General features: G+C 71.8%; 51 protein-coding genes, 2 tRNA genes and 1 pseudogene (1 of these 54 only partly in view). 30 read left to right on the top strand and 24 right to left on the bottom strand.

What is annotated here, in order from left to right; genetic code table 11:
- Positions 1–579 carry the 3' portion of a DUF6518 family protein gene (locus tag ACIG0D_RS18355; protein ID WP_399801984.1) on the top strand. Its footprint begins 33 nt before the window's first position, so 579 of the gene's 612 nt are visible here — the last part of the coding sequence; its start codon lies beyond the left edge, outside the window; it ends in the stop codon at positions 577–579.
- 215 nt (positions 580–794) lie between these two features.
- Here the strand turns inward: ACIG0D_RS18355 and ACIG0D_RS18360 are convergent, their stop codons facing one another.
- A complete protein-coding gene (locus tag ACIG0D_RS18360; RefSeq protein ID WP_399801684.1) occupies positions 795–1,175 on the bottom strand; it encodes a DUF6344 domain-containing protein in 381 nt (126 codons plus the stop codon).
- A 340-nt stretch (positions 1,176–1,515) separates the two neighbouring features.
- Between ACIG0D_RS18360 and ACIG0D_RS18365 the strand changes: the two genes are divergently transcribed.
- Complete coding sequence (locus ACIG0D_RS18365; RefSeq protein WP_003999697.1) at positions 1,516–1,644, top strand: DLW-39 family protein; 129 nt, start codon at positions 1,516–1,518, stop codon at positions 1,642–1,644.
- A gap of 181 nt (positions 1,645–1,825) precedes the next feature.
- Positions 1,826–3,148 (top strand): hypothetical protein, encoded by a 1,323-nt coding sequence (locus tag ACIG0D_RS18370; protein ID WP_399801687.1) that lies wholly within the window; start codon positions 1,826–1,828, stop codon positions 3,146–3,148.
- On the opposite strand, the gene ACIG0D_RS18375 is transcribed toward ACIG0D_RS18370, so the two are convergent.
- Positions 3,135–4,580, bottom strand: coding sequence for a protein kinase (locus tag ACIG0D_RS18375; RefSeq protein WP_399801689.1), 1,446 nt, complete (start codon positions 4,578–4,580; stop codon positions 3,135–3,137). The two genes, ACIG0D_RS18370 and ACIG0D_RS18375, sit on opposite strands and share 14 nt — an antisense overlap.
- Before the next feature lie 300 nt (positions 4,581–4,880).
- Positions 4,881–5,429, bottom strand: a complete 549-nt coding sequence (locus ACIG0D_RS18380; protein WP_399801692.1) for a helix-turn-helix domain-containing protein — start codon at positions 5,427–5,429, stop codon at positions 4,881–4,883.
- Between the two features lie 184 nt (positions 5,430–5,613).
- Here ACIG0D_RS18380 and ACIG0D_RS18385 point away from each other — a divergent pair.
- Positions 5,614–5,686: transfer RNA gene (locus tag ACIG0D_RS18385), tRNA-Ala, on the top strand.
- 480 nt (positions 5,687–6,166) lie between these two features.
- Here ACIG0D_RS18385 and ACIG0D_RS18390 read toward each other — a convergent pair.
- The gene (locus tag ACIG0D_RS18390; RefSeq protein ID WP_399801695.1) at positions 6,167–6,868 is read right to left on the bottom strand and encodes a DUF5324 family protein; all 702 of its coding nucleotides are present in this window, start codon (positions 6,866–6,868) and stop codon (positions 6,167–6,169) included.
- Positions 6,869–7,162: 294 nt separating this feature from the next.
- Between ACIG0D_RS18390 and ACIG0D_RS18395 the strand changes: the two genes are divergently transcribed.
- Complete coding sequence (locus ACIG0D_RS18395) at positions 7,163–7,696, top strand: peptidylprolyl isomerase (protein ID WP_399801698.1); 534 nt, start codon at positions 7,163–7,165, stop codon at positions 7,694–7,696.
- Positions 7,697–7,793: 97 nt separating this feature from the next.
- Positions 7,794–8,687 (top strand): rhomboid family intramembrane serine protease, encoded by an 894-nt coding sequence (locus ACIG0D_RS18400; protein ID WP_399801700.1) that lies wholly within the window; start codon positions 7,794–7,796, stop codon positions 8,685–8,687.
- A 276-nt stretch (positions 8,688–8,963) separates the two neighbouring features.
- On the opposite strand, the gene crgA is transcribed toward ACIG0D_RS18400, so the two are convergent.
- Positions 8,964–9,218 (bottom strand): cell division protein CrgA, encoded by a 255-nt coding sequence (gene crgA / locus ACIG0D_RS18405; RefSeq protein WP_166000487.1) that lies wholly within the window; start codon positions 9,216–9,218, stop codon positions 8,964–8,966.
- 141 nt (positions 9,219–9,359) lie between these two features.
- Between crgA and ACIG0D_RS18410 the strand changes: the two genes are divergently transcribed.
- The 5 genes from ACIG0D_RS18410 to ACIG0D_RS18430 all read left to right on the top strand — a co-directional run bounded on the left by ACIG0D_RS18410 (position 9,360) and on the right by ACIG0D_RS18430 (position 12,988).
- Entirely contained in the window at positions 9,360–10,139 is a 780-nt protein-coding gene (locus ACIG0D_RS18410) for a DUF881 domain-containing protein (protein WP_399801704.1), read from the top strand.
- Between the two features lie 117 nt (positions 10,140–10,256).
- A complete protein-coding gene (locus ACIG0D_RS18415; RefSeq protein ID WP_365757295.1) occupies positions 10,257–10,454 on the top strand; it encodes a hypothetical protein in 198 nt (65 codons plus the stop codon).
- Entirely contained in the window at positions 10,451–11,089 is a 639-nt protein-coding gene (locus tag ACIG0D_RS18420) for an aminodeoxychorismate/anthranilate synthase component II (protein ID WP_399801707.1), read from the top strand. Before ACIG0D_RS18415 ends, ACIG0D_RS18420 begins: the two co-directional genes overlap by 4 nt.
- A complete protein-coding gene (locus ACIG0D_RS18425; RefSeq protein ID WP_399801710.1) occupies positions 11,086–12,219 on the top strand; it encodes a class E sortase in 1,134 nt (377 codons plus the stop codon). The genes ACIG0D_RS18420 and ACIG0D_RS18425 overlap by 4 nt, the downstream gene beginning before the upstream one ends.
- 13 nt (positions 12,220–12,232) lie before the next feature.
- Positions 12,233–12,988, top strand: a complete 756-nt coding sequence (locus ACIG0D_RS18430) for a class E sortase (RefSeq protein ID WP_399801713.1) — start codon at positions 12,233–12,235, stop codon at positions 12,986–12,988.
- Positions 12,989–13,070: 82 nt separating this feature from the next.
- Here the strand turns inward: ACIG0D_RS18430 and pknB are convergent, their stop codons facing one another.
- The 6 genes from pknB to ACIG0D_RS18460 all read right to left on the bottom strand — a co-directional run bounded on the left by pknB (position 13,071) and on the right by ACIG0D_RS18460 (position 21,233).
- Entirely contained in the window at positions 13,071–15,074 is a 2,004-nt protein-coding gene (pknB, locus tag ACIG0D_RS18435) for a Stk1 family PASTA domain-containing Ser/Thr kinase (protein WP_399801717.1), read from the bottom strand.
- Between the two features lie 169 nt (positions 15,075–15,243).
- Positions 15,244–16,719, bottom strand: a complete 1,476-nt coding sequence (locus ACIG0D_RS18440) for a peptidoglycan D,D-transpeptidase FtsI family protein (RefSeq protein ID WP_399801720.1) — start codon at positions 16,717–16,719, stop codon at positions 15,244–15,246.
- Positions 16,716–18,155, bottom strand: coding sequence for an FtsW/RodA/SpoVE family cell cycle protein (locus ACIG0D_RS18445; RefSeq protein ID WP_399801722.1), 1,440 nt, complete (start codon positions 18,153–18,155; stop codon positions 16,716–16,718). The genes ACIG0D_RS18440 and ACIG0D_RS18445 overlap by 4 nt, the downstream gene beginning before the upstream one ends.
- A 27-nt stretch (positions 18,156–18,182) precedes the next feature.
- Positions 18,183–19,721: a Stp1/IreP family PP2C-type Ser/Thr phosphatase gene (locus ACIG0D_RS18450; RefSeq protein WP_399801725.1), complete on the bottom strand. Its 1,539-nt coding sequence runs from the start codon at positions 19,719–19,721 to the stop codon at positions 18,183–18,185.
- Positions 19,722–19,861: 140 nt separating this feature from the next.
- Positions 19,862–20,374 carry an FHA domain-containing protein gene (locus ACIG0D_RS18455; protein WP_365756977.1) on the bottom strand — a complete coding sequence of 171 codons (513 nt, stop codon included), beginning with the start codon at positions 20,372–20,374 and terminating at the stop codon, positions 19,862–19,864.
- 10 nt (positions 20,375–20,384) lie between these two features.
- Positions 20,385–21,233, bottom strand: a complete 849-nt coding sequence (locus ACIG0D_RS18460; protein WP_399801729.1) for an FhaA domain-containing protein — start codon at positions 21,231–21,233, stop codon at positions 20,385–20,387.
- A 565-nt stretch (positions 21,234–21,798) separates the two neighbouring features.
- Between ACIG0D_RS18460 and ACIG0D_RS18465 the strand changes: the two genes are divergently transcribed.
- From ACIG0D_RS18465 to ACIG0D_RS18480, 4 genes are all read left to right on the top strand, one after another.
- A tRNA-Leu gene (locus tag ACIG0D_RS18465) sits at positions 21,799–21,882 on the top strand.
- Between the two features lie 362 nt (positions 21,883–22,244).
- Complete coding sequence (locus ACIG0D_RS18470; protein ID WP_399801731.1) at positions 22,245–23,687, top strand: DUF2252 domain-containing protein; 1,443 nt, start codon at positions 22,245–22,247, stop codon at positions 23,685–23,687.
- Positions 23,688–23,833: 146 nt separating this feature from the next.
- Positions 23,834–24,667, top strand: coding sequence for a hypothetical protein (locus ACIG0D_RS18475; RefSeq protein ID WP_399801733.1), 834 nt, complete (start codon positions 23,834–23,836; stop codon positions 24,665–24,667).
- Between the two features lie 85 nt (positions 24,668–24,752).
- Entirely contained in the window at positions 24,753–25,082 is a 330-nt protein-coding gene (locus ACIG0D_RS18480; protein WP_399801987.1) for a rhodanese-like domain-containing protein, read from the top strand.
- A 151-nt stretch (positions 25,083–25,233) separates the two neighbouring features.
- Here the strand turns inward: ACIG0D_RS18480 and ACIG0D_RS18485 are convergent, their stop codons facing one another.
- Genes ACIG0D_RS18485 through paaA form a run of 5 tightly spaced genes read right to left on the bottom strand, consistent with a single transcriptional unit; the run spans position 25,234 to position 28,841 of the window.
- Positions 25,234–26,292: a 2Fe-2S iron-sulfur cluster-binding protein gene (locus tag ACIG0D_RS18485; protein WP_399801735.1), complete on the bottom strand. Its 1,059-nt coding sequence runs from the start codon at positions 26,290–26,292 to the stop codon at positions 25,234–25,236.
- Entirely contained in the window at positions 26,292–26,825 is a 534-nt protein-coding gene (paaD, locus tag ACIG0D_RS18490) for a 1,2-phenylacetyl-CoA epoxidase subunit PaaD (protein ID WP_399801737.1), read from the bottom strand. Before paaD ends, ACIG0D_RS18485 begins: the two co-directional genes overlap by 1 nt.
- Positions 26,819–27,541, bottom strand: a complete 723-nt coding sequence (gene paaC, locus ACIG0D_RS18495; protein ID WP_399801740.1) for a 1,2-phenylacetyl-CoA epoxidase subunit PaaC — start codon at positions 27,539–27,541, stop codon at positions 26,819–26,821. The genes paaD and paaC overlap by 7 nt, the downstream gene beginning before the upstream one ends.
- On the bottom strand, positions 27,538–27,825 hold the full coding sequence (paaB, locus tag ACIG0D_RS18500; RefSeq protein ID WP_399801742.1) for a 1,2-phenylacetyl-CoA epoxidase subunit PaaB: 288 nt from the start codon (positions 27,823–27,825) through the stop codon (positions 27,538–27,540). Before paaB ends, paaC begins: the two co-directional genes overlap by 4 nt.
- On the bottom strand, positions 27,822–28,841 hold the full coding sequence (gene paaA, locus ACIG0D_RS18505) for a 1,2-phenylacetyl-CoA epoxidase subunit PaaA (protein ID WP_399801744.1): 1,020 nt from the start codon (positions 28,839–28,841) through the stop codon (positions 27,822–27,824). The genes paaB and paaA overlap by 4 nt, the downstream gene beginning before the upstream one ends.
- A gap of 339 nt (positions 28,842–29,180) precedes the next feature.
- On the opposite strand from paaA, the gene ACIG0D_RS18510 reads away from it, so the two are divergent.
- From ACIG0D_RS18510 to ACIG0D_RS18520, 3 genes are read left to right on the top strand one after another with little or no spacing between them, the layout of a single operon-like run.
- On the top strand, positions 29,181–30,107 hold the full coding sequence (locus tag ACIG0D_RS18510; protein WP_399801746.1) for a DUF5819 family protein: 927 nt from the start codon (positions 29,181–29,183) through the stop codon (positions 30,105–30,107).
- A complete protein-coding gene (locus ACIG0D_RS18515; RefSeq protein ID WP_399801748.1) occupies positions 30,104–31,318 on the top strand; it encodes an HTTM domain-containing protein in 1,215 nt (404 codons plus the stop codon). The genes ACIG0D_RS18510 and ACIG0D_RS18515 overlap by 4 nt, the downstream gene beginning before the upstream one ends.
- A gap of 10 nt (positions 31,319–31,328) precedes the next feature.
- Positions 31,329–32,225 carry a TrmH family RNA methyltransferase gene (locus ACIG0D_RS18520; RefSeq protein ID WP_399801750.1) on the top strand — a complete coding sequence of 299 codons (897 nt, stop codon included), beginning with the start codon at positions 31,329–31,331 and terminating at the stop codon, positions 32,223–32,225.
- Here the strand turns inward: ACIG0D_RS18520 and paaN are convergent.
- Positions 32,222–33,913, bottom strand: coding sequence for a phenylacetic acid degradation protein PaaN (gene paaN / locus ACIG0D_RS18525; RefSeq protein WP_365756957.1), 1,692 nt, complete (start codon positions 33,911–33,913; stop codon positions 32,222–32,224). The two genes, ACIG0D_RS18520 and paaN, sit on opposite strands and share 4 nt — an antisense overlap.
- A 160-nt stretch (positions 33,914–34,073) precedes the next feature.
- Here paaN and ACIG0D_RS18530 point away from each other — a divergent pair, with 160 nt between their 5' ends.
- The 3 genes from ACIG0D_RS18530 (at position 34,074) to ACIG0D_RS18540 (ending at position 36,810) form a co-directional block, all read left to right on the top strand.
- Positions 34,074–35,591, top strand: coding sequence for a 3-hydroxyacyl-CoA dehydrogenase (locus tag ACIG0D_RS18530; RefSeq protein ID WP_399801754.1), 1,518 nt, complete (start codon positions 34,074–34,076; stop codon positions 35,589–35,591).
- Positions 35,588–36,178, top strand: coding sequence for a TetR/AcrR family transcriptional regulator (locus tag ACIG0D_RS18535; RefSeq protein ID WP_399801757.1), 591 nt, complete (start codon positions 35,588–35,590; stop codon positions 36,176–36,178). Before ACIG0D_RS18530 ends, ACIG0D_RS18535 begins: the two co-directional genes overlap by 4 nt.
- Positions 36,179–36,513: 335 nt before the next feature.
- A complete protein-coding gene (locus ACIG0D_RS18540) occupies positions 36,514–36,810 on the top strand; it encodes a hypothetical protein (RefSeq protein ID WP_399801758.1) in 297 nt (98 codons plus the stop codon).
- An 18-nt stretch (positions 36,811–36,828) separates the two neighbouring features.
- Here the strand turns inward: ACIG0D_RS18540 and ACIG0D_RS18545 are convergent, their stop codons facing one another.
- The gene (locus ACIG0D_RS18545; protein ID WP_399801760.1) at positions 36,829–37,329 is read right to left on the bottom strand and encodes an Lrp/AsnC family transcriptional regulator; all 501 of its coding nucleotides are present in this window, start codon (positions 37,327–37,329) and stop codon (positions 36,829–36,831) included.
- A gap of 191 nt (positions 37,330–37,520) precedes the next feature.
- On the opposite strand from ACIG0D_RS18545, the gene pdhA reads away from it, so the two are divergent.
- From pdhA to ACIG0D_RS18570, 5 genes are all read left to right on the top strand, one after another.
- Positions 37,521–38,657, top strand: a complete 1,137-nt coding sequence (gene pdhA, locus ACIG0D_RS18550) for a pyruvate dehydrogenase (acetyl-transferring) E1 component subunit alpha (protein WP_399801763.1) — start codon at positions 37,521–37,523, stop codon at positions 38,655–38,657.
- On the top strand, positions 38,654–39,658 hold the full coding sequence (locus ACIG0D_RS18555; protein WP_399801765.1) for an alpha-ketoacid dehydrogenase subunit beta: 1,005 nt from the start codon (positions 38,654–38,656) through the stop codon (positions 39,656–39,658). The genes pdhA and ACIG0D_RS18555 overlap by 4 nt, the downstream gene beginning before the upstream one ends.
- Positions 39,658–41,289, top strand: a complete 1,632-nt coding sequence (locus ACIG0D_RS18560) for a 2-oxo acid dehydrogenase subunit E2 (protein WP_399801768.1) — start codon at positions 39,658–39,660, stop codon at positions 41,287–41,289. Before ACIG0D_RS18555 ends, ACIG0D_RS18560 begins: the two co-directional genes overlap by 1 nt.
- Positions 41,290–41,371: 82 nt before the next feature.
- On the top strand, positions 41,372–42,382 hold the full coding sequence (locus ACIG0D_RS18565) for an NTP transferase domain-containing protein (RefSeq protein WP_399801770.1): 1,011 nt from the start codon (positions 41,372–41,374) through the stop codon (positions 42,380–42,382).
- Entirely contained in the window at positions 42,379–43,884 is a 1,506-nt protein-coding gene (locus ACIG0D_RS18570; protein ID WP_399801773.1) for a molybdopterin molybdotransferase MoeA, read from the top strand. The genes ACIG0D_RS18565 and ACIG0D_RS18570 overlap by 4 nt, the downstream gene beginning before the upstream one ends.
- Positions 43,885–43,983: 99 nt before the next feature.
- Here the strand turns inward: ACIG0D_RS18570 and ACIG0D_RS18575 are convergent, their stop codons facing one another.
- Positions 43,984–45,099, bottom strand: coding sequence for a potassium channel family protein (locus ACIG0D_RS18575; protein ID WP_365756941.1), 1,116 nt, complete (start codon positions 45,097–45,099; stop codon positions 43,984–43,986).
- Positions 45,100–45,179: 80 nt separating this feature from the next.
- On the opposite strand from ACIG0D_RS18575, the pseudogene ACIG0D_RS18580 reads away from it, so the two are divergent.
- Positions 45,180–45,866 (top strand): annotated as a pseudogene (locus ACIG0D_RS18580) (potassium channel family protein); the annotation flags it as partial.
- 35 nt (positions 45,867–45,901) lie between these two features.
- On the opposite strand, the gene ACIG0D_RS18585 reads toward ACIG0D_RS18580, so the two are convergent.
- Both ACIG0D_RS18585 and ACIG0D_RS18590 read right to left on the bottom strand, forming a co-directional pair.
- Positions 45,902–46,750, bottom strand: a complete 849-nt coding sequence (locus ACIG0D_RS18585; protein WP_365756939.1) for an ABC transporter permease — start codon at positions 46,748–46,750, stop codon at positions 45,902–45,904.
- Entirely contained in the window at positions 46,747–47,778 is a 1,032-nt protein-coding gene (locus ACIG0D_RS18590) for an ATP-binding cassette domain-containing protein (RefSeq protein WP_399801776.1), read from the bottom strand. The genes ACIG0D_RS18585 and ACIG0D_RS18590 overlap by 4 nt, the downstream gene beginning before the upstream one ends.
- Positions 47,779–47,949: 171 nt before the next feature.
- Between ACIG0D_RS18590 and ACIG0D_RS18595 the strand changes: the two genes are divergently transcribed.
- Positions 47,950–48,930: an NAD(P)H-quinone oxidoreductase gene (locus tag ACIG0D_RS18595; RefSeq protein ID WP_399801779.1), complete on the top strand. Its 981-nt coding sequence runs from the start codon at positions 47,950–47,952 to the stop codon at positions 48,928–48,930.
- A 31-nt stretch (positions 48,931–48,961) separates the two neighbouring features.
- Here ACIG0D_RS18595 and ACIG0D_RS18600 read toward each other — a convergent pair whose 3' ends face one another.
- Positions 48,962–49,171 carry a hypothetical protein gene (locus ACIG0D_RS18600; protein ID WP_399801781.1) on the bottom strand — a complete coding sequence of 70 codons (210 nt, stop codon included), beginning with the start codon at positions 49,169–49,171 and terminating at the stop codon, positions 48,962–48,964.
- Positions 49,172–49,865: 694 nt separating this feature from the next.
- Here ACIG0D_RS18600 and ACIG0D_RS18605 point away from each other — a divergent pair.
- Positions 49,866–50,411 (top strand): bacterial proteasome activator family protein, encoded by a 546-nt coding sequence (locus ACIG0D_RS18605; RefSeq protein ID WP_399801784.1) that lies wholly within the window; start codon positions 49,866–49,868, stop codon positions 50,409–50,411.
- Positions 50,412–50,482: 71 nt separating this feature from the next.
- Here ACIG0D_RS18605 and ACIG0D_RS18610 read toward each other — a convergent pair whose 3' ends face one another.
- Positions 50,483–52,126 (bottom strand): protein kinase, encoded by a 1,644-nt coding sequence (locus ACIG0D_RS18610; RefSeq protein WP_399801786.1) that lies wholly within the window; start codon positions 52,124–52,126, stop codon positions 50,483–50,485.
- 327 nt (positions 52,127–52,453) lie between these two features.
- On the opposite strand from ACIG0D_RS18610, the gene ACIG0D_RS18615 reads away from it, so the two are divergent.
- The gene (locus ACIG0D_RS18615) at positions 52,454–54,067 is read left to right on the top strand and encodes a protein kinase (RefSeq protein ID WP_399801789.1); all 1,614 of its coding nucleotides are present in this window, start codon (positions 52,454–52,456) and stop codon (positions 54,065–54,067) included.
- A gap of 80 nt (positions 54,068–54,147) precedes the next feature.
- On the opposite strand, the gene ACIG0D_RS18620 is transcribed toward ACIG0D_RS18615, so the two are convergent.
- Entirely contained in the window at positions 54,148–55,164 is a 1,017-nt protein-coding gene (locus ACIG0D_RS18620; protein WP_365756925.1) for a phosphotransferase, read from the bottom strand.
- Between the last annotated feature and the right edge of the window lie 29 nt (positions 55,165–55,193).

Here is a 55,193-nt window from a genome sequence, read left to right on the forward strand (position 1 = left end):
TTCGCCTTTTCCGTCGCCGTGGGAATTCTCGGCCCCCTGCTCGGCCCGGTGAGCGGGCCGGTGAGCCAGGTCGTTTCCGACACATTGAGTGCCGGGTGGGCGTATGCCGCGGTCGCCTATGCGGCCGGAATGGCGAGCCGGACGAAAAAAGGAGCCGCCGTTCTCGGCGTGGCCTCGCTCTGGGTGTGCGTGACGGTCTACTACCTGACGAAGGCCGCGCAGGGCGATTACCTGAAGGCGGACCTCGGCGACCCCACCGGGAAGACCGAGTACTTCGCCTGGGGCGAGCTCCTGTCCATGATCGGGCTGTGGGCCGTCTTCGCCTGCCTCCTGGGGCCCGTCTGCGGAGTCGCCGGAAGGGCCTCCCTCAGCGGTCCCTACCCGCTCCTCTCCCGGCTCCTGCTGCCGGTCGTGATCGTCGTCGAGACGACCATGCGTCTGTCCCATCCCGCGCCTCTGCAGGACCAGTCGGTGGTGACCATGTGGCACGTCACGCGCGTGCTCGCGATCGCCCTCGCCGTCGCCGTGGTCGTCAGGGGGCTCTGGAAGGGGAGGGCGTCCGTACGGCAGGCGGGGTGAGGCGACGTACGCGACGCACGAAGGCCCGGTCACCGAGGGGGGTGACCGGGCCGCTTCGTGAGGGCGTACGCAATTCGCCGTGCTGACAGGTGGAGAAGGAGGATCGGGAGTTCAGGAGGGTTCAGGGGGCTCCGCGGGGGAGCCGGAAGGTTGCAGAGGGCTCAGCGGGGGAGCCGGAAGTTTCAGGGGCTCCGCGCGGGCGCCGGTGGTGGCGCTCAGCGCTGGAGGGGTGGGGCGACGGCTACGTCCGGATCGGTCGAGGACTCATCGGTCACGGGAGCGCAGTCGGTGGTCGCGGGGGCCGCGTCGGCGAGGGGGCGGTGCCGGCAGCTCGGGGAGGAGCCGTGGGCCTCGGCCCGGATCCGCTGTTTCATCGTGGGGGGCAGGGACCTGGCGTGGGCCCAGGCCCAGGGGGACATCGCCGGTGTCGCCGGTGTCGTGACCGGGGCGGTGGCGCCCTTGCCGCTGTTGCGGGCCGAGTCGGTCTGGGGTACGGCCGCGGCGGCGGTCGTGGTGACGAGTCCGAGCGCCGTGAACAGCGCGAGGAAGGCGGTGACGAAGGCGGTCCACAGCTTCATGACCGTGGTGCGGGCCATGGCCCCTCACTTTCGGGTTGGGCGATTTGCGTACTTTCCTCATGATGTGTATGGGGGCTGCGAAGTGGTGGACCGACGCCCGTGGCGCGTCGATGTTCAGATGAACACCACTCGTATGGGCGCAAGGGCGCCGGAGGAGTTCCGGAGGGGCGGCAAATCACCCGTGTTGTCACGATCCGTAATGGTGTGATCACCGTGCGATCGGAAGAGCTTTTTCCGCTTCTACGGCGGTGTGGTGGACGGGAGTTGAGCCCGGGACGCAGGTCACCGATCGATATCGGTCGGTGTGTATAGTCGGGCGCCAGAGGTCCCCTACGTCAAGGAAAGACGAGGTAGCGCGGTGAAGAAGCTTCTCCTGGTCGCACTGGCCGCCATCGGCGGGCTCCTCGTGTACCGCCAGATCCAGGCGGATCGCGCCGAGCAGGATCTGTGGACGGAGGCGACTGACTCCGTGCCCACGGGTTCGTGACCACCGACATACCCTTCCGAGCATTCGGAACCGGAACAGTCTGAACAGACCCCGGCCGCCTCGCGGTCGGGGTTTCGTGTGTGGACGGCGAGGACGCCTGGGTAAGGGGGCCGGCGTGAGGTGGTGTCGTTCATCGGCGGTACGCGCGCGCGTGGCCGTCAGCGGAGTGATAGTGAGCGCGGTGGCCGCGCTGACGACCGCCCCCGCCCCCGCCCTCGCGTCGCCGGGCAGCGCGGACGACGACGCGCGCGGATACGCCTTCTCCGCGGACGCCCGGCCCGTACCCGGCGCGACGAGCACCACCGACGCCACGCTCCTGCGGCCCGGCTCCACCTACCGAAGCACCCTCCCGCCCGACGGCGCCGCCCACTACCGCCTCGACCTCGACGCCACGTCGAACGCGTACGTCTCCGCCACCGCCGTACCCGATCCCGCCGGCACCGTCGCCGCCTCCGACGGCATCAAGGTCTCCGTCCAGAACACCGACGGCCGCTCCTGCTCCTACGACACCGCGACCATCGGCGGCTCCCGCAGCCCGCGTCCGCTCACCGCGACGGGCACGCGCGAGGCGGACGGCCCGCTGTGCGAGGGTGCGGGGACGTATTACGTGGTCGTCGAGCGGGTCGGGCCCGGAAGCGCCGGAGGCACCGGAGGCTCAGGGGGCTCAGAGGGCCTTGGCGGGAGCAGCGGCCCGAGTGCCACGGCCGGGGCGGCGCTGGAGCCCTGGGAGCTGGAGCTCACCGTCGCCACCGAACCGCCCCCGGCGCAGGACGGGGCCACCCGCGCGCCCGAGGCCTGGGACTCGGCCACCCCCGCGCCCCCGACGGACGAGCCCGAGCGACGGCCAGGCGGCGCCGGATTCGGCACGGCGTCGGCCCTGGGCCAAGGCGTCTGGACCGCCGACATCGAACCGGGACAGACGCTGTTCTACGAGGTCCCCGTCGACTGGGGCCAACAGCCGCACGCAACCGCCGAACTGGGCAGTGCGAGCGGCGCCGATCGTTCCTATGCCGTCGCCGCGTTGCACCTGTCCCTCCACAACCCCGTGCGCGCCCTCGTCGACGACGCCCGCACCGGCTACGACGGCAGACAGCGCGCGGCCACGCTGCCGCCGGTGCCGCCGGTCGGTTTCGCCAACCGGTACGCCTCGGCCGACCGGGTGAGCGGTATGCGGTTCGCCGGCTCGTACTACCTCGTGGTGCATCTCGCCGCCCAGGTCGCCGACAAGGTCGGCCCGGGGCCGTTCGGGCTGACGCTGCGCGTCGGGGTGAAGGGCGAGGCGCAGGCCGGCCCCCTCTACGCCGGCCGCTCCCTGCCCCAGGGGATCTTCGACGTCAGCGGCGCGGAAGCGGAGGCCTCGGCGGGCGGGACCGGGGGAGGCGGCGCCGCGATGACGGCGGTCGCGGTGGGCGGCTTCGGCGCCGGGACGGTGATCCTCGCGGGGCTGGCGGTGTGGACGGTGCGGGCGCGGCGTACCGCGGCGGGCGCGTCTAGATCCGGGTGAGGGCCCAGAACCCCACGGCGTAGCAGGCCAGCGCCAGCAGCACGAGAGGGATCACCACCTTCGCGGGCGGGCCCGGGCGGCGGGCTGCCGCGTGCGAGCGGCGTCCGGGGGTTCTCTGCTCGGGGAGCGGAAGCTGCGGGTCGCGGGCGGTGTACGAGGCGGTGGAGGCGCCGGTGGCGTGTTGCTGCGGCGGCAGGGGAGGACTCGCGTAGGGCAGCGGGGGTTGCGGCCGGGGGGTGAGCGCGTGGCTGGGTTCGTACGCGGGCTGCGGAGGGCGCGGAGGCTGCAGATGCGGCTGCGGATGCGGCTGCGGGGGCGGCAGGTGGAAGCTGCCGGTGTCCGACATGCTGGAGGGCTGCGGGGGAGCGGCCGGGGCGGGTGAGGTCTGCGAAGTCCGTGAGGGCCGCGGGGTGTACGGGGGTGGGGCGTACGAGCGTGGGGAGTACGAAGGCGCGGACGTCGGGGTGGGGAAGGTGCCGGACGCGGAGTCCGTGTCGCCGTGGGTCGGAGGAGCCGTCGGGCGGAAGTCCGTCCGTACTCCGGGGGCCGGCTTCAGGGGGCCGTCCGGTCCGAATCCGTCCGGAAGCGGCCCGAGTTGGTCGAAGATCTCGATCAGCTCGTCGTCGGGTCCCGGTTCCGGCAGCAGCTCCGCCGCGGCGGCGAGCGCCTTGCGCGCCCCGGTGGCCGTGCGGAAGCGGGCCTGGGGGTCCGGTTGCAGCAGCGCCGCCACGACCTGCCACAGCGGCTCGGGAATCCCTTTCGGCGCCCCGGGGGTCCCGTGCTCGGCGAAGTACTGCACCAGCGCCTTGGCATCCGGCTTGGCGCCCTCCAGCAGATAGAGCGCGACCAGACCCACGGCGAAGAGGTCCGCGGGGAAGTCCGGATCGGCGCCCATCATCTGCTCCGGCGCGAGATAACCGGGCGTTCCCACCACGAGGTTGGTCTCGGTCAGCCGTGGCTCGCCGAACCGCATCGCGATGCCGAAGTCGGACAGCCGCAGCTTCGGCCGCCCCGTCCCGGTGGCCTCCAGCAGCACGTTGGCGGGCTTGATGTCCCGGTGCACCACGCCCTCGGCGTGCACCGCGGACAGCCCGGACAGCAGCTGGTCCAGCAGAGTGCAGACGAAGGCCGGCGGCAGGGGGCCGTAGTCACCGACGAGGTGGACCAGCGAGCCACCGGCGACCAGGTCCATGGTGAACAGCACCTTGTCGTCGTCCGCGGCCCAGCTGGCGGGGGCCAGGACGTGAGGGTGGTCGATCCGCAGCGCCTGCTCGCGGACGAAGCGGAGCAGGGAGTGCGCGTCGCTCTGCTGCAGGACCTTGGCGGCGACGTAGCGGCGGCGTCGGTGGTCCCAGGCGCGCCAGACGGCGCCGGTGCCGCCGCGGCCGATCGGGTCGACCAGTTCGTACCGGCCGGCGAAGACCTCACCCATCGCTGTGCGCCGCTCCTCCCCCTCGGCCCCGTGTGTTCCCCCCTTGCATTCCCCGGTGGCCCGGTGCATTCCCCCGTGGCGCGGGTTTCCCCCGATTCCCGCTCCCGGATCCCGATCCCCGGCCCTGACCCCGTTCCCGGACCCCGATTCGATCCCGGGCCGGTGCCCGGCACGCTCCCCCGTTCGGCGCGCCCCCCGTTGCGCTTCCCTTGCTCCCCGGCGCGCCCCCGTCGCGCCCCCTCGCGTCCGCTCAAGGCGGCGGCCCGGCTGCTGCACCCCTTCGGCGACCGGGCCGGTGGCTCAGTTCTGGTGGGACTGGTAGTGCGCGACCGCGTCCGAGGTGCGGCCGGCGCCGTAGACGCGGAGGAACTCTGCCAGCTCCGGGTGGGTCGGGGCGAGGGAGTCCGCGGCCTCGATGATGTCGCCCGCCGCCGCCACCGAGCGCAGCAGCGACTGGATCTCGCGGACCACCCGCTTGACCGTGGGCGCGCCCGAACTGGTGGTCGTCTGTGTGGTGTTGCTGAGCACCGAGCCCCCCTGCGACTTCTTGATCTCTTCCATGCGCTCGGTGGCCTCGGCCGCGCTCACGCTGCCGTCCGCGACCTGCGCCGCCAGCTCCTGCAGCAGCTGCACCCGCTGGACCACGGCCGGATTGCCGATCTTCGCCCGCTGACCGCTCATCAGCTGCGACAGCATCGGCGCGGACAGGCCCAGCACCCCCGCGAGACGAGCCTGGTTGAGACCAAGATCGTCGATGAGCTTACGGAAGAGCGCCCCCAGCGGCTCCCCGTACCAGTTCCGCTGCAGTTCCCGCGCTCTTGCGGTGGCTTCCTGCTGTGCGGCGTCCATTGCGTCTCCCCATCGCTTCCCCAAAAACCGCGGTTCGCTGTAGCGAACCACGCCGAGCATCTTACGGAGCGTGGTCGTTCGGGGGGACCCCCCAATCTTTTTGCGAGATACCCGGGGCGACCCGCTACTCTGGTCTGCGGCGCCCGCCGGTACGAAGTTCCTCCGGGCCGGACGTCTCCCTTCCGGGGCCTTAGCTCAGTTGGTAGAGCGCCGTCTTTGCATGGCGGATGTCAGGGGTTCGACTCCCCTAGGCTCCACCCGAGAAAGCCCCTCCGACTTGCGGGAACGCGAGACGGAGGGGCTTTTCGCGCGCCCGGGCCGACTCCGCCCCGATGTGGACGCGCGTTCGATATCTGAGGGCAGGGCAAGCCCCGGCCGAGGGGCGGGCGGGAGCCGCGGCGAGGGCGTCCGCGGCGCTTTCCCGGCCCTCCCGCCTCCCCGCGCTCCCCGTGAACGGGCAGGTCCTCGCAGGTCATGGTCGTTCCGGGCGGCGGCCAAGCCGTCCGTCCGGCTGTCCGGATTCCGCCCGTGGAACCCGGCTCGCAGATGCAACCGGGTTACGTTTGCCAGGTGCGACCAAACGGGCCAGGGAGCAACCCGCAGCGGCCCTGGACTTGGCTTTCGCGAACGTTCATGGAGGCGGCGCCGGTCCGCCGGTTCCACGTGAAACACGACTGTGGGGCGGGAGAGCCGTAACTCCCCTGCCCCACACGGGTCTTCCAGGTCGGGAGCGGTGTTCAGCCGCGCTCGTCCCGGTCGGTGGCCCCCTCCTCGGCTTCCTTGGCCTCGACCTCGGGGTCCAGGACGGACGGGCCGCTGCCGTCCACCGACGTCAGCCGGCCGGACTCGGGCACCTCCGTCGCGGCGGGTGGCTCGACCAGCCAGTCCGGGTTGGCCTGCTTGTCCCACCACTTCCAGGCGGCGAAGGCCGCGCCGCCGATGACGCCCAGGATCGCCAGCGTCTTCACCGCTCGGCCGGCCTTGGCGCGGCGCTCGTGCTTGCGGATCAGCTTCTGGATCTCCTGCGGCGAGACCTGGCCGCGCAGTGCGGCCATCGCGGCGACGCCTCGCGCGGTCGCCTCGCTCTTGACGGGCCCGGCCGCGGCGACCGCCTGCTCGATCTTCGGCCGGGAGTAGACGGCTGCCTGCCGCGCGGCCATACGCGTGCGGTAGGCAGCCTCGTGGGCGGCGTGGTCGACCTTCGGCGGCACATGGGACCGGGCCTGTTCCAGATACGGCGCGACGCGCGCCGCGTACTGGACGCGGGCCTGCCCGGCGGCCTGCGACATCTTGGGGGCGAGACGGGTGCGCGCCTCCTGCGCGTATTGCGCGGCCCGGTCCTTGGCGGTGTCGGCGTAGGGCGCCACCACTTCCGCGGCGTGCAGCACGCTGTCCTTCGCCGAGCCGGTCGCGGCGCGCACGCTGTCGATGCGGGTCACGGGTTCCTCCTCCTCGGTGGCGTACGGTATTTCGACTTTCCACCCTTTTACGGATCATGCCTGCCGGAACGCGGTGCGGCATGTGCGAGCGGGCATCCGGGTCATTCCGGCCGTAGGCGGGAGTGACCCGGGGATCAGTCCTGGGGATCGATAAGGGGTGAATCCGGAGCAACGGAGCTTGTCGACGACAATGCCACGGATCGGCGCCGCGCGCTGGCGAACACGGGTGTCGGGCGACCCGGTGCCGGGCCGTGCGAGGATCGGGGGACACAGGAAGACAACGGAAGGCACATCGTGGCTGAGAAGCTCTACGCCACCCTGAAGACCAACCAAGGCGACATCCAGGTCCAGCTCTTCCCGGACCACGCGCCCGAGACGGTCAAGAACTTCGTCGAGCTCGCCCGGGGCGAGCGCGAGTGGACCCACCCCGCCACCGGCGAGAAGTCCACGGCCAGGCTCTACGACGGCACGGTCTTCCACCGGGTGATCAGCGGCTTCATGATCCAGGGCGGCGACCCGCTGGGCAACGGCACCGGTGGCCCCGGCTACCAGTTCAAGGACGAGTTCCACCCGGACCTGCGCTTCGACAAGCCCTACCTGCTGGCCATGGCCAACGCCGGCCCGGGCACCAACGGCTCGCAGTTCTTCATCACCGTCGCCCCGACGGCCTGGCTGAACCGCAAGCACACCATCTTCGGCGAGGTCACCGACCAGGCCAGCCAGAAGGTCGTCGACGCCATCGCCGGGACGCAGACCAACCCGCGCACCGACCGGCCGGTCAACGACGTCGTCATCGAGACGGTCGTCATCGAGACCCGCGAGGGCTGATCCCCCGGTCCCGAAACGCCCAGAGGGAACCAAACGCCCCCTCCGTCCGTAAGGATGGAAGGGGCGTTTCTCGCTTACGACGACGTAGGGGACCTCAATGGACCAGGTGTCGGAAAGTCCTCAGGAAGCCCACAGTCTGCCCGGCTGCTACCGCCACCCGGACCGAGAGACGGGCGTGCGCTGCACCCGCTGCGAGCGGCCGATCTGCCCGGAGTGCATGGTCAGCGCCTCGGTCGGCTTCCAGTGCCCCGACTGTGTCCGCGGCGGCTCGGGCACCGGCCACCGCCCCGGCGCCTCCCAGCCCCGCAACCTCGCCGGCGCGCCCGTCGCCGTCAGCGGTGATCCCCACCTGGTCACCAAGATCCTCGTCCTGCTCAACCTCGCCGTGTTCATCGCCGTCCAGGTGTCCTCGACCCTGCTCGGCGAGATGATGCTGATCGCCGCATGGCCGCCCGCGCCCTGGACGCCCACCGAGGGCGTCGCCGAGGGCGAGTGGTACCGGCTGGTCACGGCGATGTTCACGCACGAGGAGATCTGGCACATCGCCTTCAACATGCTGAGCCTGTGGTTCCTCGGCGGCCCGCTCGAGGAGGCGCTCGGCCGGATCCGCTACCTCACGCTCTATATGATCTCCGGACTCGCCGGCAGCGCCCTGGCCTACCTCCTCCAGCCCGAGCACACGGCCTCGCTCGGCGCCTCCGGCGCGATCTTCGGTCTCTTCGGCGCCACGGCCGTGCTGATGCGCCGCCGCAACCTGGACATGCGCCCGGTGATCGTCCTGTTGGCGATCAATCTGCTGTTCACCTTCAACCCGGGCTTCAACATCTCCTGGCAGGCGCACATCGGTGGCCTGGTCGGCGGCGCGATCGTCGGCTACGCCCTGGTGAACGCCCCGCGCGAGCGCCGCGGGCTGGTGCAGGCCGGCACCTGCGTGCTGGTGCTGGCGGTGATCGTCGGCATGACCTTGCTGCGGACGGCGCAGCTCACCTGAGCGCCTTCCACACCCCTTGAGCGGCGGTTGTCCACAGCGCGTGGCGGATCTTGTGCATACGGTGCGGGAACAGCTGTGCCCCCTGTCACCGACCCGTGTTTTCGCAGGTCAGACAGGGGGCGAACAGGCATTCGGATGCCGGTCGTTCCGTCGTACCGGCGTCAACCCTCGATGGGTTATCCACAGATCGTCGTTCTTTTTCCCCACTGTGGAAAACGGCTGTGGATAACTCAGTGGATAGCCCTGGGCAGAACTGTGTTCACCGTCCGGCAGGGCCTACTTCCACTGGGTCGAGACACCGAATCCGGCGGCGATGAACCCGAAGCCCACGACGATGTTCCAGTTGCCGAGCGCGTCGATCGGCAGCGAACCGTCGGTCACATAGAAGACGACGATCCAGGCCAGACCGATGAGGAACATGGCGAGCATGACGGGCGCGACCCAGGCGCTGGTGGTGAGTTTGATGTTCGTCGCCTGCTTCGCCGGCGGCGGCGTGTAGTCGGCCTTCTTGCGGATACGTGACTTCGGCACGAGGGTCTCTCCTGTCGATGCGCTGCGTGGCCGCGCAGGGATCTGGGTCGGGCTCGGGGCAGCGTACAAGGGGACACTGAGTGCTCCCCCGGGCGTCCGTTAGCGTAGTGCTTCCGTGGCGCCGAAGGAGATAAGGGTACGTTGAGCAATTCTGCCGACTCCCCCCAGCCGGGATCCAGCGCTGCCCGCCGTGGATCTTTCCGTCCCGTCCGACTGCTCACGGTGGCCGTCTTCGCTCTCGCGGGACTCCTTTTCTTCACCAGTTTCCACACGGCCAAAGGCACCAATATCCGTACGGATGCGTCCTTGCTCAAGCTTTCCGACCTTATTCAGGAACGCAGCCGCAAGAACGGCGAACTGGACGAGTCCAATGCGGCCCTGCGCGACCAGGTCGAGGCCCTCGCCGAACGCGACGACAACAGCACCCGGGCCGAGGACGAGAAGCTCGCGGCCCTGGAGAAGAGCGCCGGCACCCAGAAGCTCACCGGCGAGGCCATCACCGTCACCCTGGACGACGCCCCGCCGAACGCCACCGCCAAGCTCCCCGGCTATCCCGAGCCGCAGCCCGACTACCTGGTCATCCACCAGCAGGACCTCCAGGCCGTGGTGAACGCCCTCTGGCAGGGCGGCGCCAAGGGCATCAAGGTCATGGACCAGCGGCTGATCTCCACCAGCGCCGTGCGCTGCGTCGGCAACACCCTGATCCTCCAGGGCCGCGTCTACTCGCCGCCCTACAAGATCCAGGCGGTCGGCGACCCGGAGAAGCTGCAGAAGGCACTCTCCGAGAGCCCCGCGATCCAGAACTACATGGTCTACGTCAACGTCTACGGCCTGGGCTGGAAAGTGGAGGAGAACGGAAAGGTGACGCTCCCCGGATACTCCGGCACGGTGGACCTGCACTACGCGAAGCCCGTGGAGTGACCTCCGGCTTCCTGGCCGCCGGACCGGCGCCTGTCCTGCCGCGCCCATGTTTCACGTGGAACAGAGCCGATCCCCGAGGGCCTGAGGCCCCGCGCCGTTAGTCTGGTGCCGTACGGCGTGAGTCTGGTGCCGTGGTACGACGGAAGGGACGGCATGTACGGCTGGATCTGGCGGCATCTGCCGGGCAACGCGTGGGTGAAGGCGCTGATCTCACTGGTACTGATCCTGGCCGTGGTCTACGTCCTGTTCCAGTACGTCTTCCCGTGGGCCGAACCGCTGCTTCCCTTCAACGATGTGACGGTGGACAACCAGTGAGCGCGCGCATTCTCGTCGTGGACAACTACGACAGCTTCGTCTTCAACCTGGTCCAGTACCTGTACCAGCTGGGCGCCGAGTGCCAGGTGCTGCGCAACGACGAGGTGTCGACCGGGCACGCCCAGGACGGCTTCGACGGCGTCCTGCTGTCGCCCGGGCCCGGCGCCCCCGAGCAGGCCGGCGTCTGCGTCGACATGGTCCGCCACTGCGCGGCGACCGGCGTCCCCGTCTTCGGGGTCTGCCTGGGCATGCAGTCGATGCAGGTGGCGTACGGCGGTGTCGTCGACCGCGCGCCGCAGCTGCTGCACGGCAAGACCTCGCTGGTCGAGCACGAGGGCAAGGGCGTCTTCGCGGGCCTGCCCTCCCCCTTCACGGCGACCCGCTACCACTCCCTGGCCGCCGAGCCGGCGACCGTGCCGACCGAGCTGGAGGTCACCGCGCGCACCCAGGACGGCATCATCATGGGCCTGCGCCACCGGGAGCTGCCCGTCGAGGGCGTCCAGTTCCACCCGGAGTCGGTACTCACCGAGCACGGCCACCGCATGCTGGCCAACTGGCTGACCGAGTGCGGCGACCAGGGCGCGGTGGCCAGATCCGCGGGGCTGGCCCCGGTGGTGGGCAGGGCCACGGCGTGACCGCACTGCGCCCCGAGCGCGAGAGCACCTCGTACGGGCAGCAGCCGTACGAGGTCTCCGGCACGCTCGGGGACGGGTACGAGGAGACGCCGTACCCGCCTTCGCCGGACGAGCCGTACCGGCCGTCGACGGAGGAGCCGTACCCGCCCTCGGCGGAGGACTCCTACTCGCCGACATCGGACGAGCTCTACCCGCCCTCGTCTGGCGAGCCGCCGCTCGACGACGAGACGGTGGCGCTGCGCATACCCGACCCGTCCGGCGAGCCGATACCGGCCTCGGCAGCCACATCCGGCACCTCCGGCACCGGAGTCACACCCGGCGGCCGTGCGGCCCGCAGAAAGGCCGCCAAGGGCCGCCACGGGCGCCGCCGCAGGACCGCGCCCCCGCCCACCCCGGCCGACGAGCCTCGGGCCCCCCTCTCCCGGGTCGAGGCCCGCCGACTGGCCAGGGCCCGCAAGCCCGGCCCCGGGGTGATCGCCAGCAGGGTGATCGGCGAACTGTTCATCACCACCGGCGTGCTGATGCTGCTGTTCGTCACCTACCAGCTGTGGTGGACCAACGTCCGCGCCCACGCCCAGGCCGGCAGCGAGGCGAGCCAGCTCGAGGACGACTGGGCGAGCGGCAAGCGCAACCCCGGCACCTTCGAGCCCGGCCAGGGCTTCGCCCTCCTCTACATCCCCAAGCTGGACGTGAAGGTCCCCATCGCCGAGGGCACCAGCAACAAGAAGGTCCTGGACCGCGGCATGGTCGGCCACTACTCCGAGGGCGCCCTGAAGACGCCGATGCCCGACGCGAAGACCGGCAACTTCGGCCTCGCGGGCCACCGGAACACACACGGCGAGCCGTTCCGGTACATCAACCGGCTCGAGCCCGGCGACCCGATCGTCGTCGAGACCCAGGACACCTACTACGTCTACAAGACGGCGTCCATGCTCCCGGTGACCCCGCCGAGCAATGTGAGCGTGCTCGACCCCATCCCGAAGGACTCGGGATTCACGGCCCCCGGCCGCTACATCACTCTCACGACATGCACGCCGGAGTTCACCAGCAAGTACCGGTTGATCGTCTGGGGCAAGATGGTCGAGGAACGGCCGCGCAGCAAGGGCAAGCCGGATGCGCTCGTCAGTTAAGGGCAGATGAAACGTGGCAGCGACCACCGACGACACCGAAGAGCACACCGCGGCGCCCGAGTCCGCACAGCCCGCGCCCCGGCGCCGCCGCCCCGGCAGGATCGCCATGGTGGTCAGCGTCTTCGGCGAACTCCTCATCACGGCGGGTCTGGTCCTCGGCCTGTTCGTCGTCTACTCGCTGTGGTGGACGAACGTCCTCGCCGACCGCGAGGCGGACCGGGAGGGCGACCTGGTCCGCGACACCTGGGCCCACGAGGGCAGCGGCGGCCCCGGCGCCCTGGACACCAAGGACGGCATCGGCTTCCTGCACGTCCCGGACATGAACAAGGACGAGATCCTGGTCAAGAAGGGCACCTCGGCCGAGATCCTCAACAACGGCGTCGCCGGCTACTACACCGACCCCGTCAAGGCGACCCTGCCGATGAGCGGCAAGAACGGCAACTTCAGCCTCGCCGCCCACCGCGACGGCCACGGCGCGGAGTTCCACAACATCCACAAGCTGAAGAAGGGCGACCCGATCGTCTTCGAGACGAAGGACAAGTGGTACGTCTACAAGGTCTACGCCGCGCTCCCCGAAACCTCGAAGTACAACGTCAAGGTCCTCGAAGCCGTCCCCAAGGAGTCAGGCCGCAAAAAGGCCGGCAAGTACATCACCCTGACCACCTGCACCCCGATCTACACCAGCCGCTACCGCTACATCGTCTGGGGCGAACTGGACCGGGTGGAGAAGGTGGACGCGGAGCGGACTCCGCCGAAGGAGATCCGCTGACCCCAGTGGCAGCGAAAGAGAAGGCCCGGCAGCCCACAGGCTGCCGGGCCTTCGTCTGCCGGGCCTTCGTTCCTCGCTCCGGTCAGTCGCCGTCGCCGCCTCCGAAGAGGCCGCCTCCGTTGCCGTTGCCTCCGCCGTTGTTGTTGCCTCCGCCGAAGCCCACGGTCGTCAGGGTGATCGTCGTCTGGCCCGGGTTGTCGACCTCGTTGCCGCCGTCCGGGTCCTGGTCGATGACCAGCGCGGTGTCGCTCTGGTCGCTGCCGCCAGCGAACTGGATGTTGGTGAAGCCGGCGCCGGCCAGCTCCTGCTTGGCCTGGGCGACCGTCTTGTTGCGGACGTCCGGGACCTTGGTCTTCTGCTTCTGGAGCTTGCCGACCTTGATCGTCACCGTTGAGCCGGGGTCGACGGAGGTGCCCGCCGCCGGAGTGGTGTCGATGACCGTGCCGTCCTGGTTCGGGTCCGTGGTCGGGACCTCGGTGCAGGTGCCGGTCAGGTTGTTGGCCGTCATCTGCTGCTGGGCGGCCTCACAGGTCTGGCCCGTGACCGACGGGACGGTGGCCTTCGCCTCTTCCTTGGCGATGGTCAGGGTGATCGTAGAGCCCTTCTCGATCTCCTGGCCGGTCACCGGGTCCTGCTCCAGGACGGTGCCGGGCTCCTCCGGGGACTCCTTGGCCTCCGTCTCCACCTTGAAGCCGTACTTGTCGTCCTCCAGCTTGGCCTTGGCCTCTTCGAGGCTGAGGCCGATCACGCTGGGGACGGCGACCTTGGGGGCGCCGGTGGAAACGACCAGGTCGACCGTGGAGTTCTTCTTGACCTCGGTCTCCGGATCCGGGTTCTGGTCGCAGATCCTGCCCTTCGGCTGCCCCTCGCAGGGCTTCGACTCGAAGGTCAGCTTCAGGTCGGAGTTGACGGCCCGCTTCTTCGCGTTCTCCTCGGTCAGCCCGACGAAGTTCGGCACCGGCACGTTGTCGTTGCCGACACCGCCGTTGCCGAAGGCGAACTTGCCGATGAGAATCGCGCCGACGAGGACCAGGACCGCCGCGACGACCAGCAGGATCGTCGACGTGCTGGACTTCTTCTGGTTCTGGCGGCGCCGGTCGGGACGGTCGTCGTAGCCGTCGTCCGGGTTCATCGGCGGCATCATCGACGTCGCGCCGGCGTCGGTGGAGCGCAGGGCCGTGGTCGGCTGGTCGTCCGGGTAGCCGCCGTAGCCCACGGAGCCCATCGCGGCGGTGGCCGCCACGGGCGCGCCGTCGAGGCAGGCCTCGATGTCGGCGCGCATCTCGTCGGCCGACTGGTAGCGGTAGTTCGGGTCCTTGACCAGAGCCTTCAGCACGATCGCGTCCATCTCGGGCGTGATCTCGGGGTCGAAGACCGACGGCGGCTGGGCCTCTTCCCGTACGTGCTGATAGGCGACGGCGACCGGGGAGTCGCCGACGAACGGCGGACGGACCGTCAGCAGCTCGTAGAGCAGACAGCCGGTGGAGTACAGGTCGGAGCGGGCGTCGACCTGCTCGCCCTTGGCCTGCTCCGGGGAGAGGTACTGGGCGGTGCCGATCACGGCCGCGGTCTGCGTCATCGTCATCCCGGCGTCGCCCATGGCGCGGGCGATGCCGAAGTCCATCACCTTGACCTGGCCGCCCCGCGTCAGCATGACGTTCGCCGGCTTGATGTCGCGGTGGACGATGCCGTTGCGGTGGGCGTACTCCAGGCCTTGGAGGATGCCGATCGTCATCTCCATGGCGCGCTCCGGCAGCAGCTTGCGGCCGGAGTGCAGCAGTTCACGGAGCGTGGAGCCGTCGACGTACTCCATCACGATGTACGGGATCGAGACCCCGTCGATGTAGTCCTCGCCCGTGTCGTAGACCGCGACGATCGCGGGATGGTTGAGCGAGGCGGCCGACTGGGCCTCCCGGCGGAACCGGGCCTGGAAGGACGGGTCGCGCGCGAGGTCCGCGCGCAGCGTCTTCACCGCCACGGTGCGGCCGAGGCGGGTGTCATGGGCGAGATACACCTCTGCCATGCCACCGCGGCCGAGCACCTGGCCCAGCTCGTACCGGCCGCCGAGGCGACGCGGCTCTTCCATAGCTTCCTACCAGCCCTCTCCGTCGGTCCCGATCGCAACACTCGTACGACCGGAGGCTGCCGTCCGGGCCTACCGTACCCGGCTCGCTTTCTGTGACCTGGCCAAGCCCGTCACCCGATACAGGACCGGTATCGCAACGTGCACCGATGTGAAGGGGACGTGAGCGGGGTCACTTCCGGTTGCCGATGACCGCCTCCATCACGTTCTTGGCGATGGGCGCCGCGAGGCCGCCACCGGAGATGTCACCGCGGTCGGCGTCCTCGTCCTCCACCACCACGGCGACGGCGACCGGCGAGCTGCCGTCGCTGAGCTTGGCGTAGGAGATGAACCAGGCGTACGGCTTCTCGCTGTTGTCGACACCGTGCTGGGCGGTACCGGTCTTGCCGCCGACCTTGACACCGGGGATCCGCGCGGTGGTGCCGGTGCCCTCCTCGACGACGGTCTCCATCATCGACTGGAGGATCTGGGCGTTCTCCTCCGACAGCGGGCGGCTCAGCTCCTCCGGGTCGGTCTGCTCGATGGTGTCGAGGTTGGGCGCCTGGAGCTTGTCGACCATGTACGGCTTCATCAGCCGGCCGTCGTTGGCCACCGCCGAGGCGACCATGGCCATCTGCAGCGGGGTCGCGGCGGTGTTGAACTGACCGATGGACGACAGCGCGACCTCGGAGGGCGCCATGTCCTCGGAGAACACCGAGGCGTTGGCGCGGACCGGGGTGAAGTGCTCGGAGGTGAAGCCGAAGTCCTTGGCCTTCTCCAGCATCTTGTCGTTGCCGAGGTCGGAGCCGATCTTGCCGAACACCGTGTTGCAGGACCACTGGAGGGCGACGCGCAGGCTGGCGTTCTCGCAGGGGTGGTTGCCGTCGTTCTTCAGCGGGGTGGTGGTGCCCGGCATGATCCACGGCAGCGGCGTCTTGGTCGACTGGTCCGGGTCCGGGTACAGCCCGTTCTCCAGCGCGGCGGCCGCGGTGACGACCTTGAAGGTGGAGCCCGGCGGGTACGTCTCACGCAGGGCCCGGTTGAGCATCGGGTCGTCGGGGTTGTTCTTCTTCTGCAGCGCCTGCCAGGCCTTGGTGTCCTTGTCCGTGGAGTTCCCGGCGAACGACGACGGGTCGTACGACGGGTAGGAGGCCAGCGCCAGGATCTTGCCGGTGGACGGCTCGATGGCGGCGACGGCACCCTTGCCGCGCTCCTTCAGCCCCTCGTACGCGGCCTTCTGCGCGGCGGCGTTCAGGGTGGTGACGACGTTGCCGCCCTGCTTCTTCTCACCCGTGATCATGTCCAGGGTGTTGCGGAAGAACAGCCGGTCGTCGTTGCCGGTGAGGATGCCGTCCTCGATGCTCTCGAGCTGGTTCGCGCCGAACGCCTGCGAGGCGTACCCGGTCACCGGCGCCCACATGGGACCGTTCTTGTAGGTGCGCTTGTACTTGAAGTCGCTGCCCGACGTCTCCGCGAAGCCGGTGATCGGCTTGCCGTCGACGATGATGTCGCCGCGCGGCTGCGCGTAGCGCTCGATGGAGATACGGCGGTTGCGCTCGTTGTCCTGCAGCGCCTCGGCCTGGACGTACTGAAGCCAGTTGCCGCGGATGAGCAGGGCGAGGACGAGGAGCCCACAGAAGATCGCGATCCGTCGCAGGGGCTTGTTCATGTCGGGCGGACCACCTGGGTCATCTCGGCGTCGGGGTTGGAGGCGGGGGTGGGGGCGGGGCGGCGCGCGGTGTCGCTGATGCGCAGCAGAATGCCGATGAGCGCCCAGTTGGCGATCACCGAGGAACCGCCGGCCGCGAGGAACGGCATCGTCATACCGGTCAGCGGGATGAGGCCCATGACACCGCCGGCCACGACGAAGATCTGCAGCGCGAACGCGCCGGACAGGCCGATCGCGAACAGCTTGCCGAAGGGGTCGCGCGCGGCCAGCGAGGTCCGTACGCCGCGCTCGATGATCAGTGCGTAGAGCAGCAGCATCGCCATGACGCCGGCCAGGCCCAGTTCCTCGCCGAAGGTGGAGAAGACGAAGTCGGAGTTGGCGGCGAAGCCGATCAGGTCGGAGTGGCCCTGACCGAGACCGGTGCCCAGCACTCCGCCGGAGCCGAACGACATGATCGACTGGCCGATCTGCTCACAGGCGCCGGAGGTCTCGTAGCAGCCGAACGGGTCCAGCCAGGCGTCCACACGCGCCTGGACGTGACTGGCGAAGGAGGCCACGCCCACGGCGCCGGCGGCGGACATCAGCAGACCGATCACGATCCAGCTGGTCCGCTCCGTGGCGACGTACAGCATGATCACGAACATGCCGAAGAACAGCAGCGAGGTGCCGAGGTCGTTCTCGAAGATGAGGATGAGCAGGCTGACGGCCCAGATCGTGATGATCGGCCCCAGGTCACGGCCGCGCGGCAGGTACAGGCCCATGAACCGGCGGCTGGCCAGCGCCAGCGCGTCCCGCTTCACCATCAGGTAGCCGGAGAAGAAGATCGCGATGATGATCTTCGCGAACTCACCCGGCTGGATGGAGAAACCGGCGACGCTGATCCAGATCTTCGCGCCGAACACGTCGGCGCCGACGCCTGGGACCAGCGGCAGCAGCAGCAGAATCAGGGCGGCGACCATCGAGATGTAGGTGTACCGCTGGAGGATGCGGTGGTCCTTGAGGAAGATCAGCACCACCACGAACAGCGCGAGTCCGACCGCTGAGTACAGCAGCTGGTTCGGGGCGGACGGGCTGAACGCCCCGTACTGCCGCTCGGCCAGCTGCTGCAACCGCTCCGACTGGTCCAGCCGCCAGATGACCACGAGACCCAGGCCGTTCAACAGCGTCGCCAGCGGCAGCAGCAGCGGGTCCGCGTACGGCGCGAACTTCCGTACGACCAGATGACCCACGCCGGCGAGCAGGCCGAGGCCCAGGCCGTAGCCGAGCAGGCCGGAAGGCACCGAGCCTTCCATGGCGAGCCCCACGTTGGCGTACGCGAAAACGGGGATGACCACCGCGAACACCAGCAGTGCCAGCTCGGTGTTGCGGCGGCTCGGGGTGCCGATGGAGCCGATCGTGGACGTGTGGTGCGTCGGCGTGTTCGTAGTACTGCTCATGATCTGACAGGGCCTCTCACGGCTTGCCTACTGCTTACCGCACATCGAGACGACCTTCTGCTCTTCCTCCGAGAGGCTGGGGCCGGGCTGGGGAGTGGCGGTCGGGCTCGCGGACGCGGACGGGGTCGGGGACACCGAGGGGCTCGGCGACGCCTTGGACGTGACGGAGGTGCGGGTGGTTCCCGTGATGCCGCCGGCCTCGCCCTCACCGGTCCGCGCGTTGTTCTCGCGTTCCGCGGCCTCCGCGGCTTGCCGCTCCGCCTGCTTGCGGCACGCGGAGGCCTGCACGGCCAGCTCGTCGATCTTGGCCTGGGCGTTCTTCAGGTCGCCCTCGGCGATCGTCGCCTCGACCAGCTTCCGCTGGTAGGGAGGCAGGTACTTGAGTTCGATCTCCGGGTGGTCCTTCTCCACCTCGGACAGCGACACCCACGCCAGGTCCTGGTTGATGCCGCGGTACAGGGCGACGTGCTCGCCGTTGGTGCCGACGTAGTACTGGGTCTGCGTCCACCGGTAGCCGCCGTAGAGGCCGCCGCCGACCACGGCCAGCGCGAGGACGCCGTAGAAGGAGCGTTTGAGCCACCGGCGGCCCTTGCGGGGCTTGGTGAAGTCGCTCTCGTCGTAGTCGCCGAAGCCGCCGGTCGGGATGAAGCCGGTGACGTCGCCGGAGCCGGGCGGGCCGAACTCGCCGCCGCCGCCCTGCCCGGGCGCTTGGCGGCCGAGGCCGGAGGCGCGGCCGGCGGGGGTCTGCATGATGCCGTTGTCGGACAGCTGGTGCTGGTTCTCGGCGACCGCGCCGACCACCACCGGCGTGTCGGACAGCTGCCCGGCGAGGGTGTCACCGGTGTCCAGGTCGAGGACGTCGGCGACGATCACCGTGATGTTGTCGGGGCCGCCGCCGCGCAGCGCGAGCTGGATCAGCTCCTGCACGGTCTCCTGCGGGCCCTGGTAGCTGGCGAGGGTGTCCTCCATCGTCTGGTGGGAGACGACCCCGGACAGCCCGTCGGAGCAGATCAGATAGCGGTCGCCGGCCCGCACCTCGCGGATCGACAGGTCGGGCTCCACGTGGTCGCCGCTGCCGAGGGCGCGCATCAGCAGGGAGCGCTGCGGGTGGGTGGTGGCCTCTTCCTCGGTGATCCGGCCCTCGTCGACCAGCCGCTGCACCCACGTGTGGTCCTGGGTGATCTGGGTGAGGACGCCGTCGCGCAGCAGATAGGCGCGGGAGTCGCCGACGTGGACCAGGCCGAGCCGCTGGCCGGTCCACAGCAGGGCGGTGAGCGTGGTGCCCATGCCCTCCAGCGACGGGTCGTCCTCGACCATCTGCCGCAGCTGCTCGTTGGCCCGCTGCACGGCCGCGCCGAGCGAGGTGAGCACATCGGAGCCCGGGATGTCGTCGTCGAGGGCGACGATCGTGGAGATCGCCTCCGAGGAGGCCACCTCGCCGGCGGCGGCGCCGCCCATGCCGTCGGCGATCGCGAGCAGCCGCGGACCCGCGTAACCCGAGTCCTCGTTGCCCTCGCGGATCATGCCTTTGTGCGAACCGGCGGCGAAGCGCAGTGACAGACTCATGCGCACCTCGCCCGTCGGCTCCGGGTACAGCCGATCGTGTCGAGCCACACTGCCCACCCTCCGGTCGGGAGCGCGCCGGGGCCCCGGGTGTGGACCGCCGCTGCGTGCTCGCTCCGCTCGCGCTCATTCATGACGTGGCACTACTTCCGCAGCTCGATGACGGTCTTGCCGATGCGGATCGGCGCACCCAGCGGGATCGGCGTGGGGGTCGTGAGGCGGGTCCGGTCGAGGTACGTGCCGTTGGTCGACCCGAGGTCCTCGACGATCCACTGGCCGTCCCGGTCCGGGTAGATCCTGGCGTGCCTGCTGGAGGCGTAGTCGTCGTCCAGCACGATCGTGCTGTCGTGCGCCCGGCCCAGCGTGATGGTCTGGCCCTGCAGCGCGACGGTGGTGCCCGTGAGGGTGCCCTCGGTCACGACCAGCTTGGTGGGAGCGTTACGGCGCGCCCGGCCGCCCGCGGGCTGCTGGCGCTGCTGCGGGGGCGCCTGGCGCGCGGCCTGCTGCGGACGTCCGGCAGCCTCCCGCCGGGGTCCGCGCTGAGTGACGCGCGTACCGAACAGGTCGCTGCGGATGACCTGCACGGCCACGATCACGAACAGCCACAGTACGGCCAGGAAACCCAGCCGCATGACCGTGAGGGTCAGCTCTGACATTGCCCCCGGATCACCCTTCGGCTTGCCTATAGATAACGGTGGTGCTGCCCACGACGATCCGCGAGCCGTCGCGGAGCGTAGCGCGGGTGGTGTGCTGCCCGTCCACCACGATGCCGTTGGTGGAGCCGAGATCCTGGATCGTCGAGGGCGTTCCGGTCCGGATCTCGCAGTGCCTGCGGCTCACGCCGGGGTCGTCGATCCGCACGTCGGCTTCGGTGCTGCGGCCCAGCACGAGCGTCGGGCGGGAGATCTGATGGCGGGTGCCGTTGATCTCGATCCAGTAGCGGTTGCGTCCGCCGGCCACCGGCGCGGCGGGAGGACGCTGGCCGGCCGCGGCCGGCGGGTAGCCGTAGCCACCCGGGCGGGCGCCGGGCGGCGGGGCGGCGGGCATGGGGGGCGCGCCCGCGGGGGCGGCCGGCGGGTAGCCGTAACCGCCGGGGCGGCCGGCGGGCGGGGCGGACGCGGGCGCCTGCTGCTGGCTGCTGGAGGAGGCGAGCGTACGGCTGCGCACCCGGTACAGGCCGGTGTCGAGGTCGTCGGCCTTCTCCAGGTGCACCTTGATCGCGCCCATGAAGGTGTAGCGCTGCTGCTTGGCGTAGTCGCGGACCATGCCGGCCAGCTCGTCGCCGAGCTGCCCCGAGTACGGGCTCAGCCGCTCGAAGTCCGGGGCGCTCAGCTCGACGATGAAGTCGTTGGGGACGACGGTCCGGTCACGGTTCCAGATGGTGGCGTTGTTGTCGCACTCGCGCTGCAGCGCGCCCGCGATCTCCACGGGCTGCACCTCGGACTTGAAGACCTTGGCGAAGGTGCCGTTGACCAGACCTTCGAGACGCTGCTCGAAACGCTTCAGGACTCCCATGGGGCACCTCCTCCGTCGTTGCCGTCTGCGTACTGCCGTGCGTTGCCGCCGTGCGTTCGCCGTGCGTTGTCGCAGTGCGTTTCCGCAGTGCGTCGCGCCGTGCGTGCTGCCGTGCCTTCTGCTCTGTCTACTGCCCTGTTGTACTGCTTACCCGGTACTGCTTACTGATCGTATCCACGCGCCCGTGAATCGGCTGGTTCCCCCTGTCAGCGTGGTCGGCGGTGCCGACGAGTGTCGAACGGGCGCCGATGCCTGCGAGGTTCCCTTCGGAGCCCCCTTCGAACTCCTGGCAAGGATCGTAGAGGGGGTCGCAAACAAGTGTCCCGCACCGGACTGTGGACTCCGCCCGGCACCTGGGCAGACGGCCGGGACCGGTACGAGGTTGATACGTGACGGCCACGGCCCGGGGCCGGAGTACGACGCGGCCAGGGGCGGAAACGGGGTGAGGACGGGGTGGACAGGGGGTGCCGGGAACGGATGTGAATCCACCCCGGACAGCGTGCTAATGTTCTGCGTGTCGAAAGGCGCCGGGCCGAAAGGAACGGAGCCGGAGGACACACCCAATGCGCGGGTGGCGGAATAGGCAGACGCGCTGGATTCAGGTTCCAGTGCCCGCAAGGGCGTGGGGGTTCAACTCCCCCCTCGCGCACAGCTGGAAGCCCCGCAGGTCTCGGACCTGCGGGGCTTTTGCGTGTTCAGGGTCACATCAGTCATATCGAGGGTCTCACCGGCGGGGCGGTGTGATCGATGTCTCAGGTCGCGGTGGGGCGGGTCCCGGGGCGCCGTGTGGCGTCGTGCAGGTCGTGGGGTGGCGTGCAGCGGGGCGACGACGCGGGGCGTGCGGCGTGGTTTCCCGGGGGAGCGGGCAGCGGCTCGTCCCCGGATGGGGTGGGTGGGTTGTCCACAGCTGCGCGGTCGTCCACAGGGGCTGACGCGGGGTCCTCGGGCGGTTGTACGGTCGGCACGAACCGATGCAGGGGCGGGTGCCGTGAGGACGGGGAGGCGGTCGGTATGACCGAGGTGGCTGAGCGGGGCAAGGACGGGGCTGAGCAGGGCGGACGCGGTGCCGGGCGGAGGCTGCCCCGGGTGCGGGGATTCGCCGAGTGGCCCACGCAAGGGTCGCCCAAGGAGGAGGGCAAGGCGCTGCGGGAGCGGGTGCCGCGGCGGGCGCACGCGCTGCTCGCGTTGGACGCCTCCCGCCCGGACGCGGTGACCGCGGTCGAGGAGTCCAGCCGCGACCGCATACCCGAGCTGGCGCCACTCAGGGTCGGCCGGATGGCGGCCACACCGTTCGCCTTCCTGCGCGGCACGGCCGGACTCATGGCGTACGACCTCGCGCACACTCCCGTCACCGGGATCGGCGCCCAGATATGCGGCGACGCCCACGCGGCCAACTTCGGTCTCTACGGTGACGCGCGCGGCGGCCTGGTCATCGACCTCAACGACTTCGACGAGACGGTGCACGGCCCCTGGGAGTGGGACCTCAAGCGGCTGGCCGCCTCCCTGGTGCTGGCCGGCCGGGAAGCGGGCGCCGACGAGGACATATGCCGCGCGGCGGCCCATGACGCCGTGGGCGCCTACCGCCGCACCATGCGGCTGCTGGCGAAACTGCCGGTACTGGACGCGTGGAACGCCATCGCGGACGAGGAACTCGTCTCCCACACCGACGCCCACGATCTGCTCGGCACCCTGGAGCGGGTCTCGGAGAAGGCACGGGCCAACACCAGCGGACGGTTCGCGGCGAAGTCGACGGAGCCGACCGAGGACGGCGGGCGCCGGTTCGTGGACGCGCCGCCCGTGCTGCGCCGAGTGCCGGACGCGGAGGCCGCGGTGGTCGCGGCGGCGCTGGAGGAGTACACGGCCACCCTGTCCGAGGACCGGCTGCCGCTGCTCGCCCGGTACGCCGTGCACGACGTGGCGTTCCGCGTGGTCGGCACGGGGAGTGTCGGCACGCGCTCGTATGTCGTCCTGCTCCTGGACCACCGCGGGGAGCCACTGGTGCTCCAGGTGAAGGAGGCCCGGGCTTCGGCGCTGCTGCCGTATCTGCCGACGGCCGGATTCGAGGCCCCCGCGGTGGATCACGAGGGGCGGCGGGTCGTCCTCGGCCAGAAGCGGATGCAGGTCGTCAGCGACATCCTGCTGGGCTGGACGACGGTCGACGGCCGGCCCTTCCAGGTCCGCCAGTTCCGCAACCGCAAGGGCAGCGTGGATCCCGCCGCCCTAGCCGCCGACCAGATCGACGACTACGCCCGCATGACCGGCGCCCTGCTGGCCCGCGCCCACTCCCACAGCGCCGACCCGCGCCTGATCGCCGGGTACTGCGGCAAGAACGAGGAGCTGGACGAGGCGATGGCCGCGTTCGCGGTCACCTACGCCGACCGCACGGAGGCGGACCACGCGGAGCTGGTGGCCGCGGTGCGAGCGGGGAGGGTCGCGGCGGAGGTGGGGGTGTGATGTCGGTTGGGTGGTGAGGCTTGAGGCCTATGGGAGACGGTGGGAGGTAATCGGCGGGAGGGGTGGGAGGGAGGGGGGAGGGGAGGGAGGGGGAGCCCCCCCAGGGACGGGATGGAGGGGTGGTGGTGTTGGCCTACGCTGGTCGGGTGACCACCCCGGAAGCTGAGCAGCCCCAGTCCGTGTCGGCCGATGGTGCGCAGGCCCGGCCCGAGGAGCGGCTGGAGAGGGCCGTGCGGGCGGCCGAGCAGGCGCTGATCGAGTTCGAGATCGCGGTGGAGACGTTCCGCGTCGAGGTGGAGAACTTCTCCCGGCTGCACCATCAGCGGCTCGGCCCGATGTACGCCCGCCTGGAAGAGCTGGACGCGGAGATAGCCGAGGCCAGGGCCGCGCTGAGCGGCGATCCCGAGGATTTGCGCAGGGCACAGGAGCTGCGCGCACGGGTGATGCCGATGCCGTCCGTGGAGGAGCTGTTCCACGGGTGGATGGACGGCCACGGGCTGTTCCCCGAGGCCGCCGCCATGCTCACGGACCAGCCGGTGCGGCCCCCGCAGCGGGTGCGCCCCAGCGAGGAGGCCCGTCGGCTCTACCGCGAGCTGGCCCGCAAGGCCCACCCCGACCTGGCGCAGGAGGAGGGCGAACGGGCGCGGCGCGAGGAGTTCATCACGCGCGTGAACGCCGCCTACGCCCGTGGTGACGAGGCGCTGCTGAAGGAGCTGGCCGAGGAGTGGGCGGCCGGTCCGGTGCCGAAGGAGCAGTTGCCGAGCCGCAGCGAGGAGCTGTACGCCCGGTTGGACTGGCTGGCCCGGCGCAAGGAGCTGCTCACGGTGGTCGCGCGGGAGCTGGAGGAGAGTGCGATCGGCGCCATGCTGCGGCTCGCGCCGGACGACCCCGACCGGCTGCTCGACGAGATCGCCGAGCAGCTGCTGGCGGAGGTCGCCCAGCGGGAGTCCGAGCTGGCGGCACTGCGGGCGCGGCGCTGAGCCGGCGGCCGGATCGGTGTGGGCCGGCCCGCGTGGTCCGCGGCGCTGTTCCGGTAGCGTCGGGAGCATGAATTTCGGAGCTGGGGTGCCCACGGTGCAGGTCACCGACCTGAAGGACGACGACTTCCTGCTGGACGTCCGTGAGGACGACGAGTGGCAGGCGGGTCACGCCGAGGGAGCGCTGCACATCCCCATCAGTGAGTTCGTGGCGCGCTACGGCGAGCTGACCGAGGCGGCGCCGCAGGACGGCCGCGTGAACGTCATCTGCCGCTCCGGCGGCCGCTCGGCCCAGGTCACCATGTACCTCGCCCAGCAGGGCGTCGACGCCGTGAACGTCGACGGCGGCATGCAGGCGTGGGAGGCGGCGGGCCGTCCCGTCGTGAACGACGAGGGACAGCCGGGCTACGTGCTGTAGCCGAGGCGTTTCCGCTCGGCCTTCGGCCGGGTGTCCCCCGCGCCGCAGGGGAGCTGCCGGGCGCGGGTGCCTGGACCGAGGGGCGCCCGGCGCGCGTGTGCCTCAGCCGAGCGGGCGCCCGGCCCGCGGGTGTCTGAGGAAACGGAACGGCTCAGCGGTCGAAGTCCAGCTCCACCCGTTCCGTCACCGGATGGGACTGGCAGGCCAGCACGTATCCGGCTTCCGTTTCCTCCGCCTCCAGCGCGTAGTTGCGGTCCATGCGTACCTCGCCGGAGACGAGGAAGGCCCGGCAGGTTCCGCAGACCCCGCCCTTGCAGGCGTACGGCGCGTCGGGCCGGTTGCGCAGCACCGTGTCCAGCAGGGACTCGCCGTCCTGTACGGGCCAGGTGCCGCCGCGGCCGTCGAGCCGGGCCGTGACCGTGCTGTGCGTGGGGGCGGATCGCGGCGGGGCGGTGCTCGCGCCGGCGTCGACGTGGAAGATCTCCTCGTGGATCCGGGCGCGCGGCACCTGGAGGTCGCGCAGGGCTCGCTCCGCGCCCTGGACGAGGCCGAACGGCCCGCACAGGAACCATCCGGCGACCTCCGCCACCGGCAGCAGCGCGGGCAGCAGGCCGGTGAGGCGTTCCCGGTCGAGTCGTCCGGAGGGCAGGCCCGCCTGCTGCTCCTCGCGGGAGAGCACCGTGACCAGTTGCAGCCGCTCGGGGTAGCGGTCCTTCAGGTCGGCGACTTCTTCAAGGAACATCGTCGAGGCGGTCGTCCGGTCGCTGCGGATCAGGCAGAAGCGGGCGTCGGGCTCGCGGGCGAGCAGTGTGGAGACGATCGACAGCACCGGGGTGATGCCGCTGCCGCCGACGATCGCCGCGTACAGGCCGGGCGCGGGGTACAGGGTGAAGCGGCCGGCGGGGGTCATGACCTCCAGCTCGTCCCCGATGTTGATCTCCTTCAGCGCGTACGTCGAGAACGCGCCGCCCTCGACCATCCGCACCCCGACGCGCAGTTCGCGGGGGCCGTCGGCGTCGGGTGCGGGGGAGCAGATCGAGTAGGTGCGCCGGATCTCCGTACCGTCCACGGTGCGGCGTAGCGCCAGGTGCTGGCCGGGGGCGTGCCGGTACTCGTCGCGCAGTTCCGGGGGGACGGCGAGGGTGAGGGCCACGGCGTCGTCGGTGAGCCGGTCGACCGCGGTCACCCGGAGTGTGTGGAAGCGGGCCATCACAACTCCTTGAAGTGGTCGAACGGTTCACGGCAGGCGAGGCAGCGGCGCAGCGCCTTGCAGGCGGTGGAGGAGAAGCGGCTGAGCAGTTCGGTGTCGGCGGAGCCGCAGTGCGGGCAGCGGACGGGGTCGTTGTCCGTCTCGGCCGGGCGGGCGCGGGTGGGGCCCAGGGTGACGGGGACCGGTCCGCGGGAGCGGTGGGCGCGGGGCGGGGCGATGCCGAACTCGCGCAGTTTGCGGCGGCCTTCGTCGGTGATGTCGTCCGTGGTCCAGGCGGGTGTGAGCACGGTGCGGACGGTGACGTCGCGTATGCCGTGCTCGTGGAGCACCCGCTCTATGTCGAGCGACATGGTCTCCAGGGCGGGGCAGCCGGTGTATGTGGGGGTCAGTTCGACCTCGACGGTGTCGGCGTCGTGGACGTGCACCGCGCGCAGGACGCCCAGTTCGCGCAGGGTGAGCACGGGTAGTTCGGGGTCGGGGACCGAGCCGGCGAGTTCCAGCAGTTCCGCTTCCAGCGGGGTGATCGTCACCATGACGCCCCCGGGTGGCTGCGGTGCAGGTGCTGCATCTCGGCGAGCATCCGCCCGAAGGGTTCGGTGTGGATCCCTTCCCGGCCCGCGCCGGCCGACCAGGCGCCGGTGCGGGGGCCTTCGGGCACGGTCAGGGTGGCCTGGCGCAGTACCTCGCCGACGGACTCCAGCCAGGCCGCGTCCAGCGCCGTCCCGTCCACGTCGAGGCCGTCCACGGGGCGGAACATCTCGCCGGTGAACCGCCACAGGGCGTCGCAGGCCCGCTGCATGCGGGCGTGGCTCTCCTTCGTGCCGTCGCCGAGGCGCAGGGTCCACTGTTCGGCGTGGTCGCGGTGGTAGGCGACTTCCTTGACGGCCTTGGCGGCGAGTCCGGCGAACGGGCCGTCGCCTGCGGCCAGGCGGTCGTAGAGCAGATGCTGGTACGTCGAGAAGTACAGCTGGCGGGCGATGGTGTGCGCGAAGTCGCCGTTGGGTTGTTCCACCAGCTGGAGGTTGCGGAAGGCGCGTTCCTCGCGCAGGTACGCGAGTTCGTCCTCGTCGCCAACCATCGACAGCAGTACGCGGGCCTGGCCGAGCAGGTCGAGGGCGATGTTGGCGAGGGCGACTTCCTCCTCGAGGACGGGGGCGTGGCCGGCCCATTCGCTGAGCCGGTGGGAGAGGACCAGGGCGTCGTCGCCGAGGGCGAGGGCGGCCGTCGTGGGGACCGTGCTGGTCGTCACAGGTGCTGCACCCCCTCCGGGATCTCGTAGAACGTCGGGTGCCGGTACGGTTTGTCGGCGGCCGGGTCGAAGAACGGGTCCTTCTCGTCGGGTGAGGACGCGGTGATCGCCGCGGACGGCACGACCCAGATGGAGACGCCTTCGCCGCGCCGGGTGTAGAGGTCGCGGGCGTTGCGCAGGGCCAGTTCCGCGTCCGGTGCGTGCAGGCTGCCGGCGTGGGTGTGGGACAGGCCCCGGCGCGAGCGCACGAAGACTTCCCACAGGGGCCAGTCGGTGGTGGTCATGCCCGCGCCTCCTCGCGCTCGGCGGTGTGCTTGGCCGCGTACGCCGCGGCTGCCTCGCGGACCCAGGCGCCCTCTTCGTGGGCGCGCCTGCGCTGGGTCAGGCGCTGTTCGTTGCACGGCCCGTTGCCCTTGAGGACCTCCCAGAACTCGGTCCAGTCGATCGGGCCGAAGTCGTAGTGCCCCCGCTCCTCGTTCCACCGCAGGTCCGGGTCGGGGAGGGTGAGGCCCAGGGACTCGGCCTGCGGGACGCAGATGTCGACGAAGCGCTGGCGCAGCTCGTCGTTGGAGTGCCGCTTGATCTTCCAGGCCATGGACTGGGCCGAGTGCTGTGACTCGTCGTCGGGTGGGCCGAACATCATCAGGGACGGCCACCACCAGCGGTTCACCGCGTCCTGGGCCATCTCGTGCTGTTCGGGGGTGCCGCGGCTGAGTGCCAGCAGCAGTTCGTATCCCTGGCGCTGGTGGAAGGACTCCTCCTTGCAGATGCGGACCATGGCGCGCGCGTACGGGCCGTAGGAGCAGCGGCACAGGGGGACCTGGTTGGTGATGGCCGCGCCGTCCACCAGCCAGCCGATGGCGCCGACGTCGGCCCAGGTCAGGGTGGGGTAGTTGAAGATCGACGAGTACTTCTGGCGGCCCGCGTGGAGCTTGTCCAGCAGTTCGTCGCGGCTGGTGCCGAGGGTTTCGGCCGCGCTGTAGAGATACAGGCCGTGGCCCGCTTCGTCCTGGACCTTGGCCATCAGGATGGCCTTGCGGCGCAGCGAGGGCGCGCGGGTGATCCAGTTCGCCTCCGGCTGCATGCCGATGATCTCGGAGTGGGCGTGCTGCGCGATCTGCCGGACGAGCGTCGCGCGGTAGGCGTCGGGCATCCAGTCGCGCGGCTCGATGCGCTCGTCGGCTGCCACCGCGGCGTCGAAGACGCGCTGGTACGCGGCGGTGTCGCCGGTGTCTTCGGCGGTGTCCCGTGTGCCGTACGCCTGACCGCGGGCCGTGTGCTGCGCGGCTGCTGTCGCCATGAGGTCCCCCTCGACCTGGGCTCCGCGAGGAGCAAGCTCCCGACCGATCGTTCGGTTCGTGCGCTTCCATGGTGAGACGGGCGCCGTATGGTGTCAACCGCTGTGGATAACCTGCGGCGGTGGCTGTGGACGACGGATGCGGCCGGCCGAAGGGGGCTGTGCCCGGCGGGCGCCGCTGAGTAGCGTTCGCCTGCGGGCGCCGCGGGCGCGGTGTGCGCGGGGCGGTGACGGCTCGGCGACGACACCGCGAGGCACCTCGCCGCCCGGCGCCACAGCGGATACGAGGCTTCGCGGACAGGCGGGCGGAGAAGACGGACCGGAATCGGGAAACGGGGCGGAATGGACGCGCAGGGCGGCGCAAGGGACGCGTACGAGGAAGGCGCGGTTGTTCCGGTCGGACGGGGCGACGGGGCCGAGGTGGCCGGCACGGCCGACTCCGGTGACTCGGCTGACTCGGTCCGAGAGGCCCGCTCGGCCGATCACCTCCGGCCGGAGGGCGGCTCCTCCCCCAGCCCCCACGACGCGCGGAGCACGAGCCCCAGTCCCAGCCCGCCGCCCCCTCCTCCCCCCGAAGCCGTTCCGCCCGCCGACCCGGACGGCGCCGGCCCGGGTGCCCCGCGTACCGGCGTCGCCGCGCTCTCCCTGCGCTACCAGATCGCCGTCGCTCTGGCGCTCGCCGTCGTCGCGGCGACCGTCTGTGTGCACCTGGGGATGGTGTTCCTGCACGTCGCGCCGTCGAACACGGTGACCAAGGCGCACGGCGAGGCGATCGACGACTGGATCTATCCGGAGTTCGAGCAGAACTGGAAGCTGTTCGCGCCGAACCCGCTCCAGCAGAACATCGCCGTCCAGGTCCGCGCCCAGGTCCGCACGGCGGACGGTGCCACCCGCACCACCGGCTGGTACGACCTGTCCGCCGAGGACGGCCGGGCCATCGACGGCAATCTGCTGCCCAGCCACACCCAGCAGAACGAACTGCGCCGCGCGTGGGACTTCTACACCGCCACGCACGGCGGCGGGAACCAGGCCACCGCCCCGCGCGGCGCGCTCGCCGAGACGTATCTGCGCCGGATCGTCGTGCTGCGTCTGCACCGCGCGGAGGCGGCCGGGCCGGGCGGCGAGATAGAGCGCGTGCAGGTCCGCTCCCGCACCACGCCCGTGCGCCCGCCGAAGTGGAGTGACGAGCGGATCTCGCTGAAGCCGGTCTACCGGGAGCTGTCCTGGTGGACGGTGCCGGCGGACGAGTCCCGGGGAGGTGCCGGGTGAATCGCTTCGCCCTCGGGCTCTCCGGCGCCATCGCCCGCGTCACCGAGTCCGCCCTCGGCCCGTACCAGACCGCCGTGATCCGTATCGGCTTCGCCGCGACCTGGCTGCTGTTCCTGCTGCGTGAATTCCCGCACCGCGCGGAGCTGTACGGCCCCGACGGGCCGTGGAGCTGGCGTCTCGCCGACGAGCTGATCGGGCAGAACGGCGCCTTCACGCTGCTGATGTGGTCCGGCGGGCGGGTCTGGTTCGAGATCGTCTACGGCTTCGCCGTCCTGGCCGCCCTGCTGCTGATGCTGGGCTGGCGGACCCGGACCACGTCCGTGCTGTTCATGGTGGGCGTGCTGTCGCTGCAGAACCGCAGCGTCTTCATGGGGGACGGCGGCGACAACGTCGTGCACCTCATGTGCATCTACCTGGTCTTCACGCGCTGCGGCCGGGTCTGGTCGCTGGACGCGCGCCGGGCCCGACGCGCCGAGGAGGCCCACGCGCGCGGGGAGGCGTTCCCGGACCGGACCGGGCCCGCGCTGTGGGCCGTACTGGGGCTGGCGCTGGCCGCGGCCACCGCGCTGGGCCGCGTCGACGGCGACCCGATGGTGCCCTCGCTGCTGTGGGGCTGCCTGCTGGCACAGGCCCTGTGGTGGCTGGTCGGCCGCTACGCGCGGACCGCGCAGCCGCGGATCCTGCTCGACGTGGTCGCCAACATCCTGCACAACGGCGCCCTGCTGGTGATCATGGCCGAGGCGTGTCTGATCTACGCCACGGCCGGCTGGTACAAGATCCAGGGCTCCCGCTGGCAGGACGGCACCGCCGTCTACTACCCACTCCACCTGGACTACTTCTCCCCCTGGCCCGCCCTCGCCGACGCGCTGGCCGCCAGCGGCACCATGGTGATGCTGGTGACGTACGGGACGGTCCTGGTGCAGGTGGCCTTCCCGTTCACGCTGCTGCACCGGCGGCTGAAGAACGTGCTGCTCGCCGTCATGATCACCGAGCATGTGGTGATCGCCGTGGTCCTCGGGCTGCCGTTCTTCTCGCTGGCGATGATCGCGGCGGACGCGGTGTTCCTGCCGACGACGTTCCTGCGCTGTCTGGGCGGCTGGGCGGAAGCCGCGCGGGACCGGCTGTTCTCCCGCGCGGACCGTACGCCGGAGCCCGGCCCGCCCGTCCCGGAGCAGCCCGAGCCCAGCCACGCGGGTTCCCCGGCCACGTAGGCTGCACGGCATGAACGACCCCGCGAGCCACTGGCACAGCGGTGACCCCAGGCACAGCGGCTCCGCCGGTTCCGCGAGCCACGGCCACAGCGGCCCCGTCGGCGCAGCGCCCCACAGCGCCTCCGCCGGCCCCGCCCGCCGCGGCCACAGCGGCTCTGCCGACCCCGTAGCCGCCTGGCACCGGCTGGCCGGCTCCTGCGTGCTGCTGGACGGCTTCCACGCCCTCAAGCACGCCGTCCGCTTCGGCGCCGAGATCCCCGTGGCGGTCGCCGCCGACCGGGGTGCCGCGCTCGCCCTCGCCGAGGAACTGGCCCCGGACGTACGTCCGGGGCTGGACGCGCTGCTCACCGAGGTCCCGGAGTCGGCATACGCCGCGCTCGTGCCGCGCCCGCATCCCACCGCCGTGGCGGCCCTCGCCGTACGGCCGTCCCGCGCGGCGAACCTCGAGCGGCTGGCGCACACGCCGCGCACCGCCCCCGTGGTCGTCCTCGACAACCCCCGCAACCTCGGCAACGCGGGCGCGGTGATCCGGCTGGCCGCCGGGTTCGGCGTGACCGGTGTGGTCACCACCGGCACCCTCGACCCCTGGCATCCCACGGTGGTGCGCGGCGGCGCCGGGTTGCACTTCGCGACCGCGGTGGAGCGGCTGGACGTGGCCGAGCTGCCGCCGGGCCCGGTGTTCGCGCTGGACCCGGAGGGCGACGACCTCCGGGGCGTGAAGCTCCCGGACGACGCCGTCCTCGCCTTCGGCTCCGAGCGCAGCGGGCTGTCCGCCGAGCTGCGCGCGCGGGCGGGCCATCTGCTGTCCCTGCCGATGCGTCCCCAGGTCTCCAGCTACAACCTCGCGACCAGCGTCGCCATGACGCTGTACCACTGGAGCCTGGGGAGCGTCGGGAGCGCCGGCTAGGCCTCGCGCCGGACTTCCACCACGCGGAAGCGGTTCGCCACGAACGCGCCGTCGGTGAGGGCGGCGTTCGCCGCCGGGTTGCCGCCCGAGCCGTGGAAGTCGGAGAAGGCGGCGGTCTGGTTGACGTACACCCCGCCGGTCAGGTTGAGGGACAGCTGGGCGGCCTCCTCCAGGCAGACCTCCTCGACGGCCCGCTCGAACTCCTCGTCGGTGGTGTACGCGCCGACCGTCATGGCGCCCTTCTCGCGGACCGTGCGGCGCAGCAGCTCCAGCGCGTGGGCCGGCGAGTCGACGGCGACGGCGAAGGAGACCGGGCCGAAGCACTCGCTCATGTAGGCGGCCTCGTCGTCCGGCTTGGCGCCGTCCAGCTTGACGATGACCGGGGTGCGCACGACCGCGTCCGGGAAGTCGGGGTTGGTGACCTCGCGGGAGGCCAGCGCGACCTCGCCGAGCCCGGCGGCGGCCTCCAGGCGGGCCTTGACGTCGGGGTTGACGATCGCGCCGAGCAGCGCGTTCGCGCGGGCGTCGTCGCCGAGGAGGCCGTCGACCGCGCGGGCGAGGTCGGCGACCACCTCGTCGTAGGTCTTGGGGCCCTGGTCGGTGCGGATGCCGTCGCGGGGGATGAGCAGGTTCTGCGGGGTGGTGCACATCTGGCCGCTGTACAGCGACAGGGAGAACGCCAGGTTGGACAGCATTCCCCGGTAGTCGCCGGCCGACTCCACGACGATCGTGTTGACGCCGGCCTTCTCGGTGTACACCTGCGCCTGGCGGGCGTGGGTCTCCAGCCAGTCGCCGAAGGTGGTGGAGCCGGTGTAGTCGATGATCCGGATCTCGGGGCGGGTCGCGAGGGTCTTGGCGATGCCCTCGCCGGGCCGTTCGGCGGCCAGGGCGACCAGGTTCGGGTCGAAGCCGGCCTCGGCGAGCACCTCCCGGGCGGTCTTCACGGTCAGCGCGAGCGGCAGCACCGCGCGGGGGTGCGGCTTCACGAGGACTGCGTTGCCGGTGGCGAGGGACGCGAACAGGCCCGGGTAGCCGTTCCACGTGGGGAAGGTGTTGCAGCCGATGACCAGGCCGATGCCGCGCGGGACGGGCGTGAACCGCTTGGTCAGCGCCAGCGGGTCGCGCTTGCCCTGGGGCTTGGTCCACTCCGCGGTGCCGGGCGTGCGGACCTGCTCCGCGTACGCGTACGCCACCGCCTCCAGGCCGCGGTCCTGGGCGTGCGGGCCGCCCGCCTGGAACGCCATCATGAACGCCTGGCCGGAGGTGTGCATGACCGCGTGCGCGAACTCGTGCGTCCGGTCGCTGATCCGCTTGAGGATCTCCAGGCACACCACCGCGCGCAGCTCCGGGCCCGCGTCGCGCCACGCGCCCTGGCCGGCCTTCATGGCGGGCAGCAGCACGTCGACGTCCGCGTGCGGATACTCCACGCCCAGCTCGATGCCGTACGGCGAGACCTCACCGCCCACCCAGCCGTCGGTGCCGGGCTGGCCGAGGTCGAGGCGGGTGTTCAGGACGGCGTCGAAGGCGGCCTTGCCCGCCGCCGCGTCCAGACTGCCGTTCTCGCCGTAGGCCTTGGGGTGTTCGGGGTGCGGCGACCAGTACGCGCGCGTGCGGATGGCCTCCAGTGCCTGGTCCAGGGTGGGCCGGTGCTGGGCGATCAGCTGGGGCGCGGTGAGTTCGGCGGCCATGCGGGACCAACTCCTCGTCTCAAGAGCTCCTCGTCGAGCTCATGACCTGGGCAAAGCCATGGGCAGGATCAGGACGACAGAGTTAGAGTAACCGAACGATCGGTCGGGACAAGGGGGTCCGCCGCATCTGTGGAAAACCCCGTGCGGGAGGATCGCGCTCATGACAGCACTCGACCTCAGCAGCCCCGTGGCCGTCGTCGGCACCGGCACCATGGGTCAGGGCATCGCCCAGGTGGCGCTGGTCGCGGGCCATCCCGTACGGCTCTACGACGCAGCTCCCGGGCGCGCCGCGGAGGCGGCGGCGGCGATCGGCGCCCGCCTCGACCGGCTCGTCGAGAAGGATCGCCTCACCGGCGCCGACCGGGACGCGGCCCGCGCCCGGCTGCGCCCCGTCGACGGCCTCGCGGAGCTCGCCGACTGCGCGCTGGTCGTGGAGGCCGTCCTCGAGCGGCTGGACGTCAAGCAGGAGCTGTTCCGCGCGCTGGAGGACGTCGTCGCCGACGACTGCCTGCTCGCCACCAACACGTCGTCCCTGTCGGTGACCGCCATCGGCGGCGCCCTGCGCAACCCCGGCCGCTTCGTCGGCCTGCACTTCTTCAACCCCGCTCCGCTGCTGCCGCTGGTCGAGGTCGTCTCCGGGTTCGCCACCGACGTCACGTCGGCCACGCGCGCGTACGAGACGGCCCGCGCCTGGGGCAAGACGCCGGTCGCCTGCGCGGACACCCCCGGCTTCATCGTCAACCGCATCGCGCGGCCCTTCTACGCCGAGGCGTTCGCGGTCTACGAGTCCCAGGGCGCCGACCCGGCCACGATCGACGCGGTGCTGCGCGAGTCGGGCGGCTTCAGGATGGGCGCCTTCGAACTGACCGACCTCATCGGGCAGGACGTCAACGAGTCCGTCACGCACTCCGTGTGGCAGTCCTTCTTCCAGGACGTGCGGTTCGCCCCGTCGCTCGCCCAGCGCCGGCTGGTCGAGTCCGGCCGGCTCGGCCGCAAGAGCGGGCAGGGCTGGTACGACTACCGGGACGGCGCCGAGCGGCCCGAACCGCACACCGCGGAGGCCGCCGAGCCGCCCGCGTACGTCGTCGCGGAGGGCGAACTGGGCCCCGCGTCCGAGCTGCTGCCCATGATCCGCGAGGCGGGCGTCCAGGTCCGCGAGGAGGCCGAGGACAACGGCACCCGCCTGGTGCTGCCCAGCGGCGGCCAGCTCGTCCTCGCCGACGGCCAGACCTCGGCGGAGTTCCGCGACGTCGTTTACTTCGACCTCGCCCTCGACTACCGCAAGGCGAGCCGGATCGCCCTGTCCGCCTCCCAGGACACCAACCCGCAGACCCTCGCCGAGGCCACCGGCCTCTTCCAGGCGCTCGGCAAGAAGGTCAGCGTCATCGGTGACGTCCCCGGCATGATCGTGGCCCGCGCGGTGGCCCGGATCATCGACCTCGCGTACGACGCCGTCGCCAAGGGCGTGGCCACCGAGGAGGACATCGACACCGCGATGCGCCTCGGTGTCAACTACCCTCTGGGTCCCTTCGAATGGAGCCGCCGGCTCGGCCGCAGCTGGGCCTACGACCTCCTCGACGACCTGCACCTGCGCGATCCGTCCGGCCGCTACGCGCCGTCCCTCGCGCTGTACCGCCACGCGTACGCCACCGACAAGCGGGAGGGCAGCAGCTCATGACCACCGCCAGGCGCGACACGTACACCCCGGAGACCCTGCTGTCGGTCGCCGTCCAGGTCTTCAACGAGCGCGGCTACGACGGCACCTCGATGGAGCACCTGTCCAGGGCGGCGGGCATCTCCAAGTCGTCGATCTACCACCATGTCGCCGGCAAGGAGGAGCTGCTGCGCCGGGCCGTCAGCCGGGCGCTGGACGGGCTCTTCGGGATCCTCGACGAGGAGCACGCGCGCGTGGGGCGTGCCGTCGACCGCCTGGAGTACGTCGTCCGGCGCATGGTCGAGGTGCTGACGGCCGAGCTGCCGTACGTCACGCTGCTGCTGCGGGTGCGCGGCAACACCGGTACCGAGCGGTGGGCACTGGAACGCCGCCGCGACTTCGACCACCGGGTCGCCGAGCTGCTGAGGGCGGCGGCGGCCGACGGTGACGTGCGCGGCGACGTGGAGTTCCGGCTGGCGACCCGGCTGGTCTTCGGAATGATCAACTCCATCGTGGAGTGGTACCGCCCGGACGGCCGCGGCGCGGGCGCGCGCGAGGTCGGTGACGCGGTGGTCAGGCTGGTCTTCGACGGGCTGCGCCGGGCGGACTGAGGCGGCACCGGCATCGGCACCGGGTGGACTGGCGGGGTGCCGGGTGGGGCGCCGGGTGGGGCGGACGTACGCGGCATCCGTGCGAGGCGGACGCACGCGGCGCCCAAGTGAGGCGGACGTACGCGGCGGCCGGGTGAGGCGCACGGGAAACGGCGCCACGAGCGAGGCGGACCACCACGGCGCCCCGAGCGAGCGCGAAACCAGGCCCCCGCGCGGGACACACCATCGTCGCGACGGGACACACCGACGCCGCGCGCGGGCTGAGTACGGGTGCCCAGTCGGACTGAGTACGCGCCCCCATGCCGGACCCGGCGTGCGCTGATGGCATGGGGCGCATGTCCGACACCGACGCGCCCTCCCCCTCCGCCGGCCACCGGACGTGGTGGCGGGCGCCCCTCGTGGCGTCCGTGCTCGCTCTGCCGCTCGTCGTGCTGGCGCACTGGCTCGGCCCGGGCCCGTTCAGGGGCGCACTCCACTGCGCCGTCGGGCTGCTCGTACTGGCCTGGGTGCTGCCCCGGCGGCGATCCCTGCGAGCACTGCGGATCACGGCGGGCGTGGCCGCGATCGGCTGCGCGCTGGCGCCGTTGGCGTTCCTGCTCCTGCTGGGCCTGGCCTGGGGCGCCTGGGACTGACGACCGCGCGGGAGCCGCTCAGCCCTGCGGCTCCAGGTCCTCCTCCTCGAAGACCAGCAGGGTGCGGGTGGACAGCACCTCCGGGATGGCCTGGAGGCGGGTGAGGACCAGTTCGCGCAGGGCCCGGTTGTCGGGGGTGTGGACCAGCAGCAGGACGTCGAAGTCGCCGCCCACCAGGGCGATGTGCGAGGCGCCGGGCAGCTGCCGCAGCTGTTCGCGGACCGTGCGCCAGGAGTTCTGGACGATCTTCAGGGTGATGTACGCGGAGGTGCCCTGCCCGGCGCGCTCATGATTCACGCGCGCCCCGAAGCCGCGGATGACGCCGTCCTCGACGAGCCGGTTGATGCGCGCGTAGGCGTTGGCGCGCGAGACGTGCACCCGCTCGGCCACGGACCGTATGGAGGCGCGGCCGTCCGCCTGGAGCATCCGCAGGATGTCCTGGTCGATGGCGTCGAGGGGACGGGGCGGCGGGAGGGGCGCGCCGGTACCGGCGAACTCGGCCATTTGTTCAGGTGCCATGTCCCCCCGCCTCCCTACCATGGACGTACTGCGTTCATCTCAAGCTGTGCAGAACCGTTTGTCCACAGCCTGGACCCGCCTGTAGCCAAAATGTGCCGTCGACCGAACAATCGGTAGGTGAGGCGCGTCACAGACGCCGCGCCTCTCGAAGCCGCTCCCACGAGGAGCCGCTCCCACGAGGAGGTGCCGTCATGACGGTCATGGAGCAGCGGGGCGCTTACCGGCCCACACCGCCGCCCGCCTGGCAGCCCCGAACCGACCCCGCGCCGCTGCTGCCCGACGCGGAGCCGTACCGCGTCCTCGGCACCGAGGCGGCGGCGAAGGCCGACCCCGAGCTGCTGCGCACGCTCTACGCCCAGCTGATCCGCGGCCGCCGCTACAACGCGCAGGCCACCGCCCTCACCAAGCAGGGCCGGCTCGCCGTCTACCCGTCCAGCACCGGCCAGGAGGCCTGCGAGGTCGCCGCCGCGCTCGCCCTGGAGGAGCGCGACTGGCTCTTCCCCAGCTACCGCGACACCCTCGCCGCCGTCGCCCGCGGCGTGGACCCCGTCGAGGCCCTGACCCTGCTGCGCGGCGACTGGCACACCGGCTACGACCCGCACGCCCACCGCGTGGCCCCTCTCTGCACCCCCCTCGCCACCCAGCTCCCGCACGCCGTCGGCCTCGCCCACGCCGCCCGCCTCAAGGGCGACGACGTGGTCGCGCTGGCCATGGTCGGCGACGGCGGCACCAGCGAGGGCGACTTCCACGAGGCACTGAACTTCGCCGCCGTCTGGCAGGCCCCCGTCGTCTTCCTCGTCCAGAACAACGGCTTCGCGATCTCCGTCCCGCTCGCCAAGCAGACCGCCGCCCCGTCCCTGGCCCACAAGGCCGTCGGGTACGGCATGCCGGGCCGCCTGGTCGACGGCAACGACGCGGCGGCCGTGCACGAGGTGCTGACCGAGGCCGTACGGCACGCCCGCGCGGGCGGCGGCCCCACCCTCGTGGAGGCCGTGACGTACCGCGTCGACGCCCACACCAACGCCGACGACGCCACCCGCTACCGCACCGACGACGAGGTCGAGACCTGGCGCGCGCACGACCCGATCCAGCTGCTGGAGCGGGAGCTGACCGCCCGCGGCCTGCTCGACGAGGCCGCGATCCAGGCCGCGCGGGACGACGCCGAGGCCATGGCCGCTGATCTGCGCGCCCGGATGAACCAGGACCCCGTGCTCGACCCCATGGACCTGTTCGCCCACGTCTACGCCGAACCCACCACCCAGCTGCGCGAGCAGCAGGCCCAGTTGCAGGCCGAGCTGGCGGCGGAGCAGGAAGGGGCCCACCGATGACCACCGTCGCCGTCAAGCCGGCCACCATGGCGCAGGCCCTCACGCGCGCGCTGCGCGACGCCATGGCCGCCGACCCGTCCGTGCACGTCCTCGGTGAGGACGTCGGCACGCTCGGCGGCGTCTTCCGGGTCACCGACGGACTCGCCAAGGAGTTCGGCGAGGACCGCTGCACCGACACCCCGCTCGCCGAGGCCGGCATCCTCGGCACCGCCGTCGGCATGGCGATGTACGGGCTGCGGCCGGTCGTCGAGATGCAGTTCGACGCCTTCGCCTACCCCGCGTTCGAGCAACTGCTCTCGCACGTCGCGAAGATGCGCAACCGCACCCGCGGCGCGATGCCCCTCCCGATCACCATCCGCGTCCCCTACGGCGGCGGCATCGGCGGCGTCGAGCACCACAGCGACTCCTCCGAGGCGTACTACATGGCGACCCCGGGCCTCCACGTCGTCACACCCGCGACCGTCGCCGACGCCTACGGCCTGCTGCGCGCCGCCATCGCCTCCGACGACCCGGTCGTCTTCCTGGAGCCCAAGCGGCTGTACTGGTCGAAGGACTCCTGGAACCCGGAGCAGCCGCAGCACGTTGAACCCATCGGCCGCGCGGTGGTGCGGCGCTCCGGCCGGAGCGCCACGCTGATCACGTACGGCCCGTCGGTGCCCGTGTGCCTCGAAGCCGCCGAGGCCGCGCGGGCCGAGGGGTGGGACCTCGAAGTCGTCGACCTGCGCTCGCTGGTGCCGTTCGACGACGAGACGGTCTGCGCCACGGTGCGGCGGACCGGGCGGGCGGTCGTCGTCCATGAGTCCAGCGGGTTCGGCGGGCCGGGCGGGGAGATCGCCTCCCGGGTCACCGAGCGCTGCTTCCACCACCTGGAGGCGCCGGTGCTGCGTGTGGCCGGATTCGACATCCCCTATCCGCCGCCCATGCTGGAGCGGCATCATCTGCCCGGCGTCGACCGGATCCTGGACGCCGTGGCGCGTCTGCAATGGGAGGCCGAGAGCTGATGGCACAGGTGCTGGAGTTCAAGCTCCCCGACCTCGGCGAGGGGCTCACCGAGGCGGAGATCGTGCGCTGGCTGGTGCAGGTCGGCGACGTCGTCGCCGTCGACCAGCCGGTCGTCGAGGTCGAGACGGCCAAGGCGATGGTCGAGGTCCCCTGCCCCTACGGCGGTGTGGTCACCGCCCGCTTCGGCGAGGAGGGCACCGAACTGCCCGTTGGGGCGCCCCTGATCACCGTCGCGGTCGGCGCCGACCCGGCCTCCGATCAGGCCGCTCCCGCCACTTCGGCCGGCGAGGCCGCCCCGGCCTCCGGGGCCGACGCCGAGGCGCCCGGCCGTCCGGCCGACGCCACCGCCGAGGCGTCGCGCAAGAGCGAGGGCTCCGGCAACGTCCTCGTCGGCTACGGCACGGGCGCACCCCCGGCCCGCCGCCCCCGGGTCCGGCCCCAGCCGCCGGGGACGGCCACGCCCTCGCCGGCCCCGGCCGGGCGGGACGATGTCCACGGCGACCGCGTCAACGGCGGTCGTGCCGACGGCGACCGCGTGAACGGCGACCGCGTGAACGGCGATCGCGTCAACGGTGGCGCGGACGGCCTCAACGGCAACGGCCACGGTGACCGCCTCAGCGGCGAGAGGGACCGCGCCGACGGCAGCGGCGACCGCGTCCACGGTGACGGTCCGATCCCCGTGATCTCCCCGCTCGTCCGCCGCCTCGCCCGCGAGAACGGACTGGACCTCAGGGAGCTGACCGGCTCCGGCCCGGATGGGCTGATCCTGCGCGCGGACGTGGAGTACGCGCTGCGCGCCGCCGCCGCGCAGGGCGGCCGTACGACGGCTCGGCAGCCCGAGCCGCAGACCCGCGTGGCCTCCCAGCCCTCCGCGACGACCCCCGCCGCCTCCGTCCCCGCCGGCTCTCCGGCCCAGGCCCCGGCGGCCCCGGCCCTCGGCGGAGGCACCCGCGTCCCCCTCCGGGGCGTGCGCGGCGCCGTCGCCGACAAGCTGTCCCGCAGCCGGCGCGAGATTCCGGACGCCACCTGCTGGGTGGACGCCGACGCGACCGAGCTGATGCGGGCCCGGGCCGCGATGAACGCCGCCGGGGGACCGAAGATCTCCCTGCTCGCCCTGCTGGCCCGGATCTGCACCGCCGCCCTCGCCCGCTACCCGGAGCTGAACTCCACCGTCGACATGGCGGCCCGGGAGGTCGTCCAGCTCGACCACGTCCACCTCGGCTTCGCCGCGCAGACCGAGCGGGGCCTCGTCGTCCCCGTCGTCCGGGACGCGCACGCCCGCGACGCCGAGGGCCTGACCGCCGAGTTCGCCCGGCTGACCGAGGCGGCCCGGGCCGGGACCCTGACACCGGCGGACCTGACCGGCGGCACCTTCACGCTGAACAACTACGGCGTGTTCGGCGTCGACGGCTCCACGCCGATCATCAACCACCCGGAGGCGGCCATGCTCGGCGTCGGCCGGATCGTCCCCAAGCCGTGGGTGCACGAGGGCGAACTGGCCGTCCGCCAGGTCGTCCAGCTCTCGCTCACCTTCGACCACCGTGTCTGCGACGGCGGCACGGCCGGCGGCTTCCTGCGCTACGTCGCCGACTGCGTCGAACAGCCGGCGGTGCTGCTGCGCACCCTGTGACGCGCTCACCCCTCGCGGCCACCCCTGTCCACATGCTGTGCACGGGGGTGGCAACGATCTTTCCGGCGCTCATACTCGGGGCATGACCTCGCACGCGCCCCCGCCGAACCCGGACGCCGCGCACGGCGACGTGCCGTCCGGCGACGCGTCGTACGGTGACGCCCCGTACGGCGACCTCCCGTACGACGCCGTCGTGCTCGCGGGCGGGGCCGCACGGCGGCTCGGCGGCGCCGACAAGCCCGCCGTACGGGTGGGCGGCCGGGCCCTGCTCGAGCGGGTCCTCACCGCCTGCGCCGAGGCCCGCACCACCGTCGTCGTCGCCGACCCGCGCCCCACCGCGCGCCCGGTGACCTGGGCCCGCGAGGACCCGCCCGGCGCGGGCCCGCTCGCCGCCCTCGACGCCGGACTGCGGCACACCGCCGCCGAGCACGTCGTGGTGCTCTCCGCGGACCTGCCGTTCCTCGACGCGGGCACGGTACGGCGGCTGCGGGCCGCCCTGGCCGCGAGCGGCGCCGACGGCGCGCTGCTCACCGACGCCGACGGCCGCGACCAGCCGCTCGTCGCCACCTACCGCGCCGGCGCACTGCGCCGCGAGCTGGCCGCGCTCACCGCCGGGCACGGCACGCTCACCGGTCTGCCGCTGCGCCGGCTGACCGGCGCGCTCGACCTCATCCGCGTCCCGGACCCGGTCGCCTCCTTCGACTGCGACACCTGGGACGACATCGCCTCCGCAAGGGCACGCATCAGGGAGCATGGGCACGTGTTGGACGAATGGATCTCCGCGGTCAAGGACGAGCTGGGCATCGACCTCGACGTCGACACCGGTGTCCTGCTCGACCTGGCCCGCGACGCCGCGCACGGGGTGGCACGCCCCGCGGCCCCGCTGACCACCTTCCTCGTCGGCTACGCCGCCGCCCGCGCGGACGGCGGTCCGCAGGCCGTCGCCGAAGCCGCCCGCAAGGCCGCCGCGCTGGCCCAGCGCTGGGCGGACGAGGAAGCCGCGGAAAAGGAAGCCGTGGACAAGGAAGCCGCGGACAAGAAGACCGCGGACGACGCCGCGGCCGGATCCGGCACGCGCCCGGACGCCGGATGACCGCCCCCGGCACCCGGGCCGGCGAGGACGCCGACGACCTCGACGTAGAGGAGGCCCTGGCCCTCGTGAATCCACCCCACCGCCGCACCCCCCACGGCCATGCCCCGACCCACGGCCACGCCCCGGCCCCCGGCGACGCCCCCACCCCCGGCGACGCCCCTCGCCCCGGCGGTCACGCCCCCGCCCCCACGGCCCGGGGCGCGGCCCCCGCGCCCCGGGACGCGACCGCCGCCGCCCAGGGCGGCACCGCCGCCTCCGCCCGGCAGCACGCCCACCACCGCGCCACCCCCTGGCCCGAGGCCCGTGCGACGGCCGAACGGGCCGGACGCGCCGCCCGCGCGAGCGCCGGGAAGGCCGGACGATCCACCGTCACCGTGCCTCTCGACGCCGCCCTCGGCCTGATCCTCGCCGCCCCGCTGACGGCCCTCACCGACCTGCCGTCCTTCGACACCTCGGCGATGGACGGCTGGGCCGTCGCCGGGCCCGGCCCCTGGACCCTGCGCGAGGACGGTGTGCTGGCGGGGCACGCGGAGCCCGCACGGCTCGCCGACGGTGAGGCCGTCCGCATCGCCACCGGCGCCCGCATTCCGCCCGACACCACGGCGGTCCTCCGCAGCGAGCACGGCGTCACCGACGACAACGGCCGCCTCCACCCGACCAAGGACCACCTCGGGCACGGCCAGGACATCCGCCCCCGCGCCCAGGAGTGCCGCACCGGTGACCAGCTCCTGCCGGCCGGCACGCTCGTGACCCCCGCCGTCCTCGGGCTCGCCGCGGCGGCCGGGTACGACACCCTCGCGGTCGTCCCCCGGCCGCGCGTCGACGTCCTGGTCCTCGGCGATGAACTCCTCACCGAGGGCCTGCCGCACGACGGTCTGATCCGTGACGCCCTCGGCCCGATGCTGCCGCCCTGGCTGCGGGCGCTCGGCGCCGAGGTCACGGCGGTCCGCCGGATCGGCGACGACGCCGACGCGCTGCACCGGGCGATCACCGGCAGCGAGGCGGACCTCGTCGTCACCACCGGTGGCACCGCGGCGGGCCCGGTCGACCATGTCCACCCCACGCTGCACCGGATCGGCGCCCAGCTGCTGGTCGACGGCGTGAAGGTGCGGCCCGGCCACCCGATGCTGCTGGCCCGCCTCGCGGAGGACCGGTACCTCGTCGGACTGCCCGGCAACCCGCTCGCGGCCGTCTCCGGGCTGCTCACCCTCGCCGAGCCGCTGCTGCGCGCCCTGGCCGGGCACCCGGCGCCGGAGCGCTACGCGCTGCCGCTGAAGGACGGCGCCCACGGGCACCCGTACGACACCCGGCTGATCCCCGTCGTCCTACGCGGCCGGCGCGCCGTGCCACTGCACTACAACGGCCCGGCCATGCTGCGCGGCGTCGCGGCGGCCGACGCGCTGGCCGTCGTACCGCCGGGCGGGGCCGAGACGGGGCAGAACACGGAGATCCTGGAACTGCCGTGGGCGGCGGCGGCCGGTCCCGCCGCGTGTTTCACGTGAAACAACCTCAGCTCGACGAGCCCACGGGCGCCCTGCGGACTCCCCGGCCCCCGGAGGCCCGCGTCCTCGCTACTCCACCGCTCCCTGCTCCACCGCTCCCTACTCCGCCCCGTCCGTCACCGGCCGGCTCACCGTGATCAGGTGGTCGCCGGGCTGGAGCTGGGTGTGCCAGCCGGTCATGTAGTCCAGGCGCTTGCGGTCGCGGACGACGGCGAGCACCAGGTCGTCGCACTCGCGGGGCGTGCGGCCGACCTCCTCCGGCGTGACGGTGCGCTCAATGAGATCGAGGCCGCTGCCGAGGGTCATCAGGTCCTCCAGGGCCCGGGCCGTCGGCGGGCTGGCCATGAAGGTGCCGAGCAGCCGGCCGGCCGAGCTGGAACTGGTCACCACGGTGTCCGCGCCGCTCTGCTTGAGCAGCGGCACGTTCTCGTCCTCCCGGACGGCCACCACGATCGTGGCGCGCCGGTTCAGCTGACGCGCGGTGAGGGTGATCAGCGTGGCCGTCTCGTCCCGCTGCGGGGCGACTATCACCTGGGAGGCCCGTTGCAGCTCCGCCTTGAGCAGCGTCTCGGAGAGCGTGGCGTCCCCGTTGATCGCCACCAAGCCGTCGTCGCCGGCCGCGGTCACCGCCTTGCGCTGGGCGTCCACGACGACGATCCGGCTCTTGTCGATGCCCTGCCCGACCAGGGTCTGCACGGCGTGGCGGCCCTTCGTGCCGTAGCCGATGAGCACGATGTGGTCCCGGGTCCGGGTGCGCCAGCGGTGGATGCGGACCTGCTGGCGGGTCCGCTCGGTGAGGACCTCCAGCGTGGTGCCGACCAGAATGATCAGGAACAGCACGCGCAGCGGGGTGATGACGAAGATGTTGGTGATCCGCGCCGCGTCGCTGACCGGCGTGATGTCGCCGTATCCGGTGGTGGAGAGGGTGACGGTGGCGTAATACGCCGCGTCGACGAGATCGACGGAGCCGTCGGAGTTGTCGTTGTAGCCGTCGCGGTCGAGGTAGACGAGCAGAACGGTGACGACCAGCACCACCATCGCCATCACCAGGCGCTTGATGACCTGCTGAAGGGGCGGTACGACGGTCTGCGTGGGCATCGTGATGGCGCGGCCCGCCTCGGCGTCGTCGCGCGCCTCCTTGCGCGAGCGGTACCACAGTGCCCGCAGAAGAGCCGCTCTCCTCTGCGAGGAATGCGGCTGTTCGTCGCCCTTCATCGTGAGCCCCCTGTGACGCTGATCCGGACAGTCGGCACCATGGTTCCCGACGCGCGCCCGTCCGTCACACCGCATACCCCTGGAGGCCTGTTTTGCGGGACCACACCGTCGTCGTCGGCTTCGGCACGAAGGGCCGGTCGGCGATCCGCGCCGCCTGCGCCACCGGGCTGCGCAAGGAGAGGGTCGTCGTGGTCGACCCCAGCAGCAAGGCGATCGACGCCGCGACGGCCGAGGGCTACGCCGCGGTGCTCGGCGACGCCACCCGCAGCGAGGTGCTGAAACGCGCCGAGGTGCAGCGGGCGGGGCAGATCATCATCGCCACCCAGCGCGACGACACCGCCGTCCTGGTGGCGCTGACGGCCCGGCAGCTCAACGCCGCGGCGAAGATCGTGGCCGCGGTGCGCGAGGAGGAGAACGCGCCGCTGCTGAAGCAGTCCGGCGCGGACGAGGTGATCACCAGCGCGGGCGCGGCCGGACGGCTGCTGGGCCTGTCCGTGCTGAGCCCGGCGGCCGGCCGGGTCATGGAGGACCTGATCCGGCAGGGCAGCGGCCTCGACATCGTCGAACGGCCCGTCACCCGGGCCGAGGTGGGCCTGAGCCCGCGGGAGACGCCCGACCTGGTGGTGAGCGTCGTCCGCGGGCACCGGGTGCTCGGCTACGACGACCCGGCCGTCGGCCGGCTGGAGCTGACGGACCGGGTGATCACCATCGTCCCGGCGGAAGAGCCGGAGGAGCGGCCCGGCCTGCCCCCCACCATGGGCCACTGAAAACAGCGGCACCGAGGGGCCCGGCCGCGGGGCGGCTACTTCCGGTTGTACAGCCGCATCGTGACCGGCCCGAAGACCAGCACGAACAGCGCCGCCCACCCCAGCGCCCAGGCGATCTCGTCGGCCGGCCAGTCACCCGCCATCAGGCCCCGCACCGCGGAGGCCAGATGGGTGACCGGGCTGTTGTTGACGAACGCCTGGAGCCAGCCCGGCATGGTGCTCGGGTCGACGAAGACGTTGGACAGGAACGTCAGCGGGAAGATCACCATCATGCTGACGCCCATCACCGACTTCTCCGTGCGCAGCAGCAGCCCGAACATGGTCCAGATCCACGAGAACGCGAACGAGAAGACGATCAGCAGCGCGATCCCGGCGAGCACCCCGGCGACCCCGCCGTCCGGGCGGTAGCCGAGGATCATGCCGACGGTGAGCATCACGACGGACGCGATGGAGTACCGCAGGGCGTCGCCCAGGAGATAGCCGACCAGCGTCGACGGCCGCCAGATGGGCAGTGACCGGAACCGGTCGAAGACGCCCTTCTGGATGTCCGTGTTGACCGAGACGCCGGTGTACATCGTGATCATCACGACCGACATCACCAGGATGCCCGGCAGCAGGAACTGGATGTACTCCTTCGGCGACCCGGCCAGCGCGCCGCCAAACAGGTACGTGTACATCAGCACCATCATGATCGGGAACGCGGTGACGTCGAAGAGCTGCTCGGGGACGTGCTTGATCTTCAGCACGGCCCGCCAGCCGAAGGTCAGCGAGGCCGACCAGGCGCTGGGCCGCGGCGGGCGCTCCTTGGCGACGAGCAGCGCGGCCAGCGATTCCGCGCTGACGGGCGCAAGGTCCTTGGTCTCCGTGGTCGTCGCGGTGCTCATGCCGCCACCTCGTCCTTCTCGTCGTTCCCGCCCCGGGCGGTGCGGTCCTCCGCGGTGTGGGTGTCGTGTCCGGTCAGGGCGAGGAACACCTCGTCCAGGCTGGGCTGGCCCAGCGAGAAGTTGTCGACGGTGATCCCGGCGCGGGCCAGCTCGCCGAGCGCTCGTGCGGCCTCCGCGGCCGCCGTGTCGTCGCTCGCCGCCCGGCCCAGTCGGGCGGTCAGCGCCACCGGGTCGTGATCCTCCTGCACCTGCGCGTCCAGGGTGCGGCGCAGCACGTCGGTCGCGAGCGGGCGCTGCTCGGCGTCCCGCAGCCGCAGATGCACGGACCCGGCGCCGACGGACGCCTTCAGTTCGCCCTTGGTGCCCTCGGCGATCACCCGGCCCCGGTCGATGACCGCGATCCGGGACGCCAGCTGGTCCGCCTCGTCCAGGTACTGCGTGGTCAGCAGCACCGTCGTGCCCTGGGTGACGACCGCGCGGACGATGTCCCACACCTGGTTGCGGCTGCGCGGGTCGAGACCGGTGGTCGGCTCGTCGAGGAAGAGCAGGTCCGGGGTGTTCAGGATGGACGCGGCGATGTCGATCCGCCGCCGCATGCCGCCGGAGTAGTTCTTGACCTGCTTTCCGGCCGCCTCGGTCAGCCCGAACGCCTCCAGCAGCTGCGCGGCGCGCTCCCGGGCGGCCTTCTTGCCGTGCCCGAGCAGCCGGCCCAGCAGAACCAGGTTCTCGGTTCCGGTCAGGTCCTCGTCCACCGAGGCGTACTGCCCGGTCAGGCTCACCCGGCCGCGCACCTCGTCGGCCTCGTGGACCACGTCGTGGCCGAAGATACGGGCCTCGCCGCCGTCGGGGCGGAGCAGGGTGGCGAGCATTTTCACGGTGGTCGTCTTCCCGGCGCCGTTCGGACCGAGGACGCCGTAGACCGTGCCGGTGGGGACGGCGAGGTCGACGCCGTCGACGGCCCTGGTGTCGCCGAACGTCTTCACCAGGCCCGCGGTCTCGATGGCCAGGCCGGCGATGTGCTGGCTCATGTGGGGTGTCCTTCCGCGTACTCGGATTACGCAGGGAAAGACCTCCACCGTCGCGCAAACTCATCGCTCACGCATACGGATTTCCGTCCGGTTCAGCCCAACGTCCCGGTCGGTGCTCCGCCCGGCGTCCCACCCTCCTGCGACCGGAGACCGAGGAGTAGCGTCCCCTTCATGCATGCGATCACGATTCCCGAACCCGGCGGTCCCGAGGCGCTGACCTGGGCCGAGGTCCCGGATCCGGAGCCCGGCGAGGGCGAGGTCCTGGTCGAGGTGGCGGCCACCGCCGTGAACCGCGCCGACATCCTCCAGCGGCAGGGCCACTACGCGCCCCCGCCCGGCGCCTCCCCCTACCCCGGCCTGGAGTGCTCCGGGCGGATCGCGGCGATCGGCCCGGGCGTCGGCGGCTGGACCGTCGGCGACGAGGTGTGCGCCCTGCTCGCGGGCGGCGGTTACGCCGAGAAGGTGGCCGTCCCCGCCGGACAGCTGCTGCCGGTGCCCGGAAAGGTCGCCCTGCACCAGGCCGCCGCGCTCCCCGAGGTCACCTGCACCGTCTGGTCGAACGTCTTCATGGTCGCCCATCTGCGGCCCGGCGAGACGCTGCTGGTGCACGGCGGCTCCAGCGGCATCGGCACCATGGCGATCCAGCTCGCCAAGGCCGTAGGCGCGAAGGTCGCGGTGACCGCGGGCTCCGGGGAGAAGCTGGACCGCTGTGCCGAGCTGGGCGCGGACATCCTGATCAACTACCGGGAGCAGGACTTCGTCGCCGAGATCAAGGAGGCCACCGGCGGCGCGGGCGCCGACGTCATCCTCGACAACATGGGCGCCAAGTACCTCGACCGCAACGTCAAGGCGCTCGCCGTCAACGGCCGGCTCGCGATCATCGGCATGCAGGGCGGGGTCAAGGGCGAGCTGAACATCGGCGCCCTGCTCGCCAAGCGCGCCGCCATCACCGCGACCTCCCTGCGTGCCCGCCCGCTCGCCGAGAAGGCGGCCATCGTGGCGGCCGTAAGGGAGCACGTGTGGCCGCTGCTCGACGCCGGGCACGTGCGGCCGGTCGTCGACCGCGAGGTGCCGCTGCGCGAGGCGGCCACCGCCCACCGCCTGGTCGAGGAGAGCGGCCACATCGGAAAGGTCCTGCTGGTCACGGAGTGACCGCAGGTCCGGCCGGAGGGGTCGGCTGCGGTCAGAACTGCCCGCGGCGCACCCGCAGTCCGACGAAGGCGAGCCCGAGCCCCAGCCCGATCAGCACCATCCCGGAGCCCAGCGGCAGGATCCGCAGCACGGGCTCGCCACCGCGCCCCCGGTCCGCGACGGCGGCCTCCGGCGGTACGGGCTCCGGCGGCGGCTCGACCGGCTCCCGCGTCGCGGGCGGGACCCTCGTCGGCTCCTCCACCGGCATCTCGTCCCGCCCCGGCCGCTCCCGTCCCTCACCCGCCGGATTCCCGGCCCGGCTGGGCCCGGGCGGCTCGGTGGCAGCCGCGGGCAGCCCGGCTACCGCCGCGGCGTCGCCGTACCCCGCCGCGTCCCCGGACGCCGTCGCGACCGGCGGCCCGACTCCGTACGACGGAAAGACACGGTCCGCCCATACACGCCCGCCTGTCGATCGGCGCTCATCCGTCAACCGGCGCTCATCCGTCGGTCGGCGCTCGTCCGTCGATCGACGCTCGTCCGTCGGTCGGCGCTCGTCCGTCGATCGGCGCTTGTTTGTCGGTCGGCGCTCGTCCGTCGGTCGGCGTCCATCCGTGGACACCCGCCCATCCGTCGATACGGACGCGTACGTCGATACGCGCCCGTCCGTCGAAACGCGCTCGTCCGACGAAACGCCGCCGTACGTCGAAACGGCCCCGTACGTCGAAACAAAGCCGTACGACGAAACGCCCCCGTACGTCGATACGGCCCCGTACGACACACCACCGCCCGCCAGGACCAGAACCCCGACCAGTCCCGCCGCGCCCAGCGTCGTCCGCAGCCATGCAGTCACGCAGCCAGCCTCACATCCGCGACAGATCCCGGCATTCCGGATGCCGCCAGGCGGTTGGTGGTGCCGGGGAATTCAGTGCGCATGCCGGGTGGGAGAGAATGACCGCATGGAGATGCCGAGGAACGAAAGGTCGCCGGAGAACCCCCAGCGGATCCTGGTCGTGGGCCAGGACGGCATGGCGCTCAGCGGCGGCGGTGGAGACGAGGACTCCCACGAGACCCCGGTGACGGACCAGGTCGAGCAGCCGGCGAAGGTCATGCGGATCGGCAGCATGATCAAGCAGCTGCTGGAGGAGGTGCGGGCGGCGCCCCTGGACGAGGCCAGCCGGGTCCGGCTGAAGGAGATCCACGCCAGCTCGGTGAAGGAGCTGGAGGACGGTCTGGCTCCGGAGCTCGTCGAGGAGCTGGAACGGCTCTCCCTGCCGTTCACGGACGACGCGACTCCCTCCGACGCGGAACTGCGCATCGCGCAGGCCCAGTTGGTGGGCTGGCTGGAAGGCCTCTTCCACGGGATCCAGACGACCCTGTTCGCCCAGCAGATGGCCGCGCGCGCCCAACTGGAGCAGATGCGCCGCGCCCTGCCGCCGGGCGTGGTCCACGAGGGCCACGACGACCACCGCGCGGGAGGCCGCCAGGGCGGGCCGTACCTGTAGCGCCGGTCCGCAGCCGTACGAACGGAGAAGGGCCCGGCTCCGCCGGGCCCTTCCGCATGCCTCGCGCGCCGTCAGGACGACGCGGGGTTGCCCGTCGAGACGTACAGCTGGATCTCGATCTTCCCGGTGGGGTCGACGTCCGTGCCCGCGACCGGGAACTGGCTCATGACCGTGCCGTCGCCGTACGTGTTCTCGTCCTGGAACACGATCTTCTTCTGCCAGCCCGCGGCCTTCAGGCACTCCTGCACCGACTTGATGTTCTTGAACTGGAAGTCCGGGATCTTGATCTTGTCGGGATCGTTGAGCGCTTCCTCGGGCTCGGTGCACTCGGTGCTGTCGATCGTCCGGGAGGTGTCCGGCCCCCGGTACCCCGGCTTCTTCGTCGCCGTGGCCGTCGGGGACGCCTCGCCGCCCTTGCCCTGGTTCTCCTCGCCGCCGCTGTTCAAGGTCAGCGCGGCGATCAGGCCGCCGACCGCGAGGACCGCGACGATCGCGGAGCCGATGATCACCGGCTTGTTGCTCTTGCCGCCGCCCGAGCCCGACGAGGCGACGGACGTCTGCGGGGTGAGGTTGTACGGCGGCGGCGTGGACGGCGACTGCTGGGCCGCGTACGGGGACGGCGTCGCGTAGCCGCCCTGCTGCGGATAGCCGTAGGACGGCTGGGGCGCCGGCGTGGGCGTGCCGTACGGGTTCGGGGCGGGCGTCGGCTGGTACGGCGTCTGGACGCCGCTCACGGGCGCCGGGGCGGCCTGGTCGACCGGCGGGAACACCGCGGAGCCCACGCCCGCGCCGCTCTGCGTCGGGGTGCCCGGCACGATGCTCGGCGGGGCCGCCTGGAAGGAGGCCGCCACCCGCAGGCACTCGTCCCGCATGGCCACGGCCGTCGGGAAGCGCTCGTTCGGGTTCTTCTTCAGCGCGCGGGCGATCAGCGCGTCCACGGCCGGCGGCAGCGAGCGGTTGATGGAGGACGGAGCGACCGGCTCCTCCTGGACGTGCGCGTACGCGATCGCCAGCGGCGAGTCCGCGTCGAACGGCAGCCGCCCGGTGACCAGTTGGAACAGCATGATGCCGACCGAGTACAGGTCGGAGCGGGCGTCGACGCCGCGGCCGAGGGCCTGCTCCGGGGAGAGGTACTGCGGGGTGCCGACGACCATGCCGGTCTGCGTCATCGAGGTCACGCCGGACTGCATGGCACGCGCGATGCCGAAGTCCATCACCTTGACGACGTTCCGCTTCGTCACCATGACGTTGCCCGGCTTGATGTCCCGGTGGACCAGCCCCATCTCGTGGCTGATCTCCAGGGCGGCGAGCACGTCCGCGGTGACCTTGAGGGCCTTGTCGGCGGGCATCGCGCCGAACCGGCGGATGTCCTCCTCGAGTACGGAGCCCAGCGGGCGGCCCTCGACGTACTCCATGACGATGTACGGCGTCGTCATGCCGTCCACGTCGTCCTCGCCGGTGTCGAACACCGAGACGATGTTGGTGTGCGTGAGTTTCGCCACCGCCTGCGCCTCGCGGCGGAACCGCTCGCGGAACGCCTGTTCGCGGCCCAGCTCGGTGTGCAGCGTCTTGATCGCGACCTGCCGGTCGAGCACGCTGTCGTACGCGAGGTGGACGGAGGCCATGCCGCCCTGGCCGAGCAGATCACGCAGCTGGTAACGGCCGCCCGCGAGCGAACGCCCCGCGTACCGGTCCTGTGCGCCGTCCTGGCTCATGATCCGTATCCCCCGCTGTAGGCCTTCAGGCGCCGTTGATCGAAAGTGCTATTCCCGGCCAAGTCTGCCCCAGGGCACTGACACGTCAAGCTCGGTGCCCGTTCCGTGACCGTACGCGAAAGAAGCGTCGCGGAAGCGTTACAGCGGCCGTACGGCCGGTACACAGGATTTGCACGACCGCGCGGGCGCACGGTTTCATGGCCGGTCCGTCTCGTGCCGGTCGTGGCGCCCGTCCCGGACCGGCGGCTTGCGCGGAGGCTGTAGCGTGGCCGACGGAGACCGTAACAACACCGCGCGCACCGCGGGCAGAAACGACGGCGAGGACTGATGGCACAGCAGCAGCGCGCTCAGGGCCCGTCCGACCCCGAGGCGACTGGCGGCGGGATGTCAGATGCGCCGGAACTGTGGGGTAATGGCGGGCTGGTCGGGGACGGCCGATATCGGCTGACCCACCGGCTCGGCCGGGGCGGCATGGCCGAGGTGTTCGCGGCCGAGGACGTACGTCTCGGCCGTACCGTGGCGGTGAAGCTGCTGCGGGCCGATCTCGCCGAGGACCCGGTCTCCAAGGCCCGCTTCACGCGCGAGGCCCAGTCCGTGGCCGGCCTCAACCACCACGCGATCGTCGCCGTGTACGACTCCGGCGAGGACGTCGTGGGCGGCCAGTCCGTGCCGTACATCGTGATGGAGCTGGTCGAGGGCCGCACCATCCGCGATCTGCTGCACAACGCCGAGGCGCCCGGCCCCGAGCAGGCGCTGATCATCGTCTCCGGGGTCCTGGAGGCGCTGGCCTACTCGCACCAGCACGGCATCGTGCACCGCGACATCAAGCCCGCCAACGTCATCATCACGCACAACGGCGCCGTGAAGGTGATGGACTTCGGCATCGCCCGCGCCCTGCACGGCGCGTCGACGACGATGACGCAGACCGGCATGGTCATGGGCACCCCGCAGTACCTCTCCCCGGAGCAGGCCCTCGGCAAGGCCGTCGACCACCGCTCCGACCTGTACGCGACCGGCTGTCTGCTCTACGAACTCCTCGCGCTGCGCCCGCCGTTCGTCGGCGAGACCCCGCTGTCGGTGGTCTACCAGCACGTCCAGGACATCCCGACGCCGCCGTCCGAGGTCTCCGACGGTGCCCCGCCGGAGCTGGACGGCCTCGTCATGCGCTCGCTCGCCAAGGAGCCCGACGACCGCTTCCAGACCGCCGAGGAGATGCGCGGCCTGGTGCAGTACGCCCTGCAGATGCTGTACGAGCAGGGCGGCCACACCGGCACCTGGAACACCGGCCCGGTCGAGACCCACGACGGGCGGCACACCCCTGCGGCGGGCATGGCCGGTACGGCCGTGCTGCCGCACCCCGTCGACGCCTCCGGCACCACCCAGATCCCGCAGCAGATCCTCCCGAACCACGGCGGCGGCCGGGACGACGGCGGCTTCGAGGGGCACGGCAACCGGGGCAGCGGGCGCGGCAAGCTGTGGATCCTGGCCGTCCTCGCGGTGGTCGCCGTGGTCGCGGGTGTCGCGCTGGCCCTCAACAACGACAAGACGAGGGACCCGGGCAAGGACACCAGCCCGAGCCCGACGGTCACCAAGAGCACCGATGACAAGACGGCCGAGGAGACGCCGAGCGACGACGTGACGCAGGAGTCCCCGGACACCTCCACCGGGGACGACTCGGGCGGCGGAGGCGGCGGCTGGGGCGGTTACAACCCGACGCCGACCCCGTCGTACAGCCCGTCCCAGTCCTACACCGACGACCCGTCGGCCCCGCCGACGAACACCGCCCCGACCGGCACCGGCGGCACGGACACCGGCGGCACCGAGAACGGCGGCACCGAGAACGGCGGCACGGAGAACGGCGGCACCGAGAACGGCGGCACGGAGAACGGCGGCACGGACGCGGGTGTCATCGGCGGCGCCGACGGGGGCGGCGGCGCCTGAGCCGCCGGCGGCCCGCCGGAGCCACTCGAGAACGGGGTCCCGCGTGGGGCCCCTTTCCGTAGCGGCCCCCCGCGCGGGCGTCACTCCACGAACGCCCCGCACACCGCGTCGTACTCCCGCGTCCACCACACCGCCAGCGCCGAGGCGGCGGGGAACTGGGGGTCCGCGCGGGTGTCGCCGCGCTCGTAGTGCCAGCGCAGCATCCAGAAGTCGTTGAGGCGTTCCCACCACACCCGGTGCACGGCCGCCGCCAGTTCCGAGGGCGGGGCCTGGGCGGCGCGCCGGTACGCGCGCGCGTACGCCCGCACCTTCGGCAGGTCCAGGGTGCCCGCGGGCTGCACGAAGAAGATCGCGGCGGCGCGTACGGCCTCCTCCGCGCGGGGCTGTACGCCCAGCCGGTCCCAGTCGACGATCGCGGCCGGGGCGTCCCCCTGGTAGAGCACGTTGAACGGGTGGAAGTCGCCGTGCACCCAGCCCACCGAGCCGCCGCGCGGGGGGCGTCGGTCCGCGTGCCGCTCCAGCAGCGCGCGCCGCTCCAGGAGCCGGTGCCGGGCCAGTTCGTCGAAGGAGTCGGCGGGGCGGTGGCGGCGCACGCGCGCGAGGAGGTCGTCGATGAGGTCGAAGGTGTCGGCGGGGTCGGCGCTCTCCACCGGATGGGGGTGCTTCGCCGGGGGCGTGCGCCCCTTGGGTGGCATCACGCGCTCCAGGCTCGCGTGCACGGCGCCGAGCAGGGCGCCGAGGCGGGCGCACTGGCCGGTGGTGAGCTGGCCGCCGTGCCGGTGCCGGCCGTCGATCCAGGGGTGCAGGGCGTACGCGTGTCCGCCGACGACGGCGACCGTGCGCCCGTCCCGTCCGGCCAGTGGCGGGGCGACGGGCACCCCGAGGGCGGCCAGCCGCTGGGTGGCGCGGTGCCGGCGCTCGATGGCCGCGGGGTCGGCGGTGTCGGGGTCGAAGTGGTGCTTGAGGAAGTAGCGGCCACGCGTGGTGCACAGCCGGTAGCCGCGGTTCAGCAGCCCCTGGTCGACCGGTACGCAGGTGAGGGCGGATCCCGCGCCGTACTGACGGAGCAGTGCGCTCAACGGGGGCGCATGGGGCACAGGGGGTGGTACACAGGGGCGCGGCACGC

It is taken from the genome of Streptomyces sp. NPDC052773 (genome assembly GCF_044547145.1).
Classification (GTDB): domain Bacteria; phylum Actinomycetota; class Actinomycetes; order Streptomycetales; family Streptomycetaceae; genus Streptomyces.

Bases quoted from the DNA above. Each gene is read 5' to 3' on its own strand.
- ACIG0D_RS18360 (WP_399801684.1), bottom strand. From the start codon at position 1,175: ATGGCCCGCACCACGGTCATGAAGCTGTGGACCGCCTTCGTCACCGCC.
- ACIG0D_RS18375 (WP_399801689.1), bottom strand. From the start codon at position 4,580: ATGGGTGAGGTCTTCGCCGGCCGGTACGAACTGGTCGACCCGATCGGC.
- ACIG0D_RS18380 (WP_399801692.1), bottom strand. From the start codon at position 5,429: ATGGACGCCGCACAGCAGGAAGCCACCGCAAGAGCGCGGGAACTGCAG.
- ACIG0D_RS18400 (WP_399801700.1), top strand. From the start codon at position 7,794: ATGGACCAGGTGTCGGAAAGTCCTCAGGAAGCCCACAGTCTGCCCGGC.
- pknB (WP_399801717.1), bottom strand. From the start codon at position 15,074: ATGGAAGAGCCGCGTCGCCTCGGCGGCCGGTACGAGCTGGGCCAGGTG.
- ACIG0D_RS18440 (WP_399801720.1), bottom strand. From the start codon at position 16,719: ATGAACAAGCCCCTGCGACGGATCGCGATCTTCTGTGGGCTCCTCGTC.
- ACIG0D_RS18445 (WP_399801722.1), bottom strand. From the start codon at position 18,155: ATGAGCAGTACTACGAACACGCCGACGCACCACACGTCCACGATCGGC.
- ACIG0D_RS18450 (WP_399801725.1), bottom strand. From the start codon at position 19,721: ATGAGTCTGTCACTGCGCTTCGCCGCCGGTTCGCACAAAGGCATGATC.
- ACIG0D_RS18455 (WP_365756977.1), bottom strand. From the start codon at position 20,374: ATGTCAGAGCTGACCCTCACGGTCATGCGGCTGGGTTTCCTGGCCGTA.
- ACIG0D_RS18460 (WP_399801729.1), bottom strand. From the start codon at position 21,233: ATGGGAGTCCTGAAGCGTTTCGAGCAGCGTCTCGAAGGTCTGGTCAAC.
- ACIG0D_RS18470 (WP_399801731.1), top strand. From the start codon at position 22,245: ATGACCGAGGTGGCTGAGCGGGGCAAGGACGGGGCTGAGCAGGGCGGA.
- ACIG0D_RS18485 (WP_399801735.1), bottom strand. From the start codon at position 26,292: ATGGCCCGCTTCCACACACTCCGGGTGACCGCGGTCGACCGGCTCACC.
- paaD (WP_399801737.1), bottom strand. From the start codon at position 26,825: ATGGTGACGATCACCCCGCTGGAAGCGGAACTGCTGGAACTCGCCGGC.
- paaB (WP_399801742.1), bottom strand. From the start codon at position 27,825: ATGACCACCACCGACTGGCCCCTGTGGGAAGTCTTCGTGCGCTCGCGC.
- paaA (WP_399801744.1), bottom strand. From the start codon at position 28,841: ATGGCGACAGCAGCCGCGCAGCACACGGCCCGCGGTCAGGCGTACGGC.
- ACIG0D_RS18510 (WP_399801746.1), top strand. From the start codon at position 29,181: ATGGACGCGCAGGGCGGCGCAAGGGACGCGTACGAGGAAGGCGCGGTT.
- ACIG0D_RS18520 (WP_399801750.1), top strand. From the start codon at position 31,329: ATGAACGACCCCGCGAGCCACTGGCACAGCGGTGACCCCAGGCACAGC.
- paaN (WP_365756957.1), bottom strand. From the start codon at position 33,913: ATGGCCGCCGAACTCACCGCGCCCCAGCTGATCGCCCAGCACCGGCCC.
- ACIG0D_RS18530 (WP_399801754.1), top strand. From the start codon at position 34,074: ATGACAGCACTCGACCTCAGCAGCCCCGTGGCCGTCGTCGGCACCGGC.
- ACIG0D_RS18535 (WP_399801757.1), top strand. From the start codon at position 35,588: ATGACCACCGCCAGGCGCGACACGTACACCCCGGAGACCCTGCTGTCG.
- ACIG0D_RS18540 (WP_399801758.1), top strand. From the start codon at position 36,514: ATGTCCGACACCGACGCGCCCTCCCCCTCCGCCGGCCACCGGACGTGG.
- ACIG0D_RS18545 (WP_399801760.1), bottom strand. From the start codon at position 37,329: ATGGCACCTGAACAAATGGCCGAGTTCGCCGGTACCGGCGCGCCCCTC.
- pdhA (WP_399801763.1), top strand. From the start codon at position 37,521: ATGACGGTCATGGAGCAGCGGGGCGCTTACCGGCCCACACCGCCGCCC.
- ACIG0D_RS18555 (WP_399801765.1), top strand. From the start codon at position 38,654: ATGACCACCGTCGCCGTCAAGCCGGCCACCATGGCGCAGGCCCTCACG.
- ACIG0D_RS18560 (WP_399801768.1), top strand. From the start codon at position 39,658: ATGGCACAGGTGCTGGAGTTCAAGCTCCCCGACCTCGGCGAGGGGCTC.
- ACIG0D_RS18565 (WP_399801770.1), top strand. From the start codon at position 41,372: ATGACCTCGCACGCGCCCCCGCCGAACCCGGACGCCGCGCACGGCGAC.
- ACIG0D_RS18570 (WP_399801773.1), top strand. From the start codon at position 42,379: ATGACCGCCCCCGGCACCCGGGCCGGCGAGGACGCCGACGACCTCGAC.
- ACIG0D_RS18575 (WP_365756941.1), bottom strand. From the start codon at position 45,099: ATGAAGGGCGACGAACAGCCGCATTCCTCGCAGAGGAGAGCGGCTCTT.
- ACIG0D_RS18585 (WP_365756939.1), bottom strand. From the start codon at position 46,750: ATGAGCACCGCGACGACCACGGAGACCAAGGACCTTGCGCCCGTCAGC.
- ACIG0D_RS18590 (WP_399801776.1), bottom strand. From the start codon at position 47,778: ATGAGCCAGCACATCGCCGGCCTGGCCATCGAGACCGCGGGCCTGGTG.
- ACIG0D_RS18595 (WP_399801779.1), top strand. From the start codon at position 47,950: ATGCATGCGATCACGATTCCCGAACCCGGCGGTCCCGAGGCGCTGACC.
- ACIG0D_RS18605 (WP_399801784.1), top strand. From the start codon at position 49,866: ATGGAGATGCCGAGGAACGAAAGGTCGCCGGAGAACCCCCAGCGGATC.
- ACIG0D_RS18610 (WP_399801786.1), bottom strand. From the start codon at position 52,126: ATGAGCCAGGACGGCGCACAGGACCGGTACGCGGGGCGTTCGCTCGCG.
- ACIG0D_RS18615 (WP_399801789.1), top strand. From the start codon at position 52,454: ATGGCACAGCAGCAGCGCGCTCAGGGCCCGTCCGACCCCGAGGCGACT.